General features: G+C 67.8%; 53 protein-coding genes, 1 pseudogene and 1 riboswitch (1 of these 55 running past the window's edge). Of the genes and pseudogenes, 28 read left to right on the forward strand and 26 right to left on the reverse strand.

From position 1 onward, the window contains the following. Window positions 1-127 precede the first annotated feature (127 nt). Window positions 128-477, reverse strand: a pseudogene (locus tag L5G33_RS19335) (transposase-like zinc-binding domain-containing protein); the annotation flags it as partial. A 376-nt stretch (window positions 478-853) separates the two neighbouring features. Between L5G33_RS19335 and L5G33_RS00010 the strand changes: the two are divergent. Both L5G33_RS00010 and L5G33_RS00015 read left to right on the forward strand, forming a co-directional pair. After that, complete coding sequence (locus L5G33_RS00010; RefSeq protein ID WP_236996086.1) at window positions 854-2,149, forward strand: ABC transporter ATP-binding protein; 1,296 nt, start codon at window positions 854-856, stop codon at window positions 2,147-2,149. Between the two features lie 165 nt (window positions 2,150-2,314). After that, window positions 2,315-5,008, forward strand: a complete 2,694-nt coding sequence (locus L5G33_RS00015) for a hypothetical protein (protein WP_236996087.1) — start codon at window positions 2,315-2,317, stop codon at window positions 5,006-5,008. A gap of 93 nt (window positions 5,009-5,101) precedes the next feature. Here L5G33_RS00015 and L5G33_RS00020 read toward each other — a convergent pair whose 3' ends face one another. Beyond that, window positions 5,102-5,704 carry an NUDIX hydrolase gene (locus L5G33_RS00020; protein WP_236996088.1) on the reverse strand — a complete coding sequence of 201 codons (603 nt, stop codon included), beginning with the start codon at window positions 5,702-5,704 and terminating at the stop codon, window positions 5,102-5,104. Window positions 5,705-5,868: 164 nt separating this feature from the next. Between L5G33_RS00020 and L5G33_RS00025 the strand changes: the two genes are divergently transcribed. From L5G33_RS00025 to L5G33_RS00040, 4 genes are all read left to right on the forward strand, one after another. After that, window positions 5,869-6,417 (forward strand): YceI family protein, encoded by a 549-nt coding sequence (locus tag L5G33_RS00025; RefSeq protein ID WP_236996089.1) that lies wholly within the window; start codon window positions 5,869-5,871, stop codon window positions 6,415-6,417. A 99-nt stretch (window positions 6,418-6,516) separates the two neighbouring features. Further along, a complete protein-coding gene (locus L5G33_RS00030) occupies window positions 6,517-8,247 on the forward strand; it encodes an adenylate/guanylate cyclase domain-containing protein (RefSeq protein ID WP_236996090.1) in 1,731 nt (576 codons plus the stop codon). Beyond that, window positions 8,244-9,125: an oxidoreductase gene (locus L5G33_RS00035; protein WP_308191525.1), complete on the forward strand. Its 882-nt coding sequence runs from the start codon at window positions 8,244-8,246 to the stop codon at window positions 9,123-9,125. Before L5G33_RS00030 ends, L5G33_RS00035 begins: the two co-directional genes overlap by 4 nt. Window positions 9,126-9,159: 34 nt before the next feature. Further along, the gene (locus L5G33_RS00040; protein WP_236996093.1) at window positions 9,160-9,789 is read left to right on the forward strand and encodes an alpha-ketoglutarate-dependent dioxygenase AlkB; all 630 of its coding nucleotides are present in this window, start codon (window positions 9,160-9,162) and stop codon (window positions 9,787-9,789) included. A 100-nt stretch (window positions 9,790-9,889) separates the two neighbouring features. Here the strand turns inward: L5G33_RS00040 and L5G33_RS00045 are convergent, their stop codons facing one another. The 8 genes from L5G33_RS00045 to L5G33_RS00080 form a co-directional block, all read right to left on the reverse strand. After that, window positions 9,890-11,047: a pyridoxal phosphate-dependent aminotransferase gene (locus tag L5G33_RS00045; protein WP_236996094.1), complete on the reverse strand. Its 1,158-nt coding sequence runs from the start codon at window positions 11,045-11,047 to the stop codon at window positions 9,890-9,892. A 55-nt stretch (window positions 11,048-11,102) separates the two neighbouring features. Then, window positions 11,103-11,558, reverse strand: a complete 456-nt coding sequence (locus L5G33_RS00050) for a hypothetical protein (RefSeq protein WP_236996096.1) — start codon at window positions 11,556-11,558, stop codon at window positions 11,103-11,105. A gap of 87 nt (window positions 11,559-11,645) precedes the next feature. Beyond that, window positions 11,646-13,283: a DNA repair helicase XPB gene (locus tag L5G33_RS00055; protein WP_236996097.1), complete on the reverse strand. Its 1,638-nt coding sequence runs from the start codon at window positions 13,281-13,283 to the stop codon at window positions 11,646-11,648. A 63-nt stretch (window positions 13,284-13,346) separates the two neighbouring features. Beyond that, a complete protein-coding gene (locus L5G33_RS00060; RefSeq protein WP_236996098.1) occupies window positions 13,347-15,668 on the reverse strand; it encodes a helicase-associated domain-containing protein in 2,322 nt (773 codons plus the stop codon). 167 nt (window positions 15,669-15,835) lie between these two features. Next, a complete protein-coding gene (locus tag L5G33_RS00065; RefSeq protein WP_236996101.1) occupies window positions 15,836-16,015 on the reverse strand; it encodes a hypothetical protein in 180 nt (59 codons plus the stop codon). A 221-nt stretch (window positions 16,016-16,236) separates the two neighbouring features. Beyond that, window positions 16,237-16,857, reverse strand: a complete 621-nt coding sequence (locus L5G33_RS00070) for a transglycosylase family protein (RefSeq protein ID WP_236996103.1) — start codon at window positions 16,855-16,857, stop codon at window positions 16,237-16,239. 5 nt (window positions 16,858-16,862) lie between these two features. Next, window positions 16,863-17,050, reverse strand: a riboswitch (cyclic di-AMP (ydaO/yuaA leader). A gap of 272 nt (window positions 17,051-17,322) precedes the next feature. After that, the gene (locus L5G33_RS00075; RefSeq protein ID WP_236996104.1) at window positions 17,323-17,841 is read right to left on the reverse strand and encodes a flavin reductase family protein; all 519 of its coding nucleotides are present in this window, start codon (window positions 17,839-17,841) and stop codon (window positions 17,323-17,325) included. Continuing rightward, a complete protein-coding gene (locus L5G33_RS00080; protein ID WP_236996105.1) occupies window positions 17,838-18,047 on the reverse strand; it encodes a hypothetical protein in 210 nt (69 codons plus the stop codon). Before L5G33_RS00080 ends, L5G33_RS00075 begins: the two co-directional genes overlap by 4 nt. A 119-nt stretch (window positions 18,048-18,166) precedes the next feature. Here L5G33_RS00080 and L5G33_RS00085 point away from each other — a divergent pair, with 119 nt between their 5' ends. Next, complete coding sequence (locus L5G33_RS00085) at window positions 18,167-18,589, forward strand: cold-shock protein (protein WP_236996623.1); 423 nt, start codon at window positions 18,167-18,169, stop codon at window positions 18,587-18,589. Between the two features lie 87 nt (window positions 18,590-18,676). On the opposite strand, the gene L5G33_RS00090 is transcribed toward L5G33_RS00085, so the two are convergent. Both L5G33_RS00090 and L5G33_RS00095 read right to left on the reverse strand, forming a co-directional pair. Next, complete coding sequence (locus L5G33_RS00090; protein ID WP_236996107.1) at window positions 18,677-19,270, reverse strand: DUF2771 family protein; 594 nt, start codon at window positions 19,268-19,270, stop codon at window positions 18,677-18,679. Window positions 19,271-19,354: 84 nt separating this feature from the next. Then, entirely contained in the window at window positions 19,355-21,271 is a 1,917-nt protein-coding gene (locus L5G33_RS00095) for an MFS transporter (protein ID WP_236996108.1), read from the reverse strand. Between the two features lie 89 nt (window positions 21,272-21,360). Here L5G33_RS00095 and L5G33_RS00100 point away from each other — a divergent pair, with 89 nt between their 5' ends. The 4 genes from L5G33_RS00100 (at window position 21,361) to L5G33_RS00115 (ending at window position 26,784) form a co-directional block, all read left to right on the forward strand. After that, window positions 21,361-22,146, forward strand: coding sequence for a DUF3027 domain-containing protein (locus L5G33_RS00100; protein WP_236996109.1), 786 nt, complete (start codon window positions 21,361-21,363; stop codon window positions 22,144-22,146). Continuing rightward, window positions 22,127-24,946, forward strand: coding sequence for a sacsin N-terminal ATP-binding-like domain-containing protein (locus L5G33_RS00105; protein ID WP_236996110.1), 2,820 nt, complete (start codon window positions 22,127-22,129; stop codon window positions 24,944-24,946). Before L5G33_RS00100 ends, L5G33_RS00105 begins: the two co-directional genes overlap by 20 nt. Window positions 24,947-25,034: 88 nt before the next feature. Next, complete coding sequence (locus tag L5G33_RS00110; RefSeq protein WP_236996111.1) at window positions 25,035-26,174, forward strand: acyl-CoA dehydrogenase family protein; 1,140 nt, start codon at window positions 25,035-25,037, stop codon at window positions 26,172-26,174. A gap of 13 nt (window positions 26,175-26,187) precedes the next feature. Continuing rightward, entirely contained in the window at window positions 26,188-26,784 is a 597-nt protein-coding gene (locus L5G33_RS00115; RefSeq protein ID WP_236996112.1) for a phosphatase PAP2 family protein, read from the forward strand. On the opposite strand, the gene L5G33_RS00120 is transcribed toward L5G33_RS00115, so the two are convergent. Further along, window positions 26,766-27,014, reverse strand: coding sequence for a DUF2530 domain-containing protein (locus L5G33_RS00120; protein ID WP_236996113.1), 249 nt, complete (start codon window positions 27,012-27,014; stop codon window positions 26,766-26,768). The two genes, L5G33_RS00115 and L5G33_RS00120, sit on opposite strands and share 19 nt — an antisense overlap. Before the next feature lie 76 nt (window positions 27,015-27,090). On the opposite strand from L5G33_RS00120, the gene L5G33_RS00125 reads away from it, so the two are divergent. Then, window positions 27,091-28,548, forward strand: coding sequence for an NCS2 family permease (locus L5G33_RS00125; protein ID WP_236996114.1), 1,458 nt, complete (start codon window positions 27,091-27,093; stop codon window positions 28,546-28,548). A 16-nt stretch (window positions 28,549-28,564) separates the two neighbouring features. Here the strand turns inward: L5G33_RS00125 and L5G33_RS00130 are convergent, their stop codons facing one another. Continuing rightward, entirely contained in the window at window positions 28,565-29,767 is a 1,203-nt protein-coding gene (locus tag L5G33_RS00130) for a GNAT family N-acetyltransferase (protein WP_236996624.1), read from the reverse strand. A gap of 64 nt (window positions 29,768-29,831) precedes the next feature. Between L5G33_RS00130 and L5G33_RS00135 the strand changes: the two genes are divergently transcribed. Then, a complete protein-coding gene (locus tag L5G33_RS00135; RefSeq protein WP_236996625.1) occupies window positions 29,832-30,677 on the forward strand; it encodes a TrmH family RNA methyltransferase in 846 nt (281 codons plus the stop codon). Between the two features lie 57 nt (window positions 30,678-30,734). Here the strand turns inward: L5G33_RS00135 and L5G33_RS00140 are convergent, their stop codons facing one another. The 4 genes from L5G33_RS00140 to L5G33_RS00155 form a co-directional block, all read right to left on the reverse strand. Beyond that, the gene (locus tag L5G33_RS00140; protein WP_236996115.1) at window positions 30,735-31,613 is read right to left on the reverse strand and encodes a DUF6928 family protein; all 879 of its coding nucleotides are present in this window, start codon (window positions 31,611-31,613) and stop codon (window positions 30,735-30,737) included. Further along, window positions 31,614-32,486 carry a septation protein SepH gene (gene sepH / locus L5G33_RS00145; RefSeq protein ID WP_236996116.1) on the reverse strand — a complete coding sequence of 291 codons (873 nt, stop codon included), beginning with the start codon at window positions 32,484-32,486 and terminating at the stop codon, window positions 31,614-31,616. It lies immediately after the preceding gene. A gap of 133 nt (window positions 32,487-32,619) precedes the next feature. Next, on the reverse strand, window positions 32,620-33,771 hold the full coding sequence (gene serC, locus L5G33_RS00150; RefSeq protein ID WP_236996117.1) for a phosphoserine transaminase: 1,152 nt from the start codon (window positions 33,769-33,771) through the stop codon (window positions 32,620-32,622). A gap of 220 nt (window positions 33,772-33,991) precedes the next feature. After that, window positions 33,992-35,422 carry a carotenoid oxygenase family protein gene (locus L5G33_RS00155; protein ID WP_236996118.1) on the reverse strand — a complete coding sequence of 477 codons (1,431 nt, stop codon included), beginning with the start codon at window positions 35,420-35,422 and terminating at the stop codon, window positions 33,992-33,994. A 73-nt stretch (window positions 35,423-35,495) separates the two neighbouring features. Here L5G33_RS00155 and L5G33_RS00160 point away from each other — a divergent pair, with 73 nt between their 5' ends. Genes L5G33_RS00160 through L5G33_RS00170 form a run of 3 tightly spaced genes read left to right on the forward strand, consistent with a single transcriptional unit; the run spans window position 35,496 to window position 38,043 of the window. Next, window positions 35,496-36,050, forward strand: a complete 555-nt coding sequence (locus tag L5G33_RS00160; RefSeq protein WP_236996119.1) for a TetR/AcrR family transcriptional regulator — start codon at window positions 35,496-35,498, stop codon at window positions 36,048-36,050. Between the two features lie 50 nt (window positions 36,051-36,100). Continuing rightward, window positions 36,101-36,760 (forward strand): pyridoxamine 5'-phosphate oxidase, encoded by a 660-nt coding sequence (pdxH, locus tag L5G33_RS00165; RefSeq protein WP_236996626.1) that lies wholly within the window; start codon window positions 36,101-36,103, stop codon window positions 36,758-36,760. Continuing rightward, complete coding sequence (locus L5G33_RS00170) at window positions 36,760-38,043, forward strand: MFS transporter (protein WP_236996627.1); 1,284 nt, start codon at window positions 36,760-36,762, stop codon at window positions 38,041-38,043. Before pdxH ends, L5G33_RS00170 begins: the two co-directional genes overlap by 1 nt. 22 nt (window positions 38,044-38,065) lie before the next feature. Here L5G33_RS00170 and L5G33_RS00175 read toward each other — a convergent pair whose 3' ends face one another. The 3 genes from L5G33_RS00175 to L5G33_RS00185 are packed head-to-tail and all read right to left on the reverse strand — an operon-like array spanning window position 38,066 to window position 40,670. Then, window positions 38,066-39,070, reverse strand: a complete 1,005-nt coding sequence (locus L5G33_RS00175) for an oxygenase MpaB family protein (RefSeq protein ID WP_236996120.1) — start codon at window positions 39,068-39,070, stop codon at window positions 38,066-38,068. A gap of 41 nt (window positions 39,071-39,111) precedes the next feature. Continuing rightward, window positions 39,112-39,996: a 5-oxoprolinase subunit C family protein gene (locus tag L5G33_RS00180; RefSeq protein ID WP_236996121.1), complete on the reverse strand. Its 885-nt coding sequence runs from the start codon at window positions 39,994-39,996 to the stop codon at window positions 39,112-39,114. Then, a complete protein-coding gene (locus tag L5G33_RS00185; protein ID WP_236996122.1) occupies window positions 39,993-40,670 on the reverse strand; it encodes a 5-oxoprolinase subunit B family protein in 678 nt (225 codons plus the stop codon). The genes L5G33_RS00180 and L5G33_RS00185 overlap by 4 nt, the downstream gene beginning before the upstream one ends. A 171-nt stretch (window positions 40,671-40,841) precedes the next feature. Between L5G33_RS00185 and L5G33_RS00190 the strand changes: the two genes are divergently transcribed. Next, window positions 40,842-42,152: a citrate synthase gene (locus L5G33_RS00190; protein WP_236996123.1), complete on the forward strand. Its 1,311-nt coding sequence runs from the start codon at window positions 40,842-40,844 to the stop codon at window positions 42,150-42,152. Between the two features lie 4 nt (window positions 42,153-42,156). Then, complete coding sequence (locus tag L5G33_RS00195; protein WP_236996124.1) at window positions 42,157-42,522, forward strand: FKBP-type peptidyl-prolyl cis-trans isomerase; 366 nt, start codon at window positions 42,157-42,159, stop codon at window positions 42,520-42,522. A gap of 63 nt (window positions 42,523-42,585) precedes the next feature. On the opposite strand, the gene L5G33_RS00200 is transcribed toward L5G33_RS00195, so the two are convergent. Continuing rightward, window positions 42,586-43,362, reverse strand: a complete 777-nt coding sequence (locus L5G33_RS00200) for an ABC transporter permease (protein WP_236996125.1) — start codon at window positions 43,360-43,362, stop codon at window positions 42,586-42,588. Then, entirely contained in the window at window positions 43,362-44,261 is a 900-nt protein-coding gene (locus tag L5G33_RS00205; protein ID WP_236996126.1) for an ATP-binding cassette domain-containing protein, read from the reverse strand. Before L5G33_RS00205 ends, L5G33_RS00200 begins: the two co-directional genes overlap by 1 nt. 66 nt (window positions 44,262-44,327) lie before the next feature. Here L5G33_RS00205 and L5G33_RS00210 point away from each other — a divergent pair, with 66 nt between their 5' ends. Next, the gene (locus L5G33_RS00210; protein ID WP_236996127.1) at window positions 44,328-45,104 is read left to right on the forward strand and encodes a TetR/AcrR family transcriptional regulator; all 777 of its coding nucleotides are present in this window, start codon (window positions 44,328-44,330) and stop codon (window positions 45,102-45,104) included. A gap of 34 nt (window positions 45,105-45,138) precedes the next feature. Next, a complete protein-coding gene (locus L5G33_RS00215) occupies window positions 45,139-45,870 on the forward strand; it encodes an enoyl-CoA hydratase (protein ID WP_236996128.1) in 732 nt (243 codons plus the stop codon). Window positions 45,871-45,873: 3 nt separating this feature from the next. Here the strand turns inward: L5G33_RS00215 and L5G33_RS00220 are convergent, their stop codons facing one another. Together L5G33_RS00220 and L5G33_RS00225 are read right to left on the reverse strand one after the other, a co-directional pair. Further along, entirely contained in the window at window positions 45,874-47,178 is a 1,305-nt protein-coding gene (locus tag L5G33_RS00220; protein WP_236996129.1) for a D-arabinono-1,4-lactone oxidase, read from the reverse strand. Next, complete coding sequence (locus tag L5G33_RS00225; RefSeq protein WP_236996130.1) at window positions 47,175-48,407, reverse strand: alanine racemase; 1,233 nt, start codon at window positions 48,405-48,407, stop codon at window positions 47,175-47,177. The genes L5G33_RS00220 and L5G33_RS00225 overlap by 4 nt, the downstream gene beginning before the upstream one ends. Before the next feature lie 192 nt (window positions 48,408-48,599). Here L5G33_RS00225 and L5G33_RS00230 point away from each other — a divergent pair, with 192 nt between their 5' ends. From L5G33_RS00230 to L5G33_RS00240, 3 genes are read left to right on the forward strand one after another with little or no spacing between them, the layout of a single operon-like run. Next, complete coding sequence (locus L5G33_RS00230) at window positions 48,600-49,676, forward strand: MBL fold metallo-hydrolase (protein ID WP_236996131.1); 1,077 nt, start codon at window positions 48,600-48,602, stop codon at window positions 49,674-49,676. Next, on the forward strand, window positions 49,673-52,189 hold the full coding sequence (locus L5G33_RS00235; RefSeq protein WP_236996132.1) for an HAD-IC family P-type ATPase: 2,517 nt from the start codon (window positions 49,673-49,675) through the stop codon (window positions 52,187-52,189). Before L5G33_RS00230 ends, L5G33_RS00235 begins: the two co-directional genes overlap by 4 nt. A 14-nt stretch (window positions 52,190-52,203) precedes the next feature. Then, window positions 52,204-52,434, forward strand: coding sequence for an antitoxin (locus tag L5G33_RS00240; protein WP_236996133.1), 231 nt, complete (start codon window positions 52,204-52,206; stop codon window positions 52,432-52,434). Window positions 52,435-52,512: 78 nt separating this feature from the next. On the opposite strand, the gene L5G33_RS00245 is transcribed toward L5G33_RS00240, so the two are convergent. Then, window positions 52,513-53,133: a DNA-3-methyladenine glycosylase gene (locus L5G33_RS00245; RefSeq protein ID WP_236996134.1), complete on the reverse strand. Its 621-nt coding sequence runs from the start codon at window positions 53,131-53,133 to the stop codon at window positions 52,513-52,515. Here L5G33_RS00245 and L5G33_RS00250 point away from each other — a divergent pair. The 5 genes from L5G33_RS00250 to L5G33_RS00270 form a co-directional block, all read left to right on the forward strand. Beyond that, window positions 53,111-53,548 carry a type II toxin-antitoxin system Rv0910 family toxin gene (locus L5G33_RS00250; protein ID WP_236996135.1) on the forward strand — a complete coding sequence of 146 codons (438 nt, stop codon included), beginning with the start codon at window positions 53,111-53,113 and terminating at the stop codon, window positions 53,546-53,548. The genes L5G33_RS00245 and L5G33_RS00250 overlap by 23 nt on opposite strands. 267 nt (window positions 53,549-53,815) lie before the next feature. After that, window positions 53,816-54,769 (forward strand): ATP-binding cassette domain-containing protein, encoded by a 954-nt coding sequence (locus tag L5G33_RS00255; protein WP_236996136.1) that lies wholly within the window; start codon window positions 53,816-53,818, stop codon window positions 54,767-54,769. Continuing rightward, complete coding sequence (locus L5G33_RS00260) at window positions 54,766-55,581, forward strand: ABC transporter permease (RefSeq protein ID WP_236996137.1); 816 nt, start codon at window positions 54,766-54,768, stop codon at window positions 55,579-55,581. Before L5G33_RS00255 ends, L5G33_RS00260 begins: the two co-directional genes overlap by 4 nt. After that, on the forward strand, window positions 55,578-56,378 hold the full coding sequence (locus L5G33_RS00265; protein WP_236996138.1) for an ABC transporter permease: 801 nt from the start codon (window positions 55,578-55,580) through the stop codon (window positions 56,376-56,378). The genes L5G33_RS00260 and L5G33_RS00265 overlap by 4 nt, the downstream gene beginning before the upstream one ends. A 66-nt stretch (window positions 56,379-56,444) precedes the next feature. Beyond that, a protein-coding gene (locus L5G33_RS00270) for an acyl carrier protein (RefSeq protein WP_236996139.1) crosses the window boundary here: on the forward strand, window positions 56,445-56,642 show its 5' portion. 51 nt of this gene lie beyond the right edge of the window; 198 of the gene's 249 nt are visible here — the first part of the coding sequence; it begins with the start codon at window positions 56,445-56,447; its stop codon lies beyond the right edge, outside the window.

The raw sequence follows: 56,642 nt of genomic DNA on the forward strand, positions 1-56,642 counted from the left end.
CCCGAATCTCAGCGACCATCCGGATCGCCCGCTCACGCATCTCGGCCGGGTACCTCTTCGTCCCACTTCCTGACATGACTCCATCCTTCCCAACGAACAGAGTCTCCGGACACGCCGGGGCGATTCAGTCGAAGGCGATCAGCAGGCACCAGGATTGGAAGTAGGTGCCATCGAGCATCAACAGTGCGGCCGGTGATCGCGATGGGGCAGGCGGCGGGACGTCGATGTTCCAACACCAGGCGGTCCGCGGCGGAATGTGCGAGCGCTGGAGGCGACCTCGGTGCGGGGTCGTTGATCGATCAGCCAGGCCAGGAATGCGTCGAGTTGGGCTCGGCGGGTGATGTCGGGGCGTGACTGGGTGCGGGAGGCGCCGCAGTGTCGGCACCGCCATCGTGTTCTGCCCGCGCTGGTCGTTCCGTTCTTGACGAGCTTGCGACCACATACACCACACGACGGCGAATTCCGAGGACCTGACACCGAACATGCTTCCAGAGCAAGTTCGGACCGTCGTCACCGGAGGTCAGCGGCCGGAAATCACCGATCCCGTACACACATTCTGGCCTTTAACCCTTAAAAGGCCCTTGTTTCCCTGTGTGCGCTCCCTGCTTTCTGGCGAGACCCTTCTGACGAGTTGAGGCCGACTGGCTCCGTCGTAGATGTCCGATTGCCTGATCCGTGTCGGCCCCGGTTCGGGTCTGCCGTCGGGTCGGATCATGGATCCGCGGCATGCTGCGCGTGACCGGCGGGTTTGCCGCCGTGTCCTGTTGTCGGCGCCCTCTGCAACGCACAGCCACGCTGTGTCACTGATCACAGGGGCGGCCGCGGAAGTGGACCGGACGCACCGAGAGTCGAGGTGGATGCGGTCTGTTTCGCCTACGGGTCGGGTCGACAGGTGCTCGACCAGGCCAGCATGACCATCGAGCCGGGACAGACGGTGGCGGTGGTCGGGACCTCCGGCGCCGGAAAGTCGACCCTGGCCGCATTGATCGCAGGTGTGCACGAGCCGGATTCGGGCGCAATCCGCATCGGTGGGGCGAGTCTGGCCGAGCTCGGCGACGACGGCGCTCCGGTTCTGCTGACCCAGGACGTGCACACGTTCGCGGGGACTCTCGCAGAGGATCTGCGAATGGCCGCTCCCGACGCCGCCGACGCCGACCTGAAGGATGCGCTCGAGGAAGTCGGAGCGTGGGGGTGGGTGTCTCGTCTGCCCGACGGGCCGGGCACGGTCATCGGCGCGGGCGGGCACGCGCTGACACCCATGCAGGAGCAACAGCTCGCGCTGGCCCGGTTGGTTCTCCTCGATCCTCCCGTCGTGATCTTGGACGAGGCCACCGCGGACGCCGACAGCTCAGATGCCGACGTCCTGGAGAACGCGGCGCACGCGGCACTCGTCGGCCGAACGGCGATGGTCGTCGCACACCGCCTCAGCCAGGCGGCCCGCGCCGGTGCTCGACGGGATCTCGTTCGCCGTCCCCTCGGGCGGGGTGTGTGCTGTCGTCGGCCCGTCGGGGAGCGGAAGACCACGCTGGTCCGCCTGGCGGCACGATTCTTCGATGTCGACGCGGGCAGCGTCAGAATCGGTGGAGCGGACGTCCGCGACCTGCGGACCGCCGACCTCAACCGACAGCTCGCGGTCGTCTTCCAGGACGTCTACCTCTTCGACGGGACCATTCGCGAGAACGTCGTGATGGGACAAGCTCACGTATCGGACGACCGGATCGCGGAAGTCGCGCGCCGCTCACGGCTGGACGAGGTGATCGAGCGACTGCCGCAGGGGTGGGCGACGCCGGTAGGTGACCGCGGTACGGCGTTGTCCGGCGGTGAGCGGCAGCGGGTGTCCATAGCGCGTGCACTGTTCAAGAACGCTCCGCTGGTCCTCCTCGACGAGGCGACGTCGGCGCTCGACGTGGAGAACGAGCAGATCGTGCGTGCCGCGTTCGACGAACTCGGTGCGGGGCGGACCCGGCTGATCGTCGCGCATCGCCTGAGCACGGTTAGGGACGCCGACGTGATCGTGTTCCTGGAGGGCGGCCGCGCCGCTGAGATCGGCAGTCACGACGACCTCCTCGCTCACGGCGGGCGGTATGCGCGTTTCTGGTCGGAGCAGGAGACTGTCCGTAGTGGCGGTGGGGCAGGGACGCCGTTCTGACGCAAAAAACGGCCAGGTCAGCGGGCGGTCGTCCCCAGGGACTGTGTGAGATGCCACGCCGGGCCACTATTGTGGACGCGGAGTCGTGCCGCGTGGCGTGGCGTGGGAAACTCGTACTTGTGGAAGCGTTGTCCGCAGAGGTGGAACCCGGTTCGAGGAGTGGTAATGGCTGAAGGCGACGACAAAGACACGATGAACCCTCCGCTGGAGGTCGTCGACAATGTCGTCGAGCGTGGATACACCGTCGAACGGCTCGTCGAAGAGGCCGTCGAGACGGTCATCGACAAGCCGATCACGCTCGAACGCATCGTGGAACGACTCGTAGTCGACACCGTCGACGTCGTCGTCGATCGGCCGGCCACCGTGTCGCGTCTCGTCGAGAAGCCCGTCGTCACCGTCGTCGACGACGTGACCGACAAGCCCGTTGACATCAAACGAATCGTCGAACGCCCCGTCGTCACCGTTGAGGACGACCTGACCGACAAGCCGGTCAACATCCAGCGTCTTGTGGAGAAGCCGGTCGTCAGCATCGTCGACGAGGTGGTCGAACGGCCCGTCGACGTCGAACGCGTCGTAGAGCATCCGATCGTCACCGTCGTCGACAAAGCCGTCGACGTGCCGGTCGCGGTCCCGCGCGTCGTCGAACAGCCGACGATCACGATCACGGACGAGATCATCGACAAGCCTGTCGAACTCCCGCGCCGTGTCGAGAAGTCCATTGTGACCGTGGTCGACGAGATCGTCGAGACCCCGGTCGAACTGTCGCGCAAGGTCGAGAAGCCGATTGTGACCGTGGTCGACGAGATCGTCGAGACCCCGGTCGAACTGTCGCGCAAGGTCGAGAAGCCTGTCGTGACCGTGGTCGACGACATCGTCGACAAGCCTGTCGAACTCCCGCGCCTCGTCGAGCGACCCATCGTGACCGTGGTCGACGACATCCAAGAGACCGAGATCGAGATCGAGCGGTTGGTCGAAAAGCCGATCGTCACCGTCCTCGACCAGATCGCGGACAAGCCCGTCGAGATCCAGCGCCTCGTGGAACGTCTCATCGTCACGGTCGTGGACGAAGTCATCGAACGGCCGACCGAAGTCGAGCGGGTCATCGAGAAGCTCATCGTCGACATCGCCGACAAGGTCGTCGACAAGCCGGTCACCATTGAACGCATGGTGGAGAAGCCGATCGTCACCCTCGTCGACAAGATCGTCGAAGTGCCCGTCGAATCCATCGTCGAGAAGGTCATCGAGAAGCCGGTCGAGAAGATCATCGAAGTGACCGTCGAGAAGCCGGTCGAGAAGATCATCGAGCACGTCATCGAGGTCCCCGTCGAGAAGAACGTCTACACGACGGTCGAGAAGGAGATCGAGGTTCCCGTCGAAGAGGTGATCTATAAGACCGTCGAGAAGCCGGTCGAGAAGATCATCGAGGTGGTCGTCGAGAAGCCCGTCATCAAAGTCGTCGAGGTACCGCGCGACGTCGTCGTCGAGCGACTCGTCGACAAGCCGGTCGAGAAGTCCGTCGATCACGTCATCGAGCGCATCGTCGAGAAGCCCAACGTGATCGAGAAGGTCGTCGAACAGCCAGTCGACAAGGTCGTCGAGCGCGTCGTCGAGACCCCGAACGTCGTCGAAAAGGTCGTCGAGAAGCCGGTCGACCACGTCCTCGAACGGATCGTTGAAGAACCCAACATCATCGAAGAAGTCGTCGAGAAGCCCGTCGACCGTGTCGTCGAGCGGATCGTCGAGATCCCCAACGTGATCGAGAAGGTCGTCGAGACGTCTGTCGACCGCGAAGTGGAGCGGGTCGTCGAGACCCCGAACGTGATCGAGAAGGTCGTCGAGGAATCCGTCGACCATGTGGTCGAGCGGATCGTCGAGGTCCCCAACGTGATCGAGAAGGTCGTCGAGGAATCCGTCGACCACGTCGTGGAGCGGATCGTCGAGAAGCCGAACGTGATCGAGAAGGTCATCGAGAAGGATGTCGACCACGTGGTCGAGCGCGTCGTCGAGGTCCCCAACGTGATCGAGCAGATCGTGGAGAAGCCTGTCGACCACGTTGTCGAGAAGGTCGTCGAGGTCCCCAACGTCATCGAACAGATCGTGGAGAAGCCCGTCGACCATATCGTCGACAAGGTCGTCGAAGTCCCCGAGATCACCGAGCAGGTCATCGAGAAGCCCGTCGAACGGATCGTCGAGAAGATCGTCGAACGACCCAACGTCGTCGAGAAGGTCGTGGAGAAGTCCGTCGACCATGTCGTCGAGCGCATCGTCGAGACGCCGAACATCGTCGAGAAGGTCGTCGACAAGCCGGTCGAGCACGTCGTCGAGAAGATCGTCGAGCGACCCGAGATCGTCGAAAAGGTTGTCGACAAGCCGGTCCACCGCGAATTCGAGAAGAACGTCCAAACTCCGGTCCTTGTCGAGAAGGTGGTCGAGAAGCAGATCAACGTCGTCGTCGAACGCATCGTCGAGAAGCCGGTCGAGCACGTGGTGGAGAAGGTCGTCGAGCGACCGGTCTACCGCGAAGTCGAGAAGATCATCGAGAAGCCGATCGAGAAGATCATCGAGGTGGTCGTCGAGAAGCCGGTCATCGTCCGCAAGGTGGTCGAACGCGAAGTGCAGCAGGTCCTCGAAGAAGGCAGCGAGACGCGCACCGTCACCCACGATGCGCCCGAGGCGCAGGCGATCGAAGCGCAATACCTCGAGGCCAAGCCCGGGGGCGGCCACCGCTGGGTGGACGCCGGGACCGGCGAGCACCCCGACGACGAGACCGTCGGCTTCCAGACGCCAGAGAGCGTCGCCCGTGACCGGGTCGAGCCGCAATACCAGACTCGACGTGCCCGGCACCGCTCGGGGGATTAGACACCGGTGACGTCAGATTCCCCGCTCTGTGTCGTCATCGCCTCTCGAGGTGACGGTGGCGCTGAGCGGGGAAACTGACGTCACACCCGGCACTCACTGCCAGGCGAACACGGGCTGTTCGTAGTCGGCGACGCGCACCGGCTCGTCCCGAAGAGCGACGCGCGCGAATTGAAATAGCACCGCGGCGGTCGGTGCGTGGATCCGACGGCCGATCAGCGGCAGCGACATCACTGGCCGGTCCGACTCCGGAATCATCTCGAACTGTGGTTGGGCATCCGCCAACTCGTCGAGGTCGATGAGGTAGGCGTGCTCCACTTCGTCCGGATTCGGATCGGGATCAATCTCGTCGTCCATCCATGCGACAGTCGGCGTCATGACATAGCCGGAGCGCGTCGCGAAATCGTCCAGATCGCCGAGGATCGTCTCTGATCCGAGCACGATGCCCATCTCCTCGTGGAGTTCACGCAGACCGGCCTCGTGGTGCGTCTCGCCGGGGTCGAGCCGTCCGCCGGGCAAGGCGAACTGGGCGGCGTGACGATTCATCCGAGCGGGCCTGCGGGTGAGCCATACGCCGCGTCGACCGTCGCGCGGAGCCACCACCAGCATTACGGCCGCTGCTCGAGCGCCTTCGGCGAGCGGAATCCGTCGTACGTCGAATGCGTCGAGGCGGGTCTCGACGTCAGTGCGAGTCAGCATGATTCGATGTTATCCCGCTCACACCGGGAAGGAAACGGACCGAGGTCCGGTTAGTGTTGTGTGTAGGCGATCGAGAACGACGGTCGCAGACCGCGCCCCACGACGGCACCAACGACGGCACCAACGATGGCGACGAGAAGTCGCCGAGAGAAGGTAGGACTCCCATGAGCATCACTCCCGCAGAACTGACCGCAGGCACCTGGACCATCGACCCGGTCCACTCGCAGGTCGGTTTCACCGTCCGACACCTGATGGTCTCGAAGGTCCGCGGCGCATTCGGCGGCTTCTCCGGAACCATCGAGATCGCCGAGGACGGCTCGCCCGCGGTGAACGCCGAAATCGACGTCACCTCGATCAATACCGGAAACGACCAGCGTGACCAGCACGTTCGATCGGCCGACTTCTTCGACGCCCAGAACTACCCGGCCGCGACATTCGTCTCGACCTCGGTCGAGGCCGACGGTGACGACTACCTCGTGCACGGTGACTTCACCCTTCGCGGAATCACCAAGCCGGTGACGCTGCAGATGGAGTTCAACGGTGTGAACCCGGGGATGGGCCAGGGGGCGGTCGCAGGCTTCGACGCCAAGACCGTCCTCAACCGCAAGGACTTCGGCATCGACATCGAGATGCCGCTGGAAACCGGCGGCACGGTCGTCGGCGACAAGATCACCATCACCCTCGAGATCGAGGCGCTCAAGGCCGACGCCTGACGCCTTCGGCAACGCCACGCTAATTGGCGATTGCCGCTGCAATTCACCTCCCGGTTCCCGGTAGTCTCAGTGAGATTCGAGAACCGGGAGGTGACGCGTATGGCGAGGCGGAATCGAGCTGTCGCTCATCGCATCGCCGACTGGATCGAGGCCCGGCTGGGCGCTGCCGCCGTCATCGGCTTCCGGGAGGGCGGTCTCCCGCTGCTCGACACCGAGATCCTCGACGCGCCGACCCGCCGCGGTCTGGCCAGGCGCGGGATGTTCATCGGCGGGGTCATCGTCGCGGGCGCCAAGATTCTGATCGGCGTCGAGACCTTCGTCGCCGTCCTCCTCGCATTCAACGGCGGACAGCTCAACCTCCACATCGACTCCGACTATCCGCCGCTCATGGGCACTGTGCTCATCGCGTTGCTGCTCGGCACGCTGACGAGTGTCTTGGCGTCGTTCGTCTTCCTGACGCCGCAGTTCCGCTGGTTCGTCGACGTCGGCCCGTCCGAGCCCGCGGACGAACGACGACGCGGTGACATCCGCGCGATCCCGCGGCGGCTCGTCTGTGCGGATCTCTCCGGCTGGGCGGTGGCACTCGGCGTCTACGCCCTGATCTCGGACACACGGATCGTGTTCCTGCTGTCGGTTGCGGGCGCGTTCGGTCTGGCCGCCGTCACCTCGTCGTGCCTCACCTATCTGTTTGCGGAGAGTGCGGCCCGCCCGCTCGCGGCCCTCGCGCTGCGAGGAGGCTCCGTCGACGGCGTGATGCACGGTGTCCGCGAACGGATGGTCGTGGTGTGGATCGTGTCGTCGGCCGTACCGATGGTCGGTCTGATCCTGATGAACGTCGGACGCGGCCTCGGGTGGGTTCCGCAGGTCGCGGGCGACATCGACTGGGCGACAATGCTATTGGCGGTGATTGCGCTGACGTCGGGGGCGCGCGTCGTCGGCCTGGTGAACCGGGCCATCACTGACCCGCTCAACGACATGCGCGAAGTCGTCGAGGCCACTCGGAGCGGCGACCTGACTCGACGAGTCGCCGCCTACGACGCGTCGGAGCTCGGCGTTCTGCAGACCGGGCTCAACGCGATGCTCGACGGGCTCGTCGAACGCGAACGCATGCGGGACATCTTCTCGCGGCACGTCGGCGACGACGTCGCGCAGCTCGCCTTGGAGCAGGACGGCGAATTCGTCGGCGGCAACACCGAGGTGGCCGTGATCTTCGTCGACATAACCGGTTCGACGGCGTTCGCGGCCGACCGTGATCCGCGCGAGACCGCCGTCGTCCTGAACGCCTTCTTCTCGATCGTCGTCGACATCGTCGACCGACACGGCGGGTTTATCAACAAGTTCGAGGGCGATGCCGCGCTCATCGTGTTCGGCGCGCCCGTCGCCGTCGACGATCCTGCGGCGGCCGCGTTGGCGGCCGCCCGTGAACTCGGGACGGAGCTGAGCGAGAAGCTTCCGCTGGAGTGGGGGATGGGCGTCACGTTCGGCAGCGTGTTCGCGGGCAACATCGGTGCGCGCACCCGCTACGAGTACACGGTGATCGGCGACGCCGTGAACGAGTCCGCGCGCCTGTCCGACCTCGCCAAGCTCGGCTATTCGCCGGTGTACGCGAGTCGCGTCGCGATCGACGCCGCCGCCGAGCACGAAGGGCAGCGATGGAAGCGAGTGGACCGACAGGTGCTGCGTGGGCGGACGAATGTGACTGAGATACACGCACCGATCGGACTCCTGAGCAGACCGGAACCGCCGTCCCTCGGTAGCGTGCTGGCCGACCTCGTGAAGTTCGCGTTTCCCGGCGAACGCCCGTCGAATCACAGAAGGGTGACCGAGTGACTCGGAAGTGGAATGCGAACGACATTCCCCCACAGAATGGCCGTCGTCACATCGTGACGGGCGCCAACAGCGGACTGGGCGCGGCGACGGCGAAAGCGTTGGCCGCAGCCGGCGCCAGGGTGACCCTGGCGTGCCGTAACCAGGTGACGGCGCGAGCCGTGGCCGACCAGATCGGCCCGGCGGCCACCGTTGCGCAACTCGACCTAGCTGACCTCGCATCCGTGCGCGCGTTCGCCGACAGTGTCGACGAGGCGGACGTGCTGATCGACAACGCCGGACTGATGGCGGTTCCGTTCCAGCGCACCGTCGACGGTTTCGAGATGCAAATGGGCACCAACCATCTCGGCCACTTCGTGCTGACATCGTTGCTGTTGCCGAAGGTGACCGACCGGGTCGTCGTCCTCTCCTCGCTCATGCAGTACGGGTCTCGCGAACGGTTCGACGATCTGAACTGGGAGCAGCGCGCATACAACCGCTGGGTGGCCTACGGTGACTCGAAGCTTGCGAATCTCACGTTCGGCCGCGAGTTGGCGCGGCGGCTGGACGCCGCGGGATCGACGAAACGATCGGTGATCGCACATCCCGGGTACGCGTCGACCGGTATCACCGGCAATTCGCAGACACGGTTCAGCAACGTGTCGAAGGTCGCGGACACGCTCCGGCTGGGCCAGTCAGCCGCCCGGGGTGCGCTCCCGACGTTGTACGCGGCGACGATGCCCGACGTGCGCAACGGCGACTTCTACGGCCCGAACGGGCCGGGCGGGATGCGCGGTTATCCGGGGAAGGCGCACGTGCGCCGCGCCGCGGACCGGCAGGATCTCCGAGACCTGCTCTGGTCTGAATCGGAACGGTTGACCGACGCGACATTCGACGTGTAGTGCCTCGTTTCGAACAGGTGTACGATTCTGGGCTATGACGGCGGGACTGCAGGCGAGCCTCTTCGACGTGACTGATCACGGTCCGGCGGTGGGGTCGCTCGGTGCGGGAGTCAGCCGCACCGAATTGACTGACGGTGCCTGGGTGGACGTCCGCCCCGGCTGGCTGCACGGGTCCATCGACGTGTTCGATGCGCTGCACGCCGACGTTCCCTGGCGGGCCGAGGAGCGGCGTATGTACGACGCGACAGTCACCGTCCCGCGACTGCTGGCCATGTACCTGCGCTGCGACCAGTTGCCGCATCCGATACTCGACGTCGCGCGCGACGCGCTCAGTGAGCACTACCGGGCCGTCCTCCCCGGCGGCTTCGAGACGGCGGGCCTATGTCTCTACCGGGACGGTTCCGACAGCGTGGCGTGGCACGGCGACCGGATCGGCCGCGGCCGCACGCAGGACACACTTGTCGCGATTGTGTCCCTCGGTGCGCCGCGGCCCCTGCTACTCCGGCCGCGCGGCGGAGGGGCCTCGCGCAAGTTCGTGCTCGGGTCCGGCGACCTCGTGGTGATGGGCGGTAGCTGCCAGCGCACGTGGGAGCACTCGGTCCCCAAAGTATCGGGTGTCGGTCCGCGGATTAGTGTCCAGCTTCGGCCGGCGGGCGTGTTCTGAGCGTGTAAACCTACACCGCTCAGGCCGGGCGTCGTCGTGGTGAGGGTGTCGGGCCTGTGCGGTGTTGGTTTGGTCGGCCTATCACGTTGGTGGGGGCTGGTCAGGTGAGGCGTGACAGCCGGTGTGCGGCCTCGTCGATCACGTCGTCGTCTTTGGCGAAGGCGAACCGGAGGAGGTGGCGCCAAGGCTGCTGGTCGTCGACGAAGGCGCTGACCGGGACGGCCGCGACGCCGAGACGGGCGGGCAGCTCCCGACAGAAGGCGGCGCCATCGGTGATGCCGAGCGGTCGGGGATCGGCGCACACGAAGTAGGTGCCTTGCGAGCGGTGCACGCTGAAGCCGGCGTCGGCGAGTGCTTTCGAGAGTCGAATCCGCTTACGGCCCAGCCCCTCCGCGTCCTCACGGACCCAGTCCATCTCGTTGCGCAGTGCGTGCGCGACGGCAGGTTGGAACGGGCCGCTGCCGACGAACGTCAAGTACTGCTTCGCCGCGCGCGCAGCTCGGACGAGTTCGGCGGGCCCGCTGATCCAGCCGACCTTCCACCCCGTGACGTGGAAAGTCTTCGCCGCTCCCGAGATCCGCAGCGTCCGCTCAGCCATGCCGGGGAACGTCGCAAGCGGCCGGTGGACGGCGCCGTCGAACACCAGATGTTCGTACACTTCGTCGGCGATCGCGATCACGTCGTGCTCGACGCAGAGGCGGGCGATCTCGGTCAGCTCGTCGTCGGACAGGATGGTCCCGGTCGGATTGTGAGGCGTATTCACCACGATCGCCGCCGTGTTCGGGCCGAATGCCGCGGCCAACGCCTCGCGGTCGAGCGTGAACCCGTCGCCCTCCGCGACGAGCGGCACTGTGCGCCGCACACCGCCCGCCAATGCGACCGACGCCGCATACGCGTCATAGAACGGTTCGATCATCACGACCTCGCGGCCGGGCTCCACCAGACCCAGGATCGCGCCGGCGATGGCTTCCGTCGCACCGACCGTCACCAACACCTGGGTGTCGGGATCGTAGGCGAGCCCGTAATCGTCGAGTTGCTGTGCGGCGACAGCTTCGCGCAGGGCCGGGATGCCCGGCCCCGGCGGATACTGGTTCTGGCCCTCGGCGATCGCCCGCTGCGCGGCCTCGAGCATCGAGGTAGGGCCGTCCGAGTCGGGAAATCCCTGCCCGAGGTTCACTGCGTCGTGCGCCACCGCGAGGGCGGATACCTCCGCGAAGATCGTCGACGTGAACGGACGCATCCGGCTGACCAAAGGCATGCGTCTACGCTGCCACAGCGGTGCAGGCGACGATGACTCGGCCGCGCGTTACGGGTTACCGCGCGTGGACGGTGCCCGAGCAGGTGGGGGCGGCGAGAGTTAGGAGCGGGCCGTGGTTGACCGCACGCGTGGTGAGACGGATAGTGCCGGTGCCCGACTTCAACAACGCGCCGAATCCGTTGGAGCCGAGCGAGTGGTCGACCTTCAACGGAAGCGTGCCGTGCGCCCCAGTCCTCAGGTTCTTCCAGGACATCGTGCCGACGCTTCGATAGCCCCAGACGCTCGGGTTGCCGTAATGGATGTTGATCGTGCCCGACTGCTCCTGAGTCACGGACATCCCGCCGTAGTACGGGATGTCGATGATGTTGGGGCTCAGCCCCTCGCAGTTCTGTGCGACGTAGACGCTGTGGTTCGACGGTACGGCGTCCGCGGGCGCCGCGACCGCAGTGGCCAGTGTGGTGGCTCCGAGAGCCGTCGCGCCCAGTGCGAACGCCTTGGCGATCCGATTCATGATGATCTCCTCCCCGGGCCTGCGGTGACCCGCCCGACACTGTCCCGACGCTCTGTATGTCGTCCGAACAGAGGAACAGCGTTACGCCTACACCAGGTCGGCGGCGTCCATGATCCGGTACGCGTACCCCTGTTCCGCGAGGAACCGCTGCCGGTGGGCGGCGTAGTCGGCGTCGAGGGAGTCTCGGGAGACGACCGAATAGAAGTGCGCCTGACCGCCGTCGGCCTTCGGTCGCAGGAGCCGACCGAGCCGCTGCGCCTCCTCCTGGCGGGAGCCGAACGTGCCCGACACCTGGACGGCCACCGACGCCTCCGGGAGGTCGATGGAGAAGTTGGCAACCTTGGAGACCACCAGCGTCGACAATTCGCCGCGGCGGAACGCGTCGAACAGCTTCTCGCGTTCGGCGTTGCGCGTGGACCCCTGGATCACCGGGCAGTCGAGCTCGGCGCCGAGCTCCTCGAGCTGGTCGATGTAGGCACCGATGACGAGTGTCTGCGAACCCTCGTGCTTGCCGAGGATGTTCTTGACGACGTTGACCTTCGAATGGACCGTCGAGCACAGCTTGTACTTCTCGTCGGCCTCAGCGACCGCGTACTGTAGGCGCTCCTCGTCGGTCATCGTCACCCGGACCTCGACGCAGTCGGCGGGAGCGATCCAGCCTTGCGCCTCGATGTCCTTCCACGGCGCGTCGTACCGCTTCGGTCCGATCAGGCTGAACACGTCGCCCTCCCGGCCGTCCTCGCGGACCAGCGTCGCGGTCAGACCGAGGCGGCGGCGCGACTGCAGATCGGCCGTCATCCGGAACACCGGGGCGGGCAGCAGATGGACCTCGTCGTAGACAATGAGTCCCCAGTCGCGAGAGTCGAACAGGTCGAGGTTCTTGTACTCGCCCTTCGACTTGCGGGTGATCACCTGGTAGGTGGCGATCGTGACCGGACGGATCTCCTTGCGTTCGCCCGAGTACTCGCCGATCTCGTCCTCGGTCAGCGACGTGCGCGCCACCAGCTCGCGTTTCCACTGGCGTCCTGCGACAGTGTTCGTCACGAGGATCAACGTCGTCGCGCCGGCCTTCGCCATCGCGGCCGCACCGACCATCGTCTTACCGGCGCCGCACGGCAGAACGACGACGCCCGAGCCGCCCGCCCAGAACGAGTCGGTGGCCATCTGCTGATAGTCGCGCAGCTCCCAGCCGTCCTGCACGAGATCGATCTGGTGGGCCTCGCCGTCGACATAGCCTGCGAGGTCTTCGGCAGGCCAGCCAACCTTGAGCAGGACCTGCTTGAGCCGACCGCGCTCGGACGGATGGACGACCACCGTGTCGTCGTCGATGCGGGCGCCCAACATCGGGGCGACCTTCTTGTTCCGAAGAATCTCCTCGAGGACCGCGCGGTCGAACGAGACCAGGGTGAGCCCGTGCGCGGGATGCTTGACCAGTTGCAGCCGGCCGAACCGGCCCATCGTCTCGACGATGTCGACGAGCAGCGGTTGCGGCACGGGGAACCGGGAATGGGTGACGAGGGCGTCGACGACCTGTTCCGCGTCGTGGCCCGCGGCCCGTGCGTTCCACAACGCCAGCGGGGTGACCCGATAGGTGTGGATGTGTTCGGGGGCGCGTTCGAGTTCGGCGAACGGGGCGATCGCCGCGCGCGCCTGCGCGGCGGCTGGATGGTCGACCTCCAACAGGAGGGTCTTGTCCGATTGCACGATCAGCGGTCCGTCGGTCACCAGTCCATTGTCCAGGTGGGCGGGCGTTCCGGCCACATCGGGCAGCGCGAGGAGTCCGCGCGGCTACAGGAGTTCGACGCGCGTGATGCGGTGCAGGGCGAATCGGAGGTCGTCGTCGGAGGGTTCTTCGGCGGCGACGAGCTGCCCAGCGGCGAGCGAACGGGCCTTCACGACGTGGCGGCTCGCGCCGCCGTGAGCGTCAACGTACCCGATGCGGAGCAGACGGCCGGTCTGCAATGCCAGATGGATGAGCGCGGACGTCGTCTCGCCGGAGTCGCTCGACGCCGCACTCGAGACGGGGCGCTCCGCACGGTCGGCGGTCCGCATCCGGTTCACGACCGTGGCCGCCTGGCCGTCGCCGATCCGGCCGCGCCCGGCCGGGCGCGGCGGCCTGCGTGTGCGTCCAGGAACCCGGACGCCGCGGCTGCGCAGATCGATGAGGGTGCCCGACGAGTCCTCGCCCGCGGGCGCGAAGCCCGCCGCGCGCAACCGGTCGATCACATCGCGCAGCGGCGCCCCGGACACGGCGACCGTCGGCGCCAGCGCACGCAGTGACAGGTCGGCCGCGGCGTCGCTGCGCAGCACAGCGGTCAACGTCGCAGCATCGTCGCATCGGACGAACGACGAGGCGACGCCCACCCGCAGCTGTCCGTGCTTACGGGCGACATCGTCGATCAGATAGCTCAACGACTGGGGGACCGGGGTCCTGGAGTGCTCGGCGAACAGAGCGGCGAGTTCGGCTGCCGTGCGGCCGGTGTCGAGGGCGCGGCGGATTCCGTCCTCGGTGACGCGGTACACCGACGCCGCACCGCCCGACTCGAGATCCGCGACCAGGGCGAGCCGAGCGGCGAGTTCGGGGGTGAGGGGGCCGGGCACCGTCACGGTGAAGTCGGCTTGGACCAGGAAGTAGTCGATCGGTTCGGGCAGTGCCGCCGACATCGTCCGCACGAGATCAGCGCGGTCGTCATCATCCGGGTCGGCGGCGAGCAGCGCCCGCCCCACCGTGGTCAGGCTGCCGTGTGCGACGAGGCCGAGCTCGGTCGCCTCCCGCAGGGTCTCGCCGACCACGCGGGTGGTCAGACGACGGAGTTGTCTCGGATGGCGCCACCCGAGGAGGGCGGTGAGGGACTCGACGCTGACCGGCACTGCCGGATCGATCTCAGCGAGCGGTGCCAGGATCGTGCGTCGGACGAGGGTGGCGGACCCGTCGAACGCATGCGGGGCGAGCGCGGCGATGATCGCGCCGTCGCGGTCGGTGTCGCCGATCTGCCACGGCCGGCGGAGCAGGTCGAGCCAGCACTGCGCCAGATGCGCCCACCGGCGTCCCGGCTCCATGTGCAGCCAGGTATCGCTCGATGTCGTCGGGGCGAACACCTCGTCGGCGGACAGGACGTCGACGGAGTCGGGTACACCCGCGTCGATCAGTCGCGCAGCATCGGACAGTTCGACGAGGAGCCCGACGCGGGTGGCCGTGAGGCCCGTGGTCTTCGCCAGGCGACGCAGCTCGCGTACCCCCATGCCGCCTGCGCGGAGTACCGCCGCGGGCGCTTCGGCGAGTGCGTCGAGCAGGTTGCCCACGTGCCGGAGGACCTCGAGTGCTTCGCCTGCGCCCGCCGCGTCGACGGCGGCCGCGTCGAACCGCGACGATGTCCCGCCGAGGCCGGGCGCCTTCAGACTCGTCGTCAACGGCGGTTCGCCGCGCAGGATCTGTCCGACCTGCGGCGGCAGTTCGACGGTCTGTTCGTCCACCCGGGCGAGGAGGCCAGCCGCGAGGAGGCGGGGGACCGGGGCGGACGGGGCGGCATCCGGCGCGGCGTCCCGAGACCGGCCGAGCGCCGGGCCCCGGGACAGCGTCGTGAGGAGTTCGCGCTGCCGCTCGTCGAGGCCGTCGAGTTGAGCCGAGATTTCGTCGGGCTCTCTCGTCGCGATCGGCGCGAGCAGGTGCGGCGCCCGCCATGGCAGGGCCGACGGCAGGTGGATGCCCGCCAGCCAGCTGGTCGTTCTCTTCCCGGTCGACGAGCCGCTAGGCCAGATCAGTGCGAGGTCGGACAGAAGCGACAGTCGTGTATCCACGTCGGAGCGCAGCGCGCGGCGGCCCAGCTTCGACACGATGTCCTCGCGGCTCACCGGTCCGAGTAGTCCGTGGTGGTGTGAGCCGCCTGCGGCGTCGACGAATGCTTCGACGACGGCGACGGCGAGCAGGTCGAGGTCTTCACCGGCCAACGCGATGGATGCGGCCGCCAGGGACCGCTGGGCGAGGACGCCGGTTCCGCGCGGCGGTGGGGATGCGAGGTCGGGTCGTCGGACCAGGAGCTCGACGAGTCGGGCGTCCGTTCGGCTCGCCAGCTCGTCGGCGCAACTGCGCAGCGGGAGGTCCGGACTCATTCGATCCATGTTACCGACCTGGGTCGGGCCGGCCCCGACTCGCTCGCGCATGGAGTAGAGAACCGGCGGTGGACTGGAGGGCGGCGGGAGTAGAACCGGTGACGGCGCGCGAAGACCCCCGCTCGATGAGCGGGGGTCTTCGCGGTCAGATCTTTGCTAGAAGAAGATCAGCGGTTGACGACAGTCTTCGCGTGCACGTAGGGCAGGTCGTCGGCGGGCAGCGGGAACTCCGAGTCGCCGAACGGTGAGAGAGCACCGGGCAGGTGCGCGAGGAACTCCGTCACTGCGTGGTCGTCGCCGGTCTCTTTCGGCCAGCCATTGTCCACGTATCCATTCTTCTTAGCCACGCCGCTTATTCTGCCATGTCGACACGGGGAAGGCCCACAGACCCTCGGTTCTCTCGCGGAGCGCCCTCGGTCTTCTCGCGGAGCGCCCTCGGTCTTCTCGCGGAGCGCCCTCGGTCTTCTCGCGGAGCGCCCTCGGTCTTCTCGCGGAGCGCACCGTGGGCGCGACGACGAAGGCCCCCGCTCGGTGAGCGGAGGCCGTCATCGGAAAGATCTGGTTCAGATCAGAACGGGAGCAGGTGCTTGTTCTGGTTGAACAGCTTGACCTGGTCCGGGGTCAGCTCGTAGCCGCTGTCCTTGGCGGCCTTCCAAGCGTTGCGGACCTCGGGGCTGACGTTGGCGTCGGCGAGCTCGTCGTCGACCTGGCCCTTGACGTCATCGCTGGTCTTGGCTTCGGTGCCCGTCTTGTCCTGCTTGTTCGGCGCCTCGGGGGCTGCCTTCTGCGGGGTGGCGGGAGCGGTGCGCTGCGTCGGGCCCGAGAGGACGCCGCCGCAGGTCGGCCATGCGCCGTTGCCCTGCGAGGCGAGGACGCGCTCGCCGACGGCGATCTGCTGGTCACGGGTCGCCTGATCGGCGGTCGGAGCGTACTGGGTGCCGCCGTGTGCGGCCCAGGTGCTCGGGCTGAACTGGAGGCCGCCGTGGTAGCCGTTACCGGTGTTGATCGACCAGTTGCCGCCCGACTCGCACTGCGCGACCTGGTTCCACTCGGAGTCGGTCGCGGCGGAGGCCTGGCCGCCGCCGAGAAGTGCGGCGCCGCCGCCGATGCCGCCGAGGACGACGGAGGTCGCAGCGATCTTGGCGAAAGTCTTGGTGTTGGTCGTCTGCTTGGCGTGACGTCCGGACATGTGTTTTTTCCTCTCTCCACGCGCCTACGAGGTGAGCTGTCGGGTTCGGGCGAGAGGTGCCCGGTCTCGATGTTCGGCTGGTAGCCGACGCCAGAGACTTAACCCCAAGGCGGTCGATCGCTCGTCCGCCGGGTCTCACGGGGAGATGGTGGGTCCCCCGTCCTCGCTCCTGAATGTTCGTCATGCGGTCTCTTTCAGCGGAGCGAGGCTTGGCGCGGCAGAAAGAGGCTGTTCGGTTCGGTTGTCGATCACCTGGTGGATGACCGCCCTGAACACTACGGCCGAGTAGGGCTCGATTTCATCGTCTTGCGCTCGGTGATTTTCATACCCTGAAAGGCGCGTTTCGGACGCGATAGTGCGTCTGCGCAGTTCACGCCACTAGTACCCGGTCCGTGTCCGGTTCGTTATGAGGTCGTTATGTGACAAGGATCACGTGCAGATTGAGACGCGGAGCACGTCGCGCGCTCAGGATTGCGCCCGACGTGCCTCGAGAGCGCGGAACGTCGAGGCGTGGAACACCAGCGGGTCGACGCTCGGGTCGCTGCGCAACGCATGGATCTGGAGCAGGACGACGAGGTGGTCGCCTGCCGGGACCTCCTGTAGCACGGAACACTCGAGTTGAGCGGCCGCGCCGGCGATGAACAGCGCGCCGGAGTCGGTAATCGACCGGTGGACGTCATCGAATCGTGATTCGGGCGGCCCGGCCAGTCGGCGGCACGCATCACCCTGATGGGAGGCGAAGACGCTCACGCCCAGACGGTCGGCGGTCACCAGCCGCGGCCACGTCGACGAACCATCGCGCACGCACACCGACACCAACGGCGGGTCGAGAGAGACTGTGGTGAACGAGCTCGCCGACATGCCGATGTCGTCGCCGTCCGATGTGCGCCGACAGACCGCAACGACTCCCGTGGGGAAGCAGCTGTACGCCTGCTTGAGTGCCCCGTGGTCGGACACCGACACCAGCGGCGTCGTACCGGTCACCGGCTGCGCCTGCCGGACAGCAGAGCGAAGACCAGGCCGAGGACGAATCCGAGGGGGGCGCACAGTGCGAGCAGGTACACGGTCACCACGACCGCTTGATTGCTGTCGCGGACAGCGGGCAGCAGAAGCGCCAACGATGCGATCATGCCGACGGCGAACAGCACCACGGCCACCATCAGCAGGCGAGAGGACTTGTGGGTCTGCATGCAGTCCACGGTAATCCAGGCGGTAGAATCGGACACCACGCGCCTCGCGTCGCACTGCCAGCGGCTCCGGAGGCGCATACGTGATTCTTAGGCAGATGAACGAGTTGAGGGTGAGTGCTGTGCCAAGCGGCCGAGTGAAGTGGTACGACGCCGACAAGGGCTTCGGATTCCTGTCGCAGGACGACGGCGAGGACGTGTACGTCCGCGCGTCGGCGCTCGGGGACGACGCCCCCGAACTGAAGGCCGGTCAGCGAGTCGAGTTCGACATGGCAGCCGGACGACGCGGCCCGCAGGCGCTGCGCGTCACGGTGCTCGAACCCGCGCCGAGCGTCGTCAAGAACACCCGTGAGGCTCGTCGCGAGAAGCGTCCGGACGTCAAGCGGATGAGCCCCGACGAGTTGCACGGCGTGGTCGCGGATCTGATCACCCTGCTCGAGGGCACTGTGCAACCGGGCCTGCGCAACGGCCGGTACCCGGACCGCAAGACGGCCCAACGGATCTCCGAGGTGGTGCGCGGCGTCACCCGCGAGTTGGACCGCTGAGTGACACCGGGCAGCACACGACAGACCAGAACGACCCCGTCCTCGGACGGGGTCGTTCTGTGTTCGCCGGTCGGGCGGGACCGCCGGTCAGTTGCGGCGGTCCGCCAACTCGGTGCTGTTCGGGATCGTGAACCCATCGGGGACGGTGTCGATCGTGTATGTCCCGCGCATCAGGATGGAGCCGTCGAGTGAGTCCATCCCGTCGGGTGCGTCCTGCAGGACGGTTGACACCGACCACACCTGGATGCCCAACAGGACGGCGTCGGGGCGGCTGACGAACTTCTTCGTGAACGTGCTCTCGGAGGGTTCGACGTCGAAGACGCGGTACGTGCCGCGCGGCGTCGCGTACTGCGCGATCGCCATCCACGGCCCGTCGGCGACCTCGTGCGGCACCGAGACCAGAACAGTGCTGCCGATCGGGGCGGGCGCGCGCTGCACGTTCACCGGAAGCTGTTGTACGCGACGGGGATCGGCCGGTCGGCAGTCGGTCATGTCGATCTCGCACCAGTAGTCCGGCTCGGCTCGCACCAGATCGTCGCCCGCCTGCACCGACACCGTCGGCAGCGGGTCCGAGTTGTCGGTCACCACCAGGACGGTGGTGAGAGCGGCGATGGCGACGACCACGACGGCGACTGCCGCAGTGAGCTTCGCCAGCACCTTCTTGTCTCCGGGTTGCAGCACGAGTGAATCCTTCGTCGATCGGTGGGGCTGGCGGCTATGGGGGTGGCGGCTATGGGGGGCTGGCGGATTGGGAGCTGGGGACTGTCAGCGAGTGGTGCGACGGGTCGGCGCGGCGCTCGGCGGCGGCGGACCCTGCGCGGCGAACGGGACGGTCGGCGCGGCGTGGTCAGGTCGACGACCGCCGACCCCGGGCACCAGGGTGGAGCCCCGGCTGGTCAGCAGGGTCTGGACGAAGCCGATGCCGACGAGGGCGGCGATGACGGTGAAGCCGATCCAGATGTCCGTGGGCAGCACCACGCCGAGACTGGCTCCGAGGACCCAGCACAACTGCAGGACGGTCTCCGAGCGGCCGAACGCCGATGCCCGCGACTCGTCGGGCAGATCGTTCTGGATCGACGAGTCCATGCACACCTTCGCGATGGCGCTCGTCGCCGAGCCGGTGAAGCCCGCGACAACGACTAGGAGCAGCGAGCCGAAGATCGCGGCGAGCACACATGCGACGAAGGTGGCGGCGGTCGCCAAGATCACGATCCGGGTCGGATTCTTGAGTTCGATCCGGGTGCCGAGTCCGTTGCCGACGAAGTTTCCGACACCGGCGGCCGCGCCGACGGCGCCGAGCATCAACATCTGCTGCCAGCCGGACGTGTCGGGCTGGGCCTTCGCATAGAACGCGATGTACAGCGTCAGGAATCCGGTGAGGATGCGGATCGTGCCGTTGCCCCAGAGGCCGACGATCACGGTGCGGCCGAGCGGCTGCCGCATCTTGCTGGCCAGCTCGCGGGAGAAGCTGCCTCCCTTCGACGGCGCGGCCTCCTCGGCCGTCGGATCGCCGCGGTAGGTGAGCGTGGTCGGGACTTCGCCCTCGGTGACCTCGACCCACGAGGGAATCTTCATGCAGAAGTAGGCGCCCGCGGCGGCCACCAGACAGAGCCAGATCATCGCGCCGGGAACGTGGAACGGCAGTGTTTTCGCGAGGAGAATCTCCAAGAGGCCTGCGATCGCTCCGCCGACCATGGTGCCCGCCACCAGGCCGAACACGGTCAGACGGGAGTTGACGCGCACCAGGTCGATGGACGGTGGCAGCACACGCGGCGCGACCGCCGATTTGAGGACACCGAACGATTTCGACAGGACCATCAAACCGAGTGCGCATGGATAGAGCACCCACGGTTTGTATTCGACCTGCATCGTGTCCGAGTTCCACGACGAGTTGACGATGATCAGCAGTCCCAACACGACGCGGAGCCCGAAGGTCGTCGCCATCGCGATCCGCCGACCGTGCTGTAACCGGTCCAGGATCGGGCCGATGAGCGGTGCGATGAACGCGAACGGGGCGATCGTGATCGCCAGATAGAGTCCGACGCTGACCTTCGACTCGCTGGTCGCCGCCGCGAAGAACAACGTGTTGGCGAGGGCGATCGCCATCGCGGCGTCGGCCGCGGTGTTCGCGATCACCGGGAGGGTGAGCGCGGTCAACCCTGAACGGTCGGCACCGTCGGCCGTCGCGGCGCGGTGCACCATCTTGGCGCCCAACGAGGTGAAGTACTTGGACCGGCGCGCCATCACGCGGACGACGGTCACCTTCTCCGGTGGCACGTACTCGGCGTCGCCGGCGAGTCGCTTCCGGCGCTTGCCCGACTTCGCGTCGATCGCCTCGGTCTGCGCGTCGTACGCCTCGTCCTGCGGCGGCAGCGGCGGCAGATGCGGATTGTGTGTGCGCGGCGGCAGATACGCCCCGCTCGCCGGGCGCGCCTGGTCGTGTCGCTGGTCGCGCCGCGAGTCGTCGTACGCGGGATCGCCATTCGACCCGGGAGCGTCGAACCGGCGCGTCGGGGTGCGGCGCGGTCGGCGAGGGCTGTCGGCGGGGTAGTTGGTCTGCCCCGGATGCGGGGCAGGGCGACGGGGCCGTCGGGCCTGCGCGTCCCCGTTGCGCTGCGTCTCCTGAGGAGGGCGCGGGCGACCGCCTGGCCCGCGGTCGTCACGAGATCCACGGGTGTTCACACCCTCGATTGTTCCTCATCGGTGAGACAACGCGACGCAGGGACGTGCCTGACGTGCGTCGAGGGGGCCGACTATTGCACACTGGACAGGTGAGTGTTGCTATCTCTTCGCCCCGACTCGTCGACGCTGTCGACGTCGCCCGCGCTGCCCTGGTCGCCGAGGGCGAACAGCCCGGCGCCCATACCGGGGTGACCGCGGAAGGCGATTACGCCGCCGCGCACTACTTCGACGCGCAGCTCACCGGCTACCGAGGCTGGCAGTGGTGCGTCGTCGTCGCCGGTGCGCCGGAATCGTCAGAGGTCACCGTCAGCGAGGTGGCGCTCCTGCCTGCCGGCGACGCATTGCTGGCACCCGACTGGGTCCCGTGGGTGCAGCGCGTGGCGCCGGGCGACCTGGGGCCCGGTGATCTGCTCGCCGCCCCGGCCGACGATCCGCGACTGGTCCCCGGGCAGGTCGACACGCAGGACGTGAGCCTGCTCGACGCCGACGAGGTCGGCCAGGTGTCGGCGGAGATCGGGCTCGGACGCGAACGGCTCCTGTCGCTCGAAGGCCGGGCCGACGCCGCCCAGCGCTGGTACGACGGTGACTTCGGTCCGGCGTCGCCGATGGCGCGGAACGCGCGCCACGCGTGCGGCACCTGCGGCTTCTACCTACCGGTCGCCGGAGCGCTGCACTCCGGATTCGGGGTGTGCGCCAACGAGTTCTCCGCTGACGGGCACGTGGTCTCCGCCGAGTACGGCTGCGGCGCCCACTCGGACGTGAAGGCGCCGTCGGGGAGCGGAAGCCCCGCGTACGACGCGTTCGACGACGGCGCCATCGAAGTGGTCGCCCGACCTGCCGAGTCCGTCGGATCCGATGGCCCGGCCGACTCCTGACCCTTTCGGAACCGCCGACCTGCGCGCGGCGACCCTGCAGACGTGGCGGTCGTCGCACACGCGGATGGCCGAGGACGCCGCGGCCGAACGCGAACTGTCCGACATCGGGTACCGCGGACGTCTCCTGACCGAACTGGCCGCCAACGCCGCGGACGCCGCCGTCGAGAGCGACGGACACCTGTCGATCACCCGCGACGGCACCGTGCTGCGCTTCGCGAACACCGGGGTTCCGCTGACCCGCGACGGAGTGGAATCGCTGACTGCGCTACGCGTCTCGCCGAAACCGTCACTGGGCGCGCAGACCGTCGGCCACTTCGGCGTCGGCTTCCGGTCGACGGCTTTCGCCGACCGAGTGACGGTCGCGTCGACCAGCGGTTCCATCGAGTTCGACCGGCAGCGCAGCGCCGCCGAGATCGGCTCAGACGAGGTGCCTGCCCAACGCCTCGCCTGGCCGTCCGACGCGGTGCCGCCGGCGGGTTTCACCACCCAGGTGTCGGTCGATGCGGGCGCCGCCGCGGCGACCCTGTACGCCGGATTCGCCGAACAGGTGCCGGATTTGCTGCTCGAACTGCCCGCGCTGAGCCGGATCGATGTCGGCGGCGAGTCATTCCAGAGGCAGACGGACGGTGACCGGATCGACATCGTCCGGAACGGCGAGGCCCTCGCGCGATGGCTGGTCGCGCGCGCCGGATCGACCAGGTGGATGGTCCCGACGCGACTGGACGCGGACGGTCGCATCGTTCCGGTCGACGGCGACGTCCTGCGCAGTCCCACCGCGACCGCCGTCCGGCTCGCGCTGCCCGCACGCGTCATCACCCACCTTCCGTTGACGCCGGACCGTCGAGATGTGCACCCCGACGCGGACGTCTCGTCGGCCGCCGCAGGCTATACCGAGCTCGTCGCGCTGGCGCCGATCGATCAGCGGCACCACCTGATCCCGCGGCCGACCCTCCCCGCGGGACGGACCGCCGCACGGCTGCACGAGCAGGTCCTCGCCGATCTGCGGGTCGCGCGGTGGGCGGCGACGGCGGGCGGAGACGCGCTCGCCCCCGAACGTGCGTGGGTGCTGCCCGGACTGTCCGACGGTCTCGGCTCGGTTCTGGCCGATGTCCTCGACCCGCTCGCGCATCCCGACCTCTCCCACCCGGCGGGTGCGGCGGCCCTCGTCCGGTCAGGGGCCCGACAGATCGGTCTCGCCGACCTCGCCGACGAACTGTCCGCCGTGCAGCGGGAGCCGTCGTGGTGGCGGAGTCTGTACGCCGAGCTCGCGGTGCTCGTGCAGACCGGCGACGACGCGGCCGAGCTCGGCGCGCTGCCGATCCCGCGCGCAGACGGTCGGACGCATCGAGGCGCGCGCGGTTTGTTCGTCCTCGACGAACTCGTGCACGCGACCGGCCGGGTGCAGCCCCCGGACTGGCTGCCGCTCGTGCATCCCGACGCATACGACCCACTGCTCGACCGGCTCGGTCTGGAACACTGCGGGGTCGCCGACGCGCTCGCCGACCCGGCGCTGCGCGCGGCGATCGACACCGCGGACACCCACGAGGAGTTGTCGGCGGCGGTCCTGGACTTGATCGTCCTCGGTGACCTCGACGACGCCTCGGGTCTCGGTGCGCTCGAACTGCGCGCCGACGACGGCGAGGACTGGCCGGCCGACGAGCTCCTGCTGCCCGACGCTCCACTGCGCGCGGTGCTCGTCGCCGACTCGCCGTTCGGCACCCTCGACCAGTCAGTCGTCGACCGCTACGGGTCGAAGGCGTTGCGCGCGTTGGGTGTCGGCTGGGGGTTCGCCGTCGTCCACGACGATCTGGCGACCGGGCCCGACCACGATCTGCCCGACGAAGAACAGTGGTGGGACACCCACGACGTGCCTCCGGAGACCGTCGACGCGGTCCGCGACCTCGATCTGGTCGACCCGGGCCGGTGGCGTGACGCGCTGGCCCTGCTCGCCGACGAGGCGACCGCCGGGTTGCTCGCGACCGGCTACACACGATGGTGGCTGCGCCGCTACGCCGAGATCGACGCGACACCGCTGCGGAACCTGCGATCCGTCGACGACACTCGGTTCGCGGGTCTCTTCGACCCCGCCGACGATGTGCCGGCCGCCGCGTCGCCGCTGTTCGTCGGCGGGGTCGAACAGTACGGCGGGGCGCAAGCGTATTGCGGGCCGGACGACACCGACGACGCGCACTTCTGGCTCGATCGACTCGGCGACCCCGGCCGCGCCGTGACACCCGGGGTTGCGGCCCGCGCGCACGCCGCCCTCGTCGCCGCCGTCAGGTCGGGTCGCGTCGACGTCGCCGCACTGGACCCGATCGACCGGGCTCGGACGCTCGCGGGCACCGTGACCGACAGACCGATCGTCGTCGATCGCTCGTGGTGGGCGCTCGGTGTGCCCGCGGACCGGGCCGTCCTGTCCGGACCGACCGTCGACGCCGCGGACGCCGAGATCCTCGCGGATGTCCTCGACGCGGACCTCGCGTCTCACGTGTGTCGGGGCGGCCCCGTCAGTGACGGGGTGACCGTCGACGCCGACTCCGCCGAGATCGTCGCGTGGGCCGCGGCCACGGGCCGAGCACTGGCCGGGCGCGTCGTCGCGCACCGCCCGCTCACTGTCGCGGTGGTCGTCGACGACGGTGGGGACAGGGGTGGGCAGGACACGGGTGGGCAGGACACGGGTGGGCAGGACGAGGGTGGGCAGGACGACGGTGGGCCGGAAGAGGGCGGGGTCGAGCACCGCGTCGACGTGCCGCACTGGGTGGACGACGCGGGTACCGTGCACGTGAGCGTCGGGCCCTGACCGGACTCGGTACGGTTGACGCGACACGACTTGCCGCCCCGATGAGTGGCAACTCCGAGACGACTTGCCCCACAGAAGAGGTTGAGACATGCCGGTTGACCGTCTGCTGCCGTCCGACGAGGCCCATGACCTCATCGACCTGGTGCGCGATGTCGGCGATCGGCTGCTCGAGCCGATCGTCGACGGCCACGAGAAGGCCGAGACCTACCCCGAGGGCGTGTTCGGGGCGTTGGGCGAGGCGGGCCTGCTCGGCCTGCCGTATCCGGAGGAATACGACGGCGGCGGTCAGCCCTACGAGGTGTATCTGCAAGTCCTGGAAGAACTGTCGAGCCGGTGGGCGTCGGTCGCCGTGGCTGTCAGCGTTCACGGACTCGCGTGCTTCCCGCTGTTCACGTACGGCACCGACGAGCAGAAACAGCGGTGGCTGCCCGATCTGTTGAACGGTCGGCTGATCGGCGCGTACAGCCTGTCCGAGCCGCAGGCCGGATCGGACGCCGCCGCGGTGGCCTGCCGCGCGAAGGCCGTCGACGGCGGATACTCGGTGACCGGAACCAAGTCGTGGATCACCCACGGCGGCATCGCCGACGTCTACAACGCCTTCGTGCGGACCGGCGAGGGTGCCAAAGGGATCTCCTGCCTGCTGGTCCCGCGCGACACCGACGGACTCGAGTTCGGCCGGCCGGAGGAGAAGATGGGGTTGCACGCGGTGCCGACGACTGCCGCGTCGTACAGCGACGCCTTCGTCGGAGCCGACCGACTTCTCGGCGCTCAGGGGCAGGGCCTGCAGATCGCGTTCTCGGCACTCGACTCGGGCAGGCTCGGCATCGCGGCGTGCGCGACGGGACTCGCGCAGGCGGCGCTTGACGCCGCCGTCGACTACGCGAAGGAACGCGAGACGTTCGGCAAGGCGATCATCGACCACCAGGGGCTCTCGTTCCTGCTGGCCGACATGGCTGCGGCCGTCGACTCGGCGCGTGCCACCTATCTCGACGCCGCCCGGCGACGCGACGCGGGCCGCGACTACTCGCGCGCCGCGGCGACCGCGAAACTCGTCGCGACCGACGCCGCGATGAAGGTCACGACCGACGCCGTGCAGGTGCTCGGCGGCAACGGCTACACGCGAGACTTCCGGGTGGAGCGGTTCATGCGCGAAGCGAAGATCATGCAGATCTTCGAAGGCACCAACCAGATCCAACGCCTCGTCATCGGGCGCTCGCTCGCGAAGTAGGGGCTCGACGACGATGAAACCGTTCGGCGTCGACGACACGGTGACCGACTGGATCCTGTCGCACCGAGGCGAGCCATGGACCTCGTTCATGCAGTTCATCACCGTGTGGGGCGACACCCTCACCTTGACGCTCGTCGTGATCGGGGTCGCCGTCCTCGCCTGGATGGCCGGCCGCATCGACTTCGCGGCGATGATCGTCGCCGGATCGCTGTCCGGGTGGGCGTTGATGTCGTTGCTGAAGGTGATCTTCGCCCGCGACAGACCACCGGTGGACGACCGGCTCATCGAGATCGGCGGCTATTCGTTCCCGTCCGGTCACTCGATGCTCAGCCTCGTCGTCTACGGGCTGGCGGTGATCATCGTGCACCGGTTGTATCCGCGCGTCCGCGAACGCGCCGGGTGGCTGGTGGTCGGCCCGGTGCTGGTGGCGCTCATCGGATTCAGCCGGGTCTACCTGGGCGTGCACTGGCTGAGCGACGTGTTGTTCGGATGGCTGTTCGGGGCGATCTGGGTCACGTTGTGCGTGGCCGTGCACGTGCAGTCCTCGCGTCGCCGGCAAGCCGCGCGTGCCGCACGCCGCACCGGGAAGACTCAGTCGAGCCCTTCTTGAGCACCGCGTGATCCACGGCGTACCGCTGCCCTCTGGGCGAGCACCAGGATGGTCCCCGCCACGCCGACCAGCAGGCCGACCCAGCACACCGTCAACGCTCGCTCGCCGCCCAGATCGGCTGCCCACACGACGATCGTCGCGACGAGCCAGGCGAGCATTCCGACGACGATCACCGGTTCCGGAGCGCGGAGTCGGGCGGGGAGCTCCGGGATCGGTGTCTCATCGGTCATGGGTTCAGGGTAGCTTTTCTCCCGTGGTGCGCTGACCGCGCATCGGATCGAGCGTGCATGTGCGAAGGGTGAACCGATGACCGATCCCGCTGGGAAGACGACCGGCGTGTTGGACCGCTACTTCAAGATCTCCGAACGAGGGTCGACGCTCTCACGCGAGGTCCGCGGCGGCCTCGTCACCTTCTTCGCGATGGCGTACATCGTCGTGTTGAACCCGATCATCATCGGCGGCAACGCGGCCACCGACACCAACGTCGACGCCTTCGGTCACGCGCTGGACCCCAACCAGGTGACCGCGGTGACGGCGCTCGTCGCAGGCATCATGTCGGTGCTGTTCGGCGTCGTCGCGAACTTTCCGTTCGCGTTCGCCGCAGGCTTGGGCATCAACAGTCTCCTCGCGGTGACGATCGCCCCGCAGATGAGCTGGCCGGCCGCGATGGGACTGGTGGTGCTCGACGGCATCGTCATCGTGATCCTCGGTCTCACCGGGGTGCGGACCGCGGTGTTCAACGCGGTCCCCAACGAGTTGAAGGCGGCGATCGCCGCTGGCATCGGTGCGTTCATCGCGCTCGTCGGCCTCGCCAACGCGGGCTTCGTCACGCACGGCGCCGAGAGCGGACCGCCCGTCCAACTCGGCATCGACGGCTCGATCGCGACCGTCCCGACTCTGCTGTTCTGCATCGGTGTCCTCGTGATGGGCGTGCTCGTCGTGCGGAAGGTGCCCGGCGGTCTGCTCCTGGGCATCGTGATCATGACGATCGTGTCGATCATCGTCGAAGCCGTCCTCGACCTGGATTCCGGCGACAAAGGCGGATGGGCGATGAATGTGCCCGGTATGCCCGACGGCGTCGGCGGTCTGCCCGACCTGTCGCTGGTCGGCGAGGTCGACCTGTTCGGTGCGTTCACCGGAGCGTTCGAGCATGTCAGCATCCTGATCGCGTGCGTGTTCCTGTTCACTCTCGTACTGTCGAATTTCTTCGACGCGATGGGCACGATGACCGGTCTCGGAAAGGAAGCCGGTCTCACCGACAAGGACGGCAACCTGCCGGGCATCGGTAAGGCGCTGGCCGTCGAAGGTGTCGGAGCCGTCGTCGGCGGTGCCGCGTCGTCGTCGTCGAACACGGTGTTCGTCGAATCGTCGTCGGGTATCGCCGAAGGCGCCCGCACCGGCCTCGCAAATGTGGTGAGCGGCGTGTTGTTCCTGGCGGCGATGTTCTTCACCCCGCTGTACACGATCGTTCCGATGGAAGCCGTCGCGCCGGCGCTCATCGTCGTCGGCGCGCTGATGATGGGGCAGGTCCGCGAGATCGACTTCGGCCGCTTCGACTATGCGCTGCCCGCGTTCCTGACGATCGTCGTCATGCCGTTCACCTACTCGATCGCCAACGGTATCGGCGTCGGTTTCATCGCCTGGGTGGTGCTGCAGACCGCGCGCGGCGACATCAAGAAGGTCCACCCGCTGCTCTGGGTCGTCGCCGTCCTGTTCATCGTCTACTTCGCTCGTGGCCCCATCGAGACGCTGATCAACTCGTAGCGCGGGCAGACAACACCTAGAAGAAGGTGCCTGCGAACGGGGCGTGCTCGACGTCGAACATGCGGGCCAGGAGGGTGAGGGAGTCGGCGGAGTCGATGTCGATTCGTCCGGCTTCGGCGAACCCGCGTGCGGCGGAGCCTCCGAGATAGAGGCTCGACAGCACGGAGATGTCCATGCTCGCGTTGGGCTTGTCGTCGGTGCGCGATATGTCGGCGGAACCGTCGACGACGCTTAGCCGGTAGCGGCCCGCACGGTCGGAGTAGGCGTCGGCGACCTCGATGACGAGTGTTCCGTCCTCGGAGTACGTACGCAGCGACAACGCGTCGACGACGTCGAGGATCGACACCCACAGCGTGTCCGGCCGCGCCTGGAGCTCAACCGCGCGCGCATCGGTCAGCAGGTGCGGGAGCGAATCGTCCACCGGGATCGACGCATTGACCGACGAGATCAGGTCGAGGCTCGTCAGCACACGCCACAGGTCGTCGTGCGCCTGCGACGTCACGGCGACGAGGTCGTCGACGAGTGCGGTCCGGTCGCGGGCGTCGATCCGGTACGCGGCGTATCCGTCCGGGTGCAGCAGGTAGTGCAGTCCGGATGTCTGCGAGTTCCGGCGGAAACTTCGATCCGCCAGTAACGACGGCCACCAGGCGTCGGGCCGTCCGATCGCCCCGCCGCGCGCCGCCGCCCACCGCGCGTGGACGGCGGGCACATGTGTCTCGACCTCTTCGGGTGTGCCATAGCGCACGCGCGAGTCGTCGGGGGCAGGCGTTCGGAACGTCGCTGCCGACGGCGTGACGCTGACCCGGTGCGCGAACGCGGCGGGACCGAATCCGAACCGTTCGTAGATCGTGCCCTCGGTCGCGGTCAGGAGCGCCAGCGGATGTCCGTTGGCGCGCCAGTCGGCGAACTGGCCGTCGATCATCCGGCGCAGCAGCCCACGCCTGCGATGTGTCGCCGACACGGAGACCCACGACAGACCCGCGGTCGACGCGACAGCGCCGCCGGGGAGGGTCAACGGCAGGTCGTAGTACAGCGAGAACGCGACGATCGTCGACGACCCCTCGACCGTCCCGGTGTCGCGGATCAGGTAGGTCGCCTCATCGGGGACCTTGGCGCGGAACTCGGTGATCTCGTCGCGGGGGAGCGGGCTCGGCAGAGCGAACGCGCGGGCGTCCAAGTCGATGATCTCGGGCCAATCGGCGTCGCTCGCGTGCGTCATCGTCAGGTTGTCCACGGTGTCCACTCTGCCATTTTGGGTCTGGTGGCTCAGGTGTGCCACCGTATTGCAGGTGAGCCAGCGTCTAACCGTCGAGGTCATCGACATCACCGATCCCGCCGACGAGCGGGTCGACGACTTCCGTGATCTCAACTCCGTGGACCGTCGACCCGACCTTCCGGCGCTGCCGGGCGGCAGCGTCGGCAAGGCCCTGGTGATCGCCGAAGGCGTCCTCGTCGTCCAACGGATGATCGCATCGCGGTTCTCGCCGCACGCGCTGTTCGGGGTGGACCGTCGCCTCGCCGAACTGTCCGGCGACGTGGTCGAGGGCGCGGGCGGAATTCCGTTCTATCGTGCGTCCAAGGAGGTGATGGCCGAGGTGATCGGCTTCCACCTCAACCGCGGCGTGCTCTCCGCTGCGCGTCGCCCGCAGGCGCTGACTGTGGCCGCGGCGATTTCCTCGGCGCGGACTGTCGCGGTCCTGGAAGGCGTCAACGACCACGAGAACATCGGCAGCGTCTTCCGCAATGCCGCAGGCCTCGGCGTCGACGCGGTGATCTTCGGGCCCGGCTGCGCGGACCCGCTGTACCGGCGCTGCGTCCGTGTCTCGATGGGGCACGCGCTGCTCGTGCCGTTCGCCAAGTCGGATGACTGGGCCGGCGATCTGGAGCGGCTGCGCGGCGACGGCTTCCGCACGATCGCCCTGACACCGGGGGAGGGCAGTGTGCCGTTGCGGCAAGCCGTGCAGGGCGAGAAGCTGGCGTTCCTCGTCGGCGCCGAGGGGCCCGGCCTGAAGGAGCACACGATGCGCTCCTGCGACGTTCGCGCGCACATCCCGATGAGCCGGGGCACCGATTCCCTCAACGTCGCGACGGCCGCTGCGGTCGCGTTCTATGAAGCACTGAGCCGCTGATCACTGAGCCGCTGATCAAAGGGCCGCCGATTATAGGGCCGCTGATTACCGGGCTGGTTACAGGCGCCCGCGGAAACCGAAGTACCGCGAGATCGGGCCGGGCGCCTTCGGCTCCGGATCTGATCCGGGCGGTGTCGAGACGGCGAGCGGCATCGTCACCTCCGCGTCGGTGAGCTCAGCCGAGGCGCCCGCGGGGACGCCTGCGAGTTCCGCCGGGACATCTGCAGGTTCGTCGGCGGCCGACGGTGCAGGCACTGGCGTCGGCAGCGGCTTCACCTGGGACGCGGGGGTCGCCTCCGCACCCTCGGACAGGATGCGGTACGAGAACACCTGGATGCGGGTCAGCTCGGTGTCGCCGTCGGCCGTCGGCGGGGTGAACCGGAAGCCGAGCCACTGACGGTTCGCCTCCTCGGCCAGCTCTGCGGGATGGAACGGCAGATCGAGTGGATCGGCTTCGGCGCCGGGCAGGTACTGCAGCGGACGCTCACCCGCCCAGAACGGACTCTCGAACGGGAACGGGACGCCGTGGTCGGAGTGGATCGTGTCGGGCGACGCCGCGAACGCACGCTGCAGCCGTCCGTCCTCCCAGCGTGCGAACACCCCGGTGTTGGACGTCGGGTCCAACGACAGCAGCAGAACCGTCCAACCCGGTTCCAGCCCGGTCACGAACGTGGTGATCTCGTCGGGCGTCACCGTCGCCAACGATCGGCCCGCCAACACCGCGACGTCACCGAAGTGCGCGGCGTACACCTCATCGTCGTCGGCATCGGCCAGCGTCGACAGGTTCGTGACTGCGGTCGCGGACGGGACGTCGTCGACGTAGGCGCGACGCATCAGGTCGTCGGTGCGGTCCGGGTCGGCGACCGACCCCCGTCGAAGCTGTTCGGCGGGGTCCGGGCAGGCGACGAACCACAATGTGGTGGTGTGGGCGAACAATTACTCTCCGGGGTGACTACGGACGCCCAGTAGGACGTCCTCCCAGGCTGGGACGCTCGGCGTCGCACGTTTTCCGCTGCGATGCCGAGGGCCCTGCCCGTGCTGTTGTTGGTCCCGACCGCTGCGCTCGGCGGACGGGTCGTCCTCGAACTCCAATTCCAGTGGAGACGACGACTGCTGTTCGATGATCTGGTCCGCGTTCACCGTGACCTGCTCGTGGCCGTCGGGCAGGACCTCGTGCTGCGGCGGCTCGGGAGCCGTCGGCACCACAGACATGACCGAGCGACGGGATGCGCGGGCCAGTTCGGGTTCGGTCAGTTCCACAGCGAGATCATCCAGCGGCTCGGTGCTACCGCCGTGCGATCCGGGAGTGAACCGCCAGTGCGCGAACTCTTCGCGGCCGTTGCTGGTCCACCCGATCTGGACCACCCACCGGCCGTCGTCGGGGCGCCACGCGTCCCACGATGCCTCGGCCGAGGTGTTGCCGCGCAGCGCCAGGCATTCGGAGACGAGTTCGCCGAGCGTGTTCAGGCTTGGTCCGTCGATCCCGGCCGGGTGCGATGCGCGCGCCAACTCGGCCGCTCGCACGCGTTCCAGGAGTACGGGATGGGCGAACCGATAGATCTTCTCCGGGCGTTCGCCGGTCACGTCGGCGAGTTCGTCGACTGTCGCTCCGGCGCGGACACGGGCTTGAATCTCACGCGGGCTCAACATGATGTCCGGCGCGGTCGGGACTTCGGGGGTCGGGACCGCCGGTGTGACGGCCTCGCGCAACACGTCGTCGACCGCCAGCGCGAAGTGGTCGCCGGAGTCGGTGTCGACACAGATGACCGTCCCGTCCGGATCGACGCGCAGCGCCTTCAACTTTCGCACTCGATCGATCCTCCTCTGCGTCCTGACGTACGCGGATACCTGTTCCAGCGTAAGTCACCGCCCGGTCAGACGAGTGACGGACACGCGGAGTTCTCCGCGTGTCCATCGTCTACCGGCGCTGTCGCAGGCTAGATCAGAGTTTGCCGACCACGTAGTCGATGCACTCGGTCAGCTTCTGGACGTCCGCCGGATCGATGGCCGGGAACATGCCGATGCGCAGTTGGTTGCGGCCGAGCTTGCGGTACGGCTCGGTGTCGACGACACCGTTGGCGCGCAGCGTCTTCGCAACGGCTGCCGCGTCGACCGAGTCGGCGAAGTCGATGGTGCCGACCACCTGGCTACGGTGCGCTTCGTCGGCGAACGGCGACGCGTAGTCGCTGGTCTGCGCCCACGAGTAGAGGATGCTGCTCGACTCGGCGGTGCGGCCGGTGCAGAAGTCGAGGCCGCCGTTGGAGTTCATCCACTCGATCTGGTTCGCGAGCAGCAGCAGCGAGCCGACCGCAGGCGTGTTGTACGTCTGGTTCTTGGCGCTGTTGTCGACGGCGGTCGGCAACGACAGGAACTCCGGGCACCAGCGGTCCGACGCCTTGATCTCGTCGACGCGCGCGAGCGCCGCCGGGCTCATGATGGCAATCCACAGACCGCCGTCGGACGCGAACGACTTCTGCGGAGCGAAGTAGTAGACGTCGGTCTGCGAGATGTCGACGGGCAGCCCGCCCGCACCCGACGTGGCGTCGATGGCGACCAAGGCGTCGCCCGCGGCCTCGGGGCGGAGCACCGGGACGGCCACACCGGTCGACGTCTCGTTCTGCGCCCAGCCGATGAGGTCGACGGCGGGTCCGTCGCCGCCCGCGACGTCGGCCGCGGTGATCGCGGCCGGATCGGGCGCGGTGCCGGGGTCGGTCGAGATGACCTTCGGGTCGGCCAAGAAGGGGGTCTTCTTGGTGACGGTCGCGAACTTGGACGAGAACTCGCCGTACGTCAGGTTGAGGACGCGCTCACGGACGAGTCCGAACGCCGCGGCATCCCAGAACGCGGTGGTGCCACCGTTGGAGAGCACCACCTCGTAGCCGTCGGGCAGCGAGAACAGGTCGGTCAGGCCGCTGCGGATCGCGCCGACGACGTTCTTGACGGGCGCCTGGCGGTGACTGGTGCCGAACACCGATGCGCCGGTGTCGACCAGCGACTGCAACTGCTCGGGACGGACCTTCGACGGTCCGCAGCCGAAGCGGCCGTCGGCGGGAAGGAGGTCGGCGGGGATGGTGATCGCGGCGTTCTCGGTCATGGTGAGCATCGTAGAACGTCGGGTCGCCCCGAACCGATTCGGTTCGATGAGCATCCGGAGGCTGCGGTATGAACAGAACAGATCGGTCCGATGCCCCGGCCGCCGGGCAATACTCTCCCGTATATGGACACTCGACCCGAGTATCGGGTCATCTCGACCACTGACGGGAGACTTCTGCCCGGTCATCGAACCGGTTCACGTCGCTCGACACGGCGGCGGTCTATCGCCAGTCGGGCCGGAACGCGCCGTGGAACGTCATCGGGATGTGGTGGTCGAGTCCGATCGTGGCCACCGGCCCCTCGTTCGGACGGCCGGCGCGCAAGACGAGCAGCGCCGACGACGCCGCGGCAGGCCGGTGCTCGACGGTCAGCAGCCATCCCGCGCCCTCGGCCGACTCGGCCGGATCGGCGACGAACAACGGTTCGCAGACGGTGTCGTCGCCGCTGGATCGGTAGCGATCCTCGCGGCCGGTGGAATGGTCGATCGAGGTGATCGAATCCGGGTTCCCGCCGGTCTGGGACGCCTGCGCGAGATAGGTGAAGCGGTGCTCGGCCGCGGTCCGGCGCTGGTCGATCTGCGGGAACTCTCCGCCGAGATCGCTGAGCGGCTCGCGTACGACGGCGCGCGCGGCCCGGTTGATCGTGAGCCTGGTGAGCGTCCCACCGAACGCGGGGCCGGGATGGTTGCGGAAGTCGTGCAGGTGCCCGTTCCACGCCGACCAGCCGCCGTCCCCGTCGTGGACGACGAGTTCGACGACCGTCTTGCTCGCGGTGTCGTACGCGTTGGTGACGTGGAAGTGGAACAGCGGGTCGTACTCGATCGTGGTGGCGGCGCCGCCGTCGCGCGGCACGAGGACGATCGACGTGCCGAGGTCGGGCTCGTAGGAGAGCGCGTCGTCGAACGGGCGGAGGCCCAGGGCCACCGGGATCGGCCGTTTCACGACGAGCGGCCCGAGCACGAAGACCAGGTGCCGCTCGGTGAGCGCGAAGTCGTGGACGAAGCCGAGTTTGGGTATCGGCACCGTGGCCACACCGTCGAGCGTCCCGCCCGCGGTGAGGCGATAGCAGCGGATCATCGGCCGCGGGAAGAAGTCGAGGCCGAAGTTGAACACCTCGCCGGTGCGCGGATCGGTCTTCGGATGGGCGGAGAACGCGCCGAGGCGTTTGAGGGCGCCGTCGAACGACTCGACGCCGAGGGTGGCGAGGGTCTCGAGGTCCAGGCGGTGCGGACGACCGCCCTCCCACAGGGCGTACAGCGAGTCGTCGTGCACGAGCACGTTGGTGTTCGCCAGGTTCTCCGGGAACCGCAGTGCGTTGGCCAGCGCGCCGCCGACGCGCTGAGTGCCGAATCCCTTCGGTGGGCGCGACGTGCTGTTCGCCCGCGCGAACGCCTTGGTACGCACGTATCGGTTCCGGAAATGCACCCCGCCCGCGCCGATGTCGAACTTCGAGACCATGCCGTCACCGTCGAAGATGTGCCCGACCGGATGGCTTCCGACCTCGAATCGACCGGGGCCGATCCGATAGAGCGCCCCGTGCAGCCGTTCCGGGATCGCACCGTCGACGAGATCGGCGTGGTAGTCGAACTCGTGGGGCTGCGAGTCCCAGGGGGACGTGCCGGTGTCAGGACCCGAAGATGATGAGACAGTCATGGGGTAAAGTGTCTCACTTATGACTCATGCATATCAATAGTTGTCTCACTGGCATCGCGATACAGTTCGAGGCATGTCCGCGAGCGATGAGGTGTTGGCAGCGACGCGGCGCGTGGTGCAGCGGGTGGGGCTCGACGCACTCACGTTGGCCGCGGTCGCTCGGGAGGCCGGCATCGGCCGGGCCACCGTCTACCGCAGATACTCCTCGCGGGAGGAACTAATCGGAGCTCTCGTGGCCGACGAACTCGACCGGCTCGAACAGATGCTCCTCGGACGCCTCCGGTTCGCCGATCAACCACGCGAGACGGTGCACATGCTGGTCCGCGAAGTGCTCGACTACAACGCGCGCAACGAGCCGCTGGTCGCCGCGCTGCGGATCGACGCGAGCAGGCTGCTGCCGTGGCTGATCCGCTCGGGCTCACAGCCCACGCTCGTCGACATCGTGACCGACCGGACGCTGAGCCACATCGCGCCGTCGCCGCTCGCCGCGCATCTGCACCCCGACCCGTCGACGGCCGTCGAGTTCATGGTGAGCGCGATCTACGCGGAGCTCCTGTCGCCCGCGCGGCACATGTCGCACGCACAGATCGCCGACTACATCACCTCGGCCGTCTGTCCGACGGTCTAGCGTCAGGAATACCATCAGTTCTCGTGAACGGGCAGGTCGAATTGCAGAACATGCGAGTCGGGTACGGAGCGGCCGACGCGACGGGCCGCGACGGTGTCGCCGAGAACCTCGACGTGGCGTGGTTGACCGGCGATCCGCCGTGGCGCGCCCTGTTCGACGCCTGGCTCGCTGACGCGATCACCGCGGGCGTCACCGAACCGAACGCGATGATCGTGGGCACGGTCGACGCGGACGGTCGACCGGCCACCCGGACAGTCCTCTGTAAAGGCGTGAGCGACGACGGAATCGTCTTCTTCACCGGATACGGCTCCGACAAAGGGCGTGCGCTCGCGACGAATCCGTATGCGTCGGCGACGTTTCCATGGATCGCGATGGAGCGGCAGGTGCACGTCCGGGGACGCGTGGTCAAGGTGAGCGCCGCGGAGACAGCCGCGTACTGGAGTTCGCGTCCGCGCGGATCGCAGGTATCGGCGTCGGCGTCCGACCAGTCTCGTCCCATCGTGTCGCGCGCGGCGTTGGAGGCCAAGGCCGCCGGAGTCGCCGCCGACCTCGGCGCCGACCGGCCCGTCCCGATCCCGGCGGACTGGGGCGGCTACCGGATCGAGCCGGAGGTCGTCGAATTCTGGCAGGGACGCGCCGACCGCCTCCACAACCGGGTGCGTGCGGTGCGTGACGGCGATTCGTGGCGCGTCGACCGGCTGCAACCGTAGTGGCTCGACTCCTCGCCGACACCACGCCGCTGAAGAACAAGAACTTCAGTCGCCTGTGGTGGGCGAACATCGTCACCGTCATCGGCGCGCAGTTGACGGTGGTCGCGGTGCCCGCGCAGATCTACGCGATGACCGGGAGTTCGGCGTACGTCGGGTTGACCGGAGTGTTCGGTCTCGTGCCGCTCGTGGTCTTCGGTCTGTGGGGCGGGGCGCTCGCCGACACGTTCGACCGCCGCCGCATCCTGCTCGTCACCACCTTCGGGCTGATCGCGACGGGCGTGCTGTTCTGGGCGCAGGCGGCGGCGGGCTGGAACAATGTGTGGATCCTGTTGGGCGTGTTCTCGCTGCAGCAGGCGTTCTTCGCCGTCAACCAGCCGACGCGTACCGCCGTCCTCCCGCGGATCCTGGAGCAGGAGGATCTCCCGGCGGCGAACTCGTTGAACATGACCGTGATGCAGGCTGGTGCGATCGCCGGCCCGCTGGTCGGCGGCGCGTTGATCCCGGTGCTCGGCTTCTCGCTGCTCTACCTCGTGGACTCGATCTGTCTGCTCGCCACACTGTGGGCGGTGATCGCGTTGCCGTCGCTGCCGCCGGAACTGCCCGAGGGGGTCAGGCCGACGACGCCGGGCCTCAAGTCGGTGATCGACGGCCTCGTCTATTTGAAGACGCAGCCAGTGCTGTTGATGTCGTTCGTCGTCGATCTCATCGCGATGATCTTCGGCATGCCGCGCGCGCTGTTCCCGCAGATGGCGCACGAGGACTTCGGTGGACCGACCGACGGCGGTGTCGCGTTCGCGTTGCTGTTCATCGCGATTCCGCTCGGCGCCGTCGTCGGTGGGGTGCTGTCGGGTTGGGTGTCGCGAGTGCAGCGGCAGGGACGCGCGGTGATCATCTGCATTGTCGTGTGGGGTCTGGCGATCACGGTGTCTGGTGTGTTGCTGCTGTTCGCGAATGGTTCGCCGCTCCCGGTCCTGCCGCTGGTCGTGGTTGCGTTGATGGTCGGCGGCGCCGCCGACATGGCGTCGGCCGCCTTCCGGCAGACGATGCTGCAGTCTGCCGCCAACGACGATGTCCGCGGCCGCTTGCAGGGGGTCTTCACCGTCATCGTCGCCGGTGGTCCGCGCATCGCCGACGTCGCGCACGGTGGGTCCGCCGCAGTCGCGGGCACGGCCGCGACCGTCGCCGGGGGCGGCGTCCTTACCGTGATCGGAACCGTTCTCGCCGCCCTCGCGGTGCCTGCGTTCTGGCGGTACCGGGTGATCGTGCGCGAACGGAAGGCGTGATCGGGTTCGAAATCCGGTCGGCTCAGTCGTTTACCTCGTTGCTCTGCCATGGGAGGTTGGCGCGGCGACCCGCGTGGACGGGGCAGTAGTGGATCGGGTTGTCGCGCTCGGCGCCGGTCGGCAGGTTGCGGGTCGGTGTCTCCAAGAGGGGAGCCCCAGGCGCGACGCGGCCGCTGACCCGGTCGTCGGCGTCACGGGCGCGCGGGTGGCGGCGGTAGCGGGCAGGCAGCAGACGCAGGGTCCGGTCGACAGCCGTGCCGAACCGCCGGAACCGCCGTTCGTCCTTATTGGTCCACGTCAGACCCATCATCTCGCGGATCGGCTCGTCGTAGAGGCCGGTCGTGATCCACATGAACAGGCGCTGGACCACCCTCACCTGCCGTTTCCACACCCAGTTCGGCATCCACGGCTGCGCCCACGGCGGGGCGGGCAGCGACGTGATGTCGAGGACGGTTCGCACCGCATCGTGGTCACGGAGCACCCTGCGGCACATGTGATCCCAGTACTCCAAGAACTCCTCGTACGTGTCCGGGCACGGGCGCATGCTGATTCCGTACGCGGCGTACCAGTTGCGCGACTCCTCGAACAGGGCGCGCTTGTCGGCTTCCGAGATGGGCGGGCCGAACGCCTCCGCGCACCGGATGTTCCCGTACCAGAACGTTGCGTGCGCCCAGTAGAAGACATCCGGGTCGAGTGCGTGGTAACGCCGCCCGTCGTTCATCGTGCCCTTGATCGTCAGGTGATAGTCACGGACCTCTCGGCCGGTCTCCGGTGTCTGGTCGAAGACGACGCCCGAGATCGGATACAGCGAGCGCATCAGACGTTCCCAGCGCTCGCCGAAGAAGTCGGAGTGGTCCCAGACGCCCGCAGCCAGCTTCGGATGCATGTTCTGCATCGACCCCGACCACAGGCCCATCAGCATGCCGCGCCAGTCACCGAAGTACCGCCAGGTCACCGAGTCGGGCCCGAGTGATGGCAGGGTCTGTGTATCGGGGTCGGTCGCTTGGAAGGGCAGCACGTCCGTCATGAGACGAAACTCTAGATGCGTCTCATCCTAAAGGCAATGGCTCACCCGAGGTCGAACCGCACACGGTCGCCGGCGACGAGCTGTGCCGCGAGGTGCAGTGACGACGGCGTCAGGACCGCGACGACCGGGTAACCGCCGGTCACCGGATGGTCAGCGAGGAACATCACCGGCTGTCCACTCGGTGGAATCTGCACCCCGCCGAGCGGCACACCCTCGGACGCGATCTCCGGCAGATCACGTTGTGCCACAACAGGTTCGGTGCTGTCGATGGGGCGATCCACGCGCACGCCGATCCGATTGCTCGCCGGATTAACCACCCATGCCCCGGCGGTCAGCGAATCCGGAGCGACGAGGCGGTCGGCGCGTGGACCGAGGCGAACGGTCAGCGTGACAGTTGGCGACGCCGGGCACGGAGCGGGCGGCGCGAGCATCACCGCGGGCCACGTCGACGACAGTGTGCCGACAGGCAGCTCGTCGCCGACCGCGAGGGGCGCAGGCCCCAGACCGGACAGCGTGTCGGTTGATCGTGAGCCGAGTTCAGCGGCCACGGCGAACCCGCCACGGACCGACACGTAGTTGCGGCAGCCGCGGCGTGGAGCCGTCACCGACAACGTCTGGCCGTTCTTGAGCGCGATCGCCGAATGGCTGCCGACCTCGCGCCCGTCGACCCGCACGACGGTGGTCGGCCCGGCGACGGCAACGAGAGCGGTCCCGTGGAGCCGAGCCGAGAAGCCGCCGAGCGTCACCTCGACGCACGCGGCGTCCTCGAGATTGCCGACGAGCCGGTTGGCGAGCGCGAACGACTCCAGGTCGGCGCCGCCCGAACGGGGCACGCCCAGGTGTGCGTGCCCCGGCCGGCCGAGGTCCTGCACCGTCGCGAGGAGCCCCGTCGAGGCGACCTCGAACTCGGCGTGCGGGCCGGTCATGCGCGCACCTGCTCGAAACGAACGGTCGAACCCGTCGAGAGGATCGCCGGCGGGACCGCAGACGAGTCCCACATCCGGCGGGTCGTGCGACCGAGGAGATGCCATCCGCCTGGGCTCTCGCGTGGATAGACGGCGCTGTAGCCGGCCGCGGCCGCGACCGATCCGGACGGGACGGCGGGTCGGGATTGGCCGCGTCGCCCGACTTGGGCGAGCAGCTCGATGTCAGATATCTCACTCGAACCGTCGGGGATCAGGTACCCGAACCCGGGGGCGAACCCCATGAACTGAACCCGCCAGAGCACCGCTGTGTGCGCTCGGATCAGGTCGTCGACCGAACAGCAGGCGATCGATGCGGCGGCGGCGAGGTCGGGCCCGTCGTACGCCGTCGCGATGACCACTGGATCGCCCGAGTTCGACGCCGGGTCGTCGGCCCTCCGGTGGCCCGCCGCTAAGTCGTGCACGACGCGACGAACCCCCAACTCGTTCACGCCGGTGCCCGGAAGCGCTTCCACCAGAACCGTTTCGGCTCCAGCCACCACATCAGCGACAATCAGTCGGCCGTCGTCCGCAGCCCTCCGCAACGCCGTCGCGGCGTGCGCCGCCGCGGATGCGGGGTCGTCATGTCCGCTGAAGTCGAGGAGGAGAGCGTCGTCTCCCGCCGGGTGCTCGCGCATGAACTCACGGTATCGGGATATGAGTAAGCTGAGCGGGCGACGAGAGAAGTCGCAGGCTTCCCTGTGAGCAAACCCGTGGTGATCCCCGGGGGACCCTCAGTGGGCGGCCGAGTCGAAAGCCGACTAAGTTGTAACCAACAACTGCTCACCCGCGATTGCTAAGGGGTTTGTGTGTCCGTGGAGAATGGCGCCGCCGATCAGCAGACCGGTACTTTCACCTACCCCGGTGGAAAGATCGATCTTCCTATACTGAAGGCATCGGAGGGCAGCGACTCGGTCGCACTCGGCTCGTTCCTGTCGACGACCGGCCTGACGACGTTCGACGGCGGTTTCGTGAACACCGCGTCGACCAAGTCGTCGATCACCTACATCGACGGCGACGCGGGCATCCTGCGCTACCGCGGCATCCCGATCGACCAGCTCGCCGAGCGGTCGACGTTCATCGAGGTCAGCTACCTGCTGATCTACGGCGAGCTGCCGACCCCGAGTGAGCTCGAGGACTTCACCACGCGCATCCAGCGCCACACGCTGCTGCACGAGGACCTCAAGCGTTTCTTCGACGGGTTCCCGCGCAACGCACATCCGATGCCGGTGGTTTCGAGCGCCGTCAACGCACTGAGCGCCTACTACCAGGACTCCCTCGATCCGAAGGATCCCGAGCAGGTCGAGCTCGCGACCATCCGACTCCTCGCGAAGCTCCCGACGATCGCCGCCTACGCGTACAAGAAGTCGCAGGGTCAGCCGTTCCTGTACCCGGACAACTCGCTGAGCCTCGTCGAGAACTTCCTGCGCATGACCTTCGGCTTCCCCGCCGAGCCGTACGAGGTGAATCCCGAGATCGCCAAGGCGCTCGACATGCTGTTCATCCTGCATGCCGACCACGAGCAGAACTGCTCGACGTCGACGGTCCGCCTCGTCGGTTCGTCGCAGGCCAACCTATTCACGTCGATCTCGGGCGGCATCAACGCACTCTGGGGCCCGCTGCACGGCGGAGCCAACCAGGCCGTCCTGGAGATGCTCGACGAGATCCGCGCGTCGGGCGGCGACACCAAGGCCTTCATGACCAAGGTGAAGAACAAGGAAGACGGTGTGAAGCTCATGGGCTTCGGTCACCGCGTCTACAAGAACTACGATCCGCGTGCCGCGATCGTGAAGAAGACCGCCGATCAGATCCTCGCCTCGCTCGGCGTCGAAGACGAGCTCCTCGACATCGCGAAGGGGCTGGAAGAAGTCGCGCTCAGCGACGACTACTTCATCGAGCGCAAGCTCTACCCGAACGTCGACTTCTACACCGGCGTCATCTACCGCGCGATGGGTTTCCCGACGCGCATGTTCACCGTGCTCTTCGCGCTGGGCCGTCTGCCCGGTTGGATCGCGCACTGGCGCGAGATGCACGCCGACCCGACCACCAAGATCGGCCGTCCGCGCCAGCTGTACACCGGTTACACCGAGCGCGACTTCGTGTCGATGGGAGATCGTTAGAATCATGGCTGACAACACCAAACCCGAAGTCGAATTCCCCGAGGGGCCGGCCCCGACCGAACTCCAGATCACCGATCTGGTCGTCGGCGACGGCGCCGAAGCCCAGCGCGGCGGGATGGTCGACGTGCACTACGTTGGCGTCGAGTTCGAGACCGGCGAAGAGTTCGACTCGTCGTGGGACCGCGGCCAGAGCGCGAACTTCCCGCTCGAGGCGTTGATCCCCGGATGGCAGGAGGGCATCCCCGGCATGAAGGTCGGCGGCCGCCGCCGCCTCGTCGTGCCGCCGGAGCTCGCCTACGGCCCCGAAGGGGCGGGACACCGCCTCTCGGGTAAGACGCTGATCTTCGTGATCGACCTGCTCGGCGCCTGAGACTGACCGACGCGACGCCCGGAACCGATGGTTCCGGGCGTCGCGTCGTCTGCGAGTTCGCGCTCACCGCGCGGTGCGGCGCGGGAACACCCAGGCGGTCAGCGCGGCCGCGACCGCGATGATCCCGACGCACCAGACGACGGCGATGACCGCATCGCCCCCGGGCGCCTGGCCGGCCAGAAGCGCTCGAGTCGCTTCGATCACCGGGGTCGCCGGCTGGTGCGCCGCGAACGCCTGGAGCCATCCGGGCATCGAGTCGATGGGGACGAATGCGCTGGACGCGTACGGCAGGAACAGGATGACAAATCCGTAGCCGCTGGCGGCTTCGGCCGATCCCGCGACCAGTCCGAGCATCGCGAATACCGACGTGATAGCCAGGATGTACAGCGCGATGAGGCCGAGCGCGCCGACGGCGTCGACGATGTTCGCGTGGGGGCGGAACCCGAGGGCGACGGCGACGAGGATGACGACGCCGGTCGCGACCAGGTTGCGGAGGACGCTCGCCACCGTGTGGCCGACGAGAACGGTCGCCGCGGACACCGGCATGGTGCGCAACCGGTCGATGGCGCCCGATGTCATGTCCTGGCTGACCGACACCCCCGTACTCGCCGCACCGAACCCGGCGCACGTCAGCACGATGCCGGGTACCACGTAGTCGAGGTAGCTGCCGGTGTCGGAGATCGCGCCGCCGAAGACGAAGACGAACAGCAGCATGAGCATCACGGGCAGCATCACCGCCATGATCATCGCGTCGATGTCGCGGACGCTGTGGCGGACCGATCGGCCGATGAGGATGCGCGAGGCGGTGAGGGTGCTCACGCCCGGGGCCGGGGTGGTCATCACGCTGCCTCCGGTGTCGTGGCGGGACCACCGATGTGACCGGTGAGTTGAAGGAAGGCGTCGTCGAGGGTCGGGCGCCGCAGTTCGACGACGAGCCCCGGTCGGTCGACGGCGACGGCGGCGGTCAGACGTGCGAGGTCGCGCGCCGACCCGTCCGTGGGGATCTCGTCGATGACGACGCCGTCGTCGAGCAGGGTGAGCATTGCGCCGCCGACTCGCTCCTTGAGTTCGGCTGCGCTACCGCGCGCGACGATCCGGCCGTGGTCGAGCACCGAGATCTCGTCGGCGAGCGCGTCAGCCTCCTCCAGGTACTGGGTGGTGAGGAAGACGTTCGTGCCGTGCTCGGCGAGTTCGCGGATCTGCTGCCACAACGCCAGCCTGCTGTGCGCGTCGAGTCCGGTGGTCGGCTCGTCGAGGAAGAGGATCTCGGGCGGCCAGATGAGGCTGACGGCGAGGTCGAGGCGTCGTCGCATGCCGCCGGAATACGTGGAGGCGCGTCGATCTGCGGCGGCGGCGAGATCGAAGCGATCGAGGAGTTCGTCTGCCCGGCTGCGGGCGGCGCGGGACGACAGTCCGAGGAGTCGCGCCATCATGATCAGGTTCTCCCGCCCGGTGAGGACTTCGTCGACGGTCGCGAACTGGCCCGTCACGCTGATTCGGCGGCGGATGTCGGCTCCGGCCGTGGTCAGGTCAAGGCCGAGGACGGTCGCGGCGCCGTCGTCGTGGGGCCGGAGTGTGGTGAGGATGTCGATGAGCGTGGTCTTCCCGGCGCCGTTCGGCCCGAGGAGTGCGTGGATGCCCGGTGCCACTGTCAGGGACAGGCCGGTCAGCACGGGGTGGTCGCCATAGCGCTTGGTGAGGTCGGTGAGCTGAATGATCGGAGCATCTGTGTAGGACATATACAGAGTATGACATACACAGTGGGTCATGTACACAGAGTTGTCGGTCGGACATAGGGTGGGGGCATGACGGAGAAGACCGAGAGTGGACTACCCAGACCGGTCGCGATCGCGTGGGGGACGTATGTGCCGTCGCAGAACGGGCCGCGACGCGGACTCTCGCACGAGCAGATCGTCACCCAGGCGATCGCGATCGCCGACGCGGAGGGCATCGCGGCGGTCACCATGGCCAGGGTCGCCAAAGAGCTTGGGTTCACCACCATGTCTCTGTACCGGTACGTTGCCAACAAGGACGAACTGCTCCTGCTCATGATCGGCTCGGAGTCGCTGCTACCGACGTCGGCAGCCGAGGTGCCCGCGGCGGGCTGGCGCGAGGATCTGCGCGCGTGGGCCGACCTTCTCCGGGACATGTATCGCGAGCATCCATGGATGCTCGACGTTCCGCGGGGGCCGACGTCAGTGTTGATGCCTGTGTCGATGTACATCGCCGACCGGGGGATGCGCGCCCTCAGCGAACTCGGCCTCGGCGGTGGAGAACAGATTTCGGTGGTCCTCGCGCTCTCGTCGTACGTGGCGTCGTTCGCCGGCCTCGAACGGGACCTGGCGGGGCAGGAAGACGTCGAGTTCGGCGCCGAGGCCTTCGCCGAACTCGGGGAAGTGGTCACCGTCGAGCGGTTGCCGTACCTCGCGCCTCTGATGCTCTCCGGCGGCTACATCGGTGGTCCCGCCGACGAGGCAGAGGATGGTGTCGACGACGACTACCGGCTCGGTCTCGATCTGCTGCTCGACGGTCTCGCCGTCCGGTGGGGAACGATGGACACGCCGAATCCACTCGCCGACTGAGCGGGCGTCCGCGGGCCTCGGTATCCTGCCACCCATGATCGTGAGCAGCACAGCTGGCCCAGTGACCACCATCGAGCTGGCCCGCGAGGCCAAGCGCAACGCCCTCGACTACGACATGCTGCGCGACCTGTCGCAGGCATTCACTGACGCCGTCGACGCGGGCGCGCGCGTCATCGTCCTGACCGGGCGTGGTTCGGTGTTCAGCGCGGGCGCCGACCTGTCGGGGCCGGTGTACGACCCGGCGTTCCCCGAACGGCTCGTCGAGGTGATCGAGCAGATCGAGTCGACACCGATTCCGGTGATCGCCGCCGTCAACGGTCCGGCGCTCGGCGGCGGCCTCCAGTTGGCTATGGCCGCGGACCTGCGGGTGATCGCTCCCGGAGCCGTCGCAGGCATCCCGGCGGCGAAGATCGGCGTCGCCCTGGACGAATGGACGATCCGGCGTCTCGTGTCGCTCGTCGGCGGCGGTCCCGCGCGCGGCATCCTGATCGGCTGTGAGCCGCTCTCGGCGGACCGCGCCTACGATCTCGGCTTCGCCAACAAGATCGGCGACCTCGCCGACGCGCAGCACTGGGCCGCCACCATCGCCGGTTACGCACCGCTGACGCTCCGCCACTACAAGATGGTCTTCACCGGCGACGGCGCGCGCGACGAGGCGCCGAAGGACCGGCACGACGCGATGATCGCCGCATGGATGAGTGACGACGCGAAAGAGGCTCGCGCCGCCCGCGATGAGAAGCGACCGCCGGTCTTCCAGGGCAAATAAGCGTCACGAACCCAGGACGGTTTCCAGGTACGGGTTCGTGAACACACGCTGCGGATCGAAGCGGTCCCGCACGGCGAGGAACGCGCCGAACTGCGGATACACCTCGCGGAAGTAGTCGGCGTCGCGTGTATGCAGCTTGCCCCAGTGCGGGCGACCGCCGTGGGCCGTCATGATCGCTTCGACGTCGCGGAAGTAGTCCCGCACCGAGGCGGGGGCGTCGCGGTGGTAGCGGTGAACGGCGATGTAGCCGGACGTGCGGCCGCTCGCCGTCGACAGCATGAGATCGTCGGCGGCTGCAGACCGCACTTCGATCGGGAAGCTGACGCGGTGGCGACCTTCGATCACCGACCGGACCTCGCGTAGTGCGTCCGGCACCTCGGCGAGCGGGAGCGCGTACTCCATCTCGCGGAAACGGACGTCGCGATCGGAGACGAACACCTTGTCCGACCGGTCGGTGTAGGTGCGCGCCGACAACGCGCGGCCGACCACCTGGTTGAAGACCGGGACCAGCCGCGGCACCCGTGACCCCGCAGCCGTCAGCGCTCCGAGAGTGCGGTTGGCCAGCAGTTCGTCGTCGATGTACCGGCGCAGCGGGCTCGGACCGTCGGACGGAGTGTCCGCGGGCAGCCTGCTGTTCGACTTGGTGAGCGTCGCGCGCGTGTGCGGGAACCAGTAGAACTCGTAGTGGTCGAATTCGGCGACCCGGTCGAGGAACCCGTCGACGACGTCGTCGACGTCTCCGGGCCCTTCGACGGCGCGGACGGCGAACGCGTCGACGCACTGCAGGGTGATCTCGGTGAGTACACCGAGCGCGCCGAGACCGAGGGCAGCCGCCTTCAGGTCCGGGTCGTCTTCGCCGATGTCGCGGATCGTGCCGGTGCCGTCGACGAGTTGTACCCCACGGATCTGCGTGGAGATCCCGCCGAACCGGGCTCCCGTCCCGTGGGTGCCTGTCGACGTCGCCCCGGCGATGGTCTGCCGATCGATGTCCCCGAGATTCTGCATCGCCAGTCCGAGTGGTTCCAGGATCGCCGGGATCTCGTGCAGGTGGGTCCCCGCGGCGAGCGTCACTCGCCTGCGGTCCAGGTCGACGGCTCGGATGCCGCGCAGTCCCGACAGGTTCACCTGGATCCCGGGTGCGACGGCGATCGGTGTGAAGCTGTGGCCCGCGCCGACCGGTTTCACCGTGTCGCCGCGTCCGACCGCCCCGCGGACCGCATCGGCCAGCTCGTCGACGGTCCGCGGCGTGATCACCTCGGCTGGCGTGTACGAGACGGTGCCGCCCCAGTTAGTCCAGATTCCAGTCATCCGAAGCACTTCCCTTCGCCTCGATAGGTCGGGACCACGTCCACGACGTCGGCGACGCCCGCCGCGTCTCGCCGAATCAGCGCCACCCGCTCGGATCGTTCGCAGACCTCGCCGGACTTGGTGTGGCGGAACCATACTCGGTCGCCGATCGACAACTCGTCGGCAGCTTCGCCTGCGAGCGGAGTCTGCACTTCGCCTGCCGACTCGGTGCCCACGTACTCCAGGCCTGCCGGCCACACCGGTTTCGGTAGACGGTCGAGGGCGGGCGGCCCGGACGCGATCCATCCGCCGCTGCCGCACGTGACGATTCCGTCAGCGGGCCGTCGCAGCACGTCGAGGCCGAAGGCCATCGCCGGGGCGGGACGAAAGTGGCGGTAGTTGTCGAACAGGTGCCCGCCGAACAGCCCGGATCCTGCGGCGATGTCGGTGACCGACGTGTCCTTCGCCGTCTCCTCGAGTGATCCGGTGCCGCCTGCGTTGACGATCTCGAGGTCGGCGATGTGCCGCAACGCCGCGACGACGTCGCCTCGCCGATGTCGGAGCTCACGCATCGACACCGCCTGCATCGCGCGTACAGCGGTGTTCATGGCGGTCTTGCCGTCGACCCCGTTCCCGACCCCGGCGACCTGCGCCTCGTACGACATGACGCCGACCAGGCGGAACCCGTCGCGGGCCTGCACCGCTCGGGCGAGAGCGGTCGCCTGCCCGACGGAGTGGATGGGCGACCGACGGACGCCGAGGTGGACGCGGTCGCCTGCGACGCGGAGTGACGCATCGAGGTCGATGGCGATGCGGACTGTCGGACGCTTGCCGGGCGGGGTCACCGAGTCGATGACGTCGAGTTGGGCCCGGTCGTCGACGAGGAGGGTCACTCGCGTACACGCGGTCTCGTCGGCGAGGAGGGCTGCGAGCGCTTCGCGGCGGCAGGTCGGATAGCCGAGCAGGACGTCGCCGACACCCGACTCGGTCGCCAACCAGTGCGCTTCGGCGACGTCGTAAGCTAAGACTCCGGCGAAGCCGTCGCGTTCGAGGACATGGTCGATCATCGAACGCACCCGCAGTGACTTCGACGCGACGCGGATCGGGACGCCGTTCGCGCGACGGCGCAGATCGTTGATGTTGGCTTCGAGCGCGTCGAGGTCGAGCGCCAGAACGGGGGAGTCGAGCCCGGCCCGGCGGACGGCGTCGTCGACGGCGGCCCAATCGGGCTCATACGTGCTCGTCGGCATCGGGTGCAGCCTCTCCTTCTAGGAAGTAGATCGATCGATCAACTTGTGTGATCATCATGACACAGGATCGTCGGGTCGGTGAAAGGACTTCGGCACTTATTTTCGGCCGTACGCCGAAAATAAGTGCCGAAGTCATCTTCTCTCCGCTGCCACGCGGAGCGCGCCGACGCCCCGAGACCATATTCTGGATCGGTGACTGTGATTCCTGGACCGTTGCGCGCGATGGGCGCGTCGACCGCTGCGATCGCGGAGGCCACCGCGGGATCGCCGAATCGTTCGGGCGGCGTCTTCGCCAACCGGGAGCCCGCCGCGGTCGCGGAGGGCGCTCCGGGCCCCGGCGTGTTCGTCGACATGCTGCGCCGCCCCGGTGCGCCGAGCGGAGTGATTCCGGTGCTGCGCCCCGTCGTGGCGCCCGTACCTGCAGAGCTCTCGATCACTTGGCTCGGGCATGCGAGCGCGATCGTCGACGTCGACGGTGTGCGTGTGCTCCTCGACCCGGTGCTGAGTGCCCGATGCTCGCCGTCGCAACTGGTGGGGCCCAAGCGGATGCACGACGTCCCGATCACGGCGGCGGCGCTGCCCGCCGTCGACGTGGTCCTGCTCAGCCATGACCACTACGACCACCTCGACACCGGCACGGTCACGACGATCGCGCGGATGCAGCCGGACGCGATGTTCGTCGCACCGATCGGCGTCGACGCCCACCTGCGCCACTGGGGCATCGGTGCCGAGAAGATCCGCACCGCCGACTGGCACGGGAGCGTCACCGTCTCCGTGCGCGACACCCGAATCACGTTCGACGCGTACCCGGCCCGCCATTTCTCGGGTCGAGGGTTTACTCGGAACGAGACGCTGTGGGCGAGCTGGGCTGTGAGCGGACCGTCGCACTCGTTCTTCTTCTCGGGCGATACCGGCTTCACCGACGGGTACCGGGAAGTCGGTGAGCAGCACGGTGCGTTCGACGCGACGCTCATCGCGATCGGGGCGTACGACCCGTTGTGGCCCGACATCCACCTCAACCCGGAAGAGGCTGTGACCGTTCATGATCTGGTGAACGGGGGTGAGCGCGCCAGTCTCCTGATCCCGATCCACTGGGGTACTTTCAACCTTGCGCGGCATTCGTGGGGCGATCCTGTCCGGCGGCTGCTGCCCGCGGCGGAAGCGGCGGGGATCGACGTGTGCGTGCCCCGACCCGGTTCCACCCTCGACGCGGTCGACCGTGTCGGAACCGCGATAGACGATCCGACGTGGTGGGAGCGACACGTATGAGCATGACGATGGACCGGTTGCCCGGCCTGACCTCGGCGGAGGTCGCCGAACGGACGGCCGCCGGGCAGGTCAACACGATGCCGGACAAGTCGGGTCGCAGCGTCGCCGACATCGTGAAGGCCAACGTCTTCACCCGCATCAACGCGATCCTCGGTGTGTTGTTCGCGATCGTGGCGTTCACCGGGTCGTTCATCAACGGGCTGTTCGGCTTGTTGATCATCGCGAACAGCGGTATCGGCATCATTCAGGAGATCCGAGCCAAGCGGACTCTCGACCGGTTGGCGATCGTCGGCCAGACCAAGCCGATCGTGCGCCGAGACGGAGCAGCGCAGGAGATCGCGCCCGACGAGGTCGTCGTCGGCGACATCATTGAGCTGGGTCCGGGCGACCAGGTCGTGGTCGACGGCGAGACCGTCGAATCCGAAGCACTCGACATCGACGAGTCGCTGCTGACCGGTGAGGCCGACGCTGTCGACAAGTCGCTCGGCGACGAGATCATGTCGGGAAGCTTCGTCGTCTCCGGTTCGGGCGCCTACCGGGCGACGAAGGTCGGCCCGGACGCCTACGCGGCCAAGCTCGCCGCTGAGGCCAGCAAGTTCACGCTCGTCTCGTCGGAGCTGCGGGCGGGCATCGACAAGATCCTCAAGGTCATCACCTGGCTGTTGATCCCCGCAGGCATCCTGACGATCGTCAACCAGCTGTTCATCAGTGAGAACGGACTCCGGACCGCGTTGCTCGGCATGGTGGCCGCGCTGGTGCCGATGGTGCCCGAAGGTCTGGTCCTGATGACGTCGATCGCGTTCGCGGTCGGTGTGGTCCGGCTCGGCCAGCGGCAGTGCCTGGTAAACGAGCTCCCGGCGATCGAGGGCCTCGCGCGAGTGGACGTCGTGTGCACCGACAAGACGGGGACGCTCACCGAGAACGGCATGCGCCTGTCGGAGATCCGCGTGGTCGACGACGCCTTCGATCCGATCCAGGTGCAGACCGCGATGGCTGCGCTGGCGGCGGCAGACCCCCGCCCCAACGCCAGCATCCAGGCGTTGGCTGAGGCGTATCCGGAGGCGCCCGGTTGGTCGACGTCGGCGATCCTGCCGTTCAGTTCGGCCAACAAGTTCTCCGGAATCTCGTTCGTCGACGGTGACGGCGTCGACCGCGGCAACTGGTTGATCGGCGCACCCGACGTGCTTCTCGACCCGGAGTCGGAGATCGCGCTGGCAGCGCAGGAACTCGGTTCGACCGGGCTGCGGATCCTGCTCGTCGCGACGTGCGCGACGCTCGTCGATTCCGAACCGGCGGCCGGCTCCACGCTGCCCGGCGCGATCACCCCGGTCGGGTTGATCGTCTTGGAGCAGCGGGTGCGTCCCGACGCCCGCGACACCATCGAATATTTCGATTCACAGAACGTCGCCGTCAAGGTGATCTCCGGTGACAACGCGCTGTCCGTCGGCGCGGTCGCCGCATCGCTGGGCCTCGGCGACCCGGAGTCCGCCGTCGACGCGCGGAAGCTCCCGACGCAGGAGCGCGAGCTCGCCCAGGTGATCGACCACGCCGACGCGTTCGGCCGTGTCCGACCAGACCAGAAGCGTGCCATGGTCGCGTCGTTGCAGGGGGAGGGGCACACGGTCGCGATGACCGGTGACGGCGTCAACGACGTCCTCGCACTCAAGGACGCCGACATCGGCGTCGCGATGGGGTCCGGTTCGTCGGCAGCCCGGTCCGTCGCCCAGATCGTGTTGTTGGACAACAAGTTCGCGACGCTCCCGTACGTCGTGGGCGAGGGTCGACGCGTCATCGGCAACATCGAACGCGTCTCGAACCTGTTCCTCACAAAAACTGTGTACGCGGTGCTGTTGGCACTCCTCATCGGCATCACCGGACTGTTGGCGAGGGCGTTCGGCTGGGATCCCGTCAGCTACCCGTTCCAGCCGATCCATGTGACGATCTCGGCGTGGTTCACGATCGGCATCCCGGCGTTCATCCTGTCGCTCGCGCCGAACAACGAGCGGGCGAAGACCGGGTTCGTCCGTCGCGTGCTGACCCAGGCGATTCCGAACGGCATCATCATCGGCCTGGCGACGTTCGTCTGCTTCATGTTCGTCAACCGCGACTATTCGGGTGCGTTGGCGAGCTACACCGGCGACGTGCTGTTGGCGCCGTCGGACACGGTCGCGGCGGTCGCGGGCGCATCGCAGGCGATCGGCGCCCAGCAGACGCAGGCCGCCACGGCGGCGTTGGCGACGATGATCGCGATCGCGGTGTACGTCCTGGCCGTGGTCGCGCGCCCGTACACATGGTGGAAACTCGTGCTCGTGGCAGTGTCGGTGATCGCGTACGTGCTGATCTTCACGGTGCCGTTTAGCCAGCGGATGTTCCATCTCGATTCGTCGAACGCCGGGATGATGGCCGTCGCCGGGGTGTGCGCGGTGGTCGGTTGCGCTGCCGTCGAGGTGTCCAGTCGTGTGCTCTCCGCAGTAGTGGACCGCCGTCGGTCGGCGGAGTCGCTGAATGCGTGACTATAATTTCGTCCATGGATCTCAAAGGAATCGTTGACAAGGCAAAGAGTGCGCTGAAGTCGAACCCGGACCTCATCGAGAAGGGTGGCGACGCCGTCGACAAGGCGACCGGCAACAAGTTCGCTTCGCAGGTCGACAAGGCGCAGGACGCGGCCCGCAAGGCAGTCGGTGCTGACGAGAAGCGGGCTGACGAGAACAAGCCCGGCCAGAACCAGCCCGGCGAGAACAGGCCGGAAGGCAAGTAAGACTCGTCCGGCGAATCTTGTAGTCCGTCGATCTGTTCCACCATGTGGTCCGGATCGGCGGACTAGCTGTTTTGGCCACTAGCTGCGAGTCTGGCGGCCGGCTTTCGGGTGGCGGCGGTACGCGGACACGGACGGTTCGTCGCCGATCCAGAACCGCCACGGTTCGTCGGCGGCGAGCCGGACGCCGACACGCGGCCCGGCGACGATCGTTTCGGGATTCTGAGCGCGCTCCCCGAGGTGGACGCCGCCCAGGGCTGTGACGTCGGTGCGCAGGTCGGCCATGGTGATGCCGAGCGCTTTGGCGAGGTTGCCGGGCCCGCGGCCTAAAGACTCGTCGCCGACCCTGCGTTTGTCGTCGATCCTGGGTGCGCGTCGTTGCCGGGCGAGGTCGAGGCCGTCGACGATGCGGCCGGCCCGGATCAGTACCGCCGACCCTTCGCCTTCGGGGCTGGTCACGATGTTCGCGCAGTGATGGCCGTGGATCCGGTAGACGTAGAGGCGCATCGGCGGCCCGTACATCGTCTCTGATCTGGGGGTCCGCGTGTACGCGTGCGACGCCGGATCATGCGGGCCGTCGTATGCCTCGACCTCGGTGATCACCGCGGACACGCCGTGCGACGTGAGAATGCGACCGAGGAGTCCGCGGGCCTGTGCGCAGACGCTAGGCTCGGTGACCATGGCCAAGACGAGTGACTCCATTCATGTCGATCTGTCGCCCGAGGATACCTTCGCGGCGGCCGCCGACCTGTCCCGCTACGAGGAGTGGCTGGTGTTGCACGACGGGTGGCGCAGCCGGCTTCCCGCCGCACACGAGCTCGCCGAAGGCACCACGTTGTCGTCGGTGATCAAAGCGAAAGGTACCCGCGTCCGGTTCACGTGGGAGATCGAAAAGTTCGATCGGCCCAGGGAAGTCGTCCTGGAGGGTACCGGCAAGGGCGGTGTCAAAGCGAAGCTGAACCTGGCAGTCAAGCCCGACGGTGCCGGTTCGACGATCAGCTTCCTCATCGACCTCGGCGGCCTCCCGCTGATGGGCCCGGTCGGCAAGGCGGCGGCCCTCGCGGTGAAAGGCGATGTGCACACGTCGTTGCAGAAGTTCACCGAGATCTTCGGCTGATCGGCGCAGCTGCGCCGGAGACGGCGTGAACTGGATCGGCATCCCATTCGTTGAGGCGAGCCCAGTCGTTGACCTGCCGGCGTGGACATGCGCGCGGCTAAGGCGAACAGGGTGAGAGTTGGCGGCACCGCGGATGCGTCGAAGTACGCAGATCGTTTAGGTGATTGCGCGAGCACCCGCCGTAGCCAACCCGCCACGAATTGGTTAGGCTCACCTATGTTCCAGTGATCTGCTGGTGTCGAGAACCGCCCACGAAGGGGAGGACGCATGTCAGCGCCCGTTGCGATCTCTGTGGAGAATCTGACCAAGACGTACGGGAGTGTCACCGCTCTCGACGGGATCTCGTTCGAGGTGCCGCACGGTGAGATCCTCGGCCTCCTCGGACCGAACGGAAGCGGGAAGACGACCACGGTCACGCTGCTGTCGACGCTGCAGCGTCCCACCGCGGGGAGCGCGCGGATCGCGGGACACGACGTGGTCGCCGAAGCCGGGCGAGTCCGCGAACTGATCTCGCTCACCGGGCAGTACGCGTCGATGGACGACAGCCTGACCGCCGCCGAGAACCTGTCGGTCTTCGGTCGCCTCACCGGTCTGCGCGGTGCGGCGTTGGCTAGCCGCATCGACGATCTGGTCGACCAGTTCGACCTCGCCGATGTCCGCTCCCGCCGCGTCGGCGCGCTGTCGGGAGGCATGCGCCGACGTGTCGACATCGCAAGCGCACTCATCACGCGACCGGAGGTGCTGTTCCTCGACGAGCCGACGACAGGACTCGACCCGCGCAGCCGAGCGGCGGTGTGGGACACCGTCGCCGGGCTCCGCGCCGAAGGCATCACCGTCCTGCTGACCACCCAGTACCTCGAAGAGGCTGACCGTCTCGCCGACAACATCGTCATGCTCAACGGTGGGAAGGTCGTGGCGTCGGGCACTCCGGGCACCCTCAAACAGCAGGCAGGCGCCGCCGTGTGCGAACTGAGCCTGGTGCAACGGTCCGACGTCGAACCCGCTCTCGCCGCGCTGACTGATCTGGACGTCATCGAACATGACGACGCGTCCACCGCGACCCACCCGCGGATCGTGGTCCGCGCCGCGGACGGCATGTCGGCCGTCCGAGACGTCATCGCCCGCTTGGACACCGCGCACATCGACGTCGTCGACATCGGTCTGCGCCAACCGTCGCTCGACGAAGTGTTCTTGCAGATGACCGGGGTCGACGCCGGATGACCGCGACCCTCGCCCCGACCGTGCCGTCGGCTCCCGAAGCCGCCGTCCGACGCCGGTCCGTCGGACTGCTGTCGGCGACCGCGGCACTCGCTCGTCAGAAGGTGGCCACCGGCTTCCGGACCGGCGACGCGATGTTCGCGACATTGAGCCCCGTCGTCTTCTTCCTCTGCTTCTATGTGCCGCTGCACCGGCGGTTCGAAGCAGCGGGCGGCGACTACGCCCAGTTCCTGACCCCGATCATCTTCCTGCAGACCGGAATCTTCACCGCGATCGCCGCGACCGAGGTGGCGGGCGCCGACGCCCGCGCCGGTGTGCGCGAACGACTGATGAGCCTGCCGATCCCGCGTGTCTCACCGATTCTCGGTCGCATGGTGTGGGTTGTCGTCCGCATGTGCCTGGCGGTGTGCGGCGGTCTGATCGTCGGATTCAGCCTCGGTTTCCGTTTCCACGGCGATGCCGCCGACACGATCGGATTCCTCGTCCTGGTCGTCCTCTTCGGGCTGGCGTTGAGCCTGCTCACCGATGCCGCAGGCTCGGTCGCCGCGAGTTCCGTCGCGGTCGCGAGCGTCCTGATGATCCCGCAGCTGATCCTCGTCATGGCGTCGACCGGTCTGGTCCCCGCCGAGAGCTTCCCCGGCTGGATCCAACCCTTCGTGCGGAACCAGCCGCTGTCGGTGTTCTCCGATGCGCTCCGCGCCCTCTCGACCGGTGCCGACCTCAATCCGACGGCCGTGATCTGGTGGGCGGTGGGTCTGCTGGCCGCGGGCGCGCTCGCGGTCGCCGCCGTCGCGCGGAGACAGGCGGCCCGATGACCACCGCACAGATCTGGCCGCCGCGACGTGCGGTCGGCCCGCTCGCGCAGATCGCCGTCCACACCGGCACGCTGTTGAGGTCGTGGAGTCGCGACCCCGGCATCGTCGTGCAGTCGTTGGCGTTCCCGACGTTCATGCTGCTGATGTTCCAACTCGTGTTCGGCAAGTCGGTGACCGCACTCGGTTCCGGCGACAGCATCTTCGGCAACACCGGACTCGTCGCACTCGTCGGAGCGCTGTACGGGACCATCGCGACCGCGATGTCGCTGATCCACGAACGGGACAGCGGACTGCTTGCGCGCATGTGGACGCTCCCCGTGTCGCGATCGGGATTCATCGCGGGCCGTCTCACCGCGGAAGCCGTCCGGACGGGGTTGGCGACCGTCGTGCTGTTCCTCGTCGCGATGACGATGGGGTTCGGTTTCGAGCAGGGTGTACTGCCGGCTCTCGGCGCATGGGTGGTGCCGATGATCTTCGCTGTCGGCGTCGCCGCCCCCGTCATCGCGCTCGCGACGGTCGCATCGGGTACGCAGTCGGTGCAGTTCCTCGGCGGCGTCTTCCTGTTCCTGCTGTTCTTCAACAGCGGTTTCGCGCCGATCTCCGAGTATCCGGGCTGGCTGCAGCCGGTGGTCCGCAATCAGCCGATGAGCCCGGCGATCGACGCGATCCGCAGCTTGACCGAGGGTGGTCCCGTCGCCGGGCCGCTCACCGCGACCATCGTGTGGACCATCGGTCTGCTCGCCGTCTTCGGACCGTTGGCCGTGCGCGGATACCGGCGCGCGTCCGAAGGTCGCTGAACCACACTGCGCTGAACCACACTGCGCTGAACCACACTGGGCTGAACCAACCAGAAGGAGTAGTCAATGTCTGACCGGGTACGGGAGTCGCTGAAGGAGATCCTCGACGAGGATCTCGACCTGTCGCTCGACGGTGTCACCGAGGAGTCGTCGCTGATCGACGATCTCGGCATGGATTCGGTGGCGTTCGCCATCGGTGTCGTCGCGATCGAGGAGAAGCTCGGCGTGAAGCTCGCCGAGCGCGAGATCTACGACGCCAAGACC

The sequence above is a fragment of the Gordonia liuliyuniae genome, from assembly GCF_021738805.1.
Taxonomy (GTDB): Bacteria; Actinomycetota; Actinomycetes; order Mycobacteriales; family Mycobacteriaceae; genus Gordonia; species Gordonia liuliyuniae.

Bases quoted from the DNA above. Each gene is read 5' to 3' on its own strand.
- L5G33_RS00200 (WP_236996125.1), bottom strand. From the start codon at position 43,362: ATGACCACCCCGGCCCCGGGCGTGAGCACCCTCACCGCCTCGCGCATC.
- L5G33_RS00210 (WP_236996127.1), top strand. From the start codon at position 44,328: ATGACGGAGAAGACCGAGAGTGGACTACCCAGACCGGTCGCGATCGCG.
- L5G33_RS00225 (WP_236996130.1), bottom strand. From the start codon at position 48,407: ATGCCGACGAGCACGTATGAGCCCGATTGGGCCGCCGTCGACGACGCC.
- L5G33_RS00245 (WP_236996134.1), bottom strand. From the start codon at position 53,133: ATGGAGTCACTCGTCTTGGCCATGGTCACCGAGCCTAGCGTCTGCGCA.
- L5G33_RS00235 (WP_236996132.1), top strand. From the start codon at position 49,673: ATGAGCATGACGATGGACCGGTTGCCCGGCCTGACCTCGGCGGAGGTC.
- L5G33_RS00110 (WP_236996111.1), top strand. From the start codon at position 25,035: ATGCCGGTTGACCGTCTGCTGCCGTCCGACGAGGCCCATGACCTCATC.
- L5G33_RS00020 (WP_236996088.1), bottom strand. From the start codon at position 5,704: ATGCTGACTCGCACTGACGTCGAGACCCGCCTCGACGCATTCGACGTA.
- L5G33_RS00185 (WP_236996122.1), bottom strand. From the start codon at position 40,670: ATGCGCGAGCACCCGGCGGGAGACGACGCTCTCCTCCTCGACTTCAGC.
- L5G33_RS00060 (WP_236996098.1), bottom strand. From the start codon at position 15,668: ATGAGTCCGGACCTCCCGCTGCGCAGTTGCGCCGACGAGCTGGCGAGC.
- L5G33_RS00070 (WP_236996103.1), bottom strand. From the start codon at position 16,857: ATGTCCGGACGTCACGCCAAGCAGACGACCAACACCAAGACTTTCGCC.
- L5G33_RS00130 (WP_236996624.1), bottom strand. From the start codon at position 29,767: ATGACGCACGCGAGCGACGCCGATTGGCCCGAGATCATCGACTTGGAC.
- L5G33_RS00160 (WP_236996119.1), top strand. From the start codon at position 35,496: ATGTCCGCGAGCGATGAGGTGTTGGCAGCGACGCGGCGCGTGGTGCAG.
- L5G33_RS00030 (WP_236996090.1), top strand. From the start codon at position 6,517: ATGGCGAGGCGGAATCGAGCTGTCGCTCATCGCATCGCCGACTGGATC.
- serC (WP_236996117.1), bottom strand. From the start codon at position 33,771: ATGACCGAGAACGCCGCGATCACCATCCCCGCCGACCTCCTTCCCGCC.
- L5G33_RS00015 (WP_236996087.1), top strand. From the start codon at position 2,315: ATGGCTGAAGGCGACGACAAAGACACGATGAACCCTCCGCTGGAGGTC.
- L5G33_RS00180 (WP_236996121.1), bottom strand. From the start codon at position 39,996: ATGACCGGCCCGCACGCCGAGTTCGAGGTCGCCTCGACGGGGCTCCTC.
- L5G33_RS00045 (WP_236996094.1), bottom strand. From the start codon at position 11,047: ATGCCTTTGGTCAGCCGGATGCGTCCGTTCACGTCGACGATCTTCGCG.
- L5G33_RS00115 (WP_236996112.1), top strand. From the start codon at position 26,188: ATGAAACCGTTCGGCGTCGACGACACGGTGACCGACTGGATCCTGTCG.
- L5G33_RS00120 (WP_236996113.1), bottom strand. From the start codon at position 27,014: ATGACCGATGAGACACCGATCCCGGAGCTCCCCGCCCGACTCCGCGCT.
- L5G33_RS00220 (WP_236996129.1), bottom strand. From the start codon at position 47,178: ATGACTGGAATCTGGACTAACTGGGGCGGCACCGTCTCGTACACGCCA.
- L5G33_RS00125 (WP_236996114.1), top strand. From the start codon at position 27,091: ATGACCGATCCCGCTGGGAAGACGACCGGCGTGTTGGACCGCTACTTC.
- L5G33_RS00195 (WP_236996124.1), top strand. From the start codon at position 42,157: ATGGCTGACAACACCAAACCCGAAGTCGAATTCCCCGAGGGGCCGGCC.
- L5G33_RS00050 (WP_236996096.1), bottom strand. From the start codon at position 11,558: ATGAATCGGATCGCCAAGGCGTTCGCACTGGGCGCGACGGCTCTCGGA.
- L5G33_RS00250 (WP_236996135.1), top strand. From the start codon at position 53,111: ATGGCCAAGACGAGTGACTCCATTCATGTCGATCTGTCGCCCGAGGAT.
- L5G33_RS00240 (WP_236996133.1), top strand. From the start codon at position 52,204: ATGGATCTCAAAGGAATCGTTGACAAGGCAAAGAGTGCGCTGAAGTCG.
- L5G33_RS00175 (WP_236996120.1), bottom strand. From the start codon at position 39,070: ATGACGGACGTGCTGCCCTTCCAAGCGACCGACCCCGATACACAGACC.
- L5G33_RS00260 (WP_236996137.1), top strand. From the start codon at position 54,766: ATGACCGCGACCCTCGCCCCGACCGTGCCGTCGGCTCCCGAAGCCGCC.
- L5G33_RS00205 (WP_236996126.1), bottom strand. From the start codon at position 44,261: ATGTCCTACACAGATGCTCCGATCATTCAGCTCACCGACCTCACCAAG.
- L5G33_RS00155 (WP_236996118.1), bottom strand. From the start codon at position 35,422: ATGACTGTCTCATCATCTTCGGGTCCTGACACCGGCACGTCCCCCTGG.
- L5G33_RS00025 (WP_236996089.1), top strand. From the start codon at position 5,869: ATGAGCATCACTCCCGCAGAACTGACCGCAGGCACCTGGACCATCGAC.
- L5G33_RS00105 (WP_236996110.1), top strand. From the start codon at position 22,127: ATGGCCCGGCCGACTCCTGACCCTTTCGGAACCGCCGACCTGCGCGCG.
- L5G33_RS00040 (WP_236996093.1), top strand. From the start codon at position 9,160: ATGACGGCGGGACTGCAGGCGAGCCTCTTCGACGTGACTGATCACGGT.
- pdxH (WP_236996626.1), top strand. From the start codon at position 36,101: ATGCGAGTCGGGTACGGAGCGGCCGACGCGACGGGCCGCGACGGTGTC.
- L5G33_RS00255 (WP_236996136.1), top strand. From the start codon at position 53,816: ATGTCAGCGCCCGTTGCGATCTCTGTGGAGAATCTGACCAAGACGTAC.
- L5G33_RS00265 (WP_236996138.1), top strand. From the start codon at position 55,578: ATGACCACCGCACAGATCTGGCCGCCGCGACGTGCGGTCGGCCCGCTC.
- L5G33_RS00215 (WP_236996128.1), top strand. From the start codon at position 45,139: ATGATCGTGAGCAGCACAGCTGGCCCAGTGACCACCATCGAGCTGGCC.
- L5G33_RS00080 (WP_236996105.1), bottom strand. From the start codon at position 18,047: ATGCAGACCCACAAGTCCTCTCGCCTGCTGATGGTGGCCGTGGTGCTG.